At 46.8% G+C, this 56,871-nt stretch carries 47 protein-coding genes, 21 tRNA genes and 1 pseudogene (2 of these 69 cut by a window edge); 20 read left to right on the top strand and 49 right to left on the bottom strand.

Features of this window, described 5'->3' with window-relative positions; genetic code table 11:
- Positions 1–348, bottom strand: partial view of a CPBP family intramembrane glutamic endopeptidase gene (locus tag LEPBO_RS0114970; protein WP_017288393.1) — the start only. It extends 1,161 nt beyond the left edge of the window; 348 of the gene's 1,509 nt are visible here — the first part of the coding sequence; its start codon is at positions 346–348; its stop codon lies off the left edge, out of view.
- 241 nt (positions 349–589) lie between these two features.
- On the opposite strand from LEPBO_RS0114970, the gene LEPBO_RS0114975 reads away from it, so the two are divergent.
- The 3 genes from LEPBO_RS0114975 (at position 590) to LEPBO_RS40085 (ending at position 5,224) form a co-directional block, all read left to right on the top strand.
- Entirely contained in the window at positions 590–1,594 is a 1,005-nt protein-coding gene (locus LEPBO_RS0114975) for a permease (protein WP_017288394.1), read from the top strand.
- Complete coding sequence (locus LEPBO_RS0114980; protein ID WP_017288395.1) at positions 1,594–2,361, top strand: TIGR03943 family putative permease subunit; 768 nt, start codon at positions 1,594–1,596, stop codon at positions 2,359–2,361. The genes LEPBO_RS0114975 and LEPBO_RS0114980 overlap by 1 nt, the downstream gene beginning before the upstream one ends.
- A 478-nt stretch (positions 2,362–2,839) precedes the next feature.
- Positions 2,840–5,224 (top strand): toll/interleukin-1 receptor domain-containing protein, encoded by a 2,385-nt coding sequence (locus LEPBO_RS40085; RefSeq protein ID WP_017288397.1) that lies wholly within the window; start codon positions 2,840–2,842, stop codon positions 5,222–5,224.
- A gap of 160 nt (positions 5,225–5,384) precedes the next feature.
- On the opposite strand, the pseudogene LEPBO_RS45330 reads toward LEPBO_RS40085, so the two are convergent.
- The 4 genes and pseudogenes from LEPBO_RS45330 to folD all read right to left on the bottom strand — a co-directional run.
- Positions 5,385–5,594: pseudogene (locus tag LEPBO_RS45330) on the bottom strand (hypothetical protein); the annotation flags it as partial.
- 128 nt (positions 5,595–5,722) lie between these two features.
- Complete coding sequence (locus LEPBO_RS0115005; RefSeq protein WP_017288399.1) at positions 5,723–6,223, bottom strand: divergent PAP2 family protein; 501 nt, start codon at positions 6,221–6,223, stop codon at positions 5,723–5,725.
- A gap of 29 nt (positions 6,224–6,252) precedes the next feature.
- Positions 6,253–7,176, bottom strand: a complete 924-nt coding sequence (gene crtE / locus LEPBO_RS0115010) for a geranylgeranyl diphosphate synthase CrtE (RefSeq protein WP_017288400.1) — start codon at positions 7,174–7,176, stop codon at positions 6,253–6,255.
- 48 nt (positions 7,177–7,224) lie between these two features.
- A complete protein-coding gene (folD, locus tag LEPBO_RS0115015) occupies positions 7,225–8,103 on the bottom strand; it encodes a bifunctional methylenetetrahydrofolate dehydrogenase/methenyltetrahydrofolate cyclohydrolase FolD (protein WP_017288401.1) in 879 nt (292 codons plus the stop codon).
- 267 nt (positions 8,104–8,370) lie between these two features.
- Here folD and LEPBO_RS40090 point away from each other — a divergent pair, with 267 nt between their 5' ends.
- On the top strand, positions 8,371–8,742 hold the full coding sequence (locus tag LEPBO_RS40090) for a hypothetical protein (RefSeq protein ID WP_051077798.1): 372 nt from the start codon (positions 8,371–8,373) through the stop codon (positions 8,740–8,742).
- Positions 8,743–8,786: 44 nt separating this feature from the next.
- On the opposite strand, the gene LEPBO_RS0115025 is transcribed toward LEPBO_RS40090, so the two are convergent.
- The 4 genes from LEPBO_RS0115025 to LEPBO_RS0115040 form a co-directional block, all read right to left on the bottom strand.
- Positions 8,787–9,386, bottom strand: coding sequence for a sulfite oxidase-like oxidoreductase (locus tag LEPBO_RS0115025; protein WP_017288403.1), 600 nt, complete (start codon positions 9,384–9,386; stop codon positions 8,787–8,789).
- Between the two features lie 87 nt (positions 9,387–9,473).
- Positions 9,474–9,647: a 50S ribosomal protein L32 gene (locus LEPBO_RS0115030; protein WP_017288404.1), complete on the bottom strand. Its 174-nt coding sequence runs from the start codon at positions 9,645–9,647 to the stop codon at positions 9,474–9,476.
- A gap of 87 nt (positions 9,648–9,734) precedes the next feature.
- Positions 9,735–11,342 carry a DUF3352 domain-containing protein gene (locus LEPBO_RS0115035; RefSeq protein ID WP_017288405.1) on the bottom strand — a complete coding sequence of 536 codons (1,608 nt, stop codon included), beginning with the start codon at positions 11,340–11,342 and terminating at the stop codon, positions 9,735–9,737.
- 121 nt (positions 11,343–11,463) lie between these two features.
- A complete protein-coding gene (locus LEPBO_RS0115040; RefSeq protein WP_017288406.1) occupies positions 11,464–13,089 on the bottom strand; it encodes a DUF2079 domain-containing protein in 1,626 nt (541 codons plus the stop codon).
- Positions 13,090–13,190: 101 nt separating this feature from the next.
- Between LEPBO_RS0115040 and LEPBO_RS0115045 the strand changes: the two genes are divergently transcribed.
- Positions 13,191–13,781, top strand: a complete 591-nt coding sequence (locus LEPBO_RS0115045; RefSeq protein WP_017288407.1) for a Uma2 family endonuclease — start codon at positions 13,191–13,193, stop codon at positions 13,779–13,781.
- On the opposite strand, the gene LEPBO_RS0115050 is transcribed toward LEPBO_RS0115045, so the two are convergent.
- From LEPBO_RS0115050 to pyrR, 3 genes are all read right to left on the bottom strand, one after another.
- A complete protein-coding gene (locus LEPBO_RS0115050; RefSeq protein WP_017288408.1) occupies positions 13,768–15,261 on the bottom strand; it encodes a NupC/NupG family nucleoside CNT transporter in 1,494 nt (497 codons plus the stop codon). The genes LEPBO_RS0115045 and LEPBO_RS0115050 overlap by 14 nt on opposite strands.
- A gap of 192 nt (positions 15,262–15,453) precedes the next feature.
- Positions 15,454–16,488, bottom strand: a complete 1,035-nt coding sequence (gene fni / locus LEPBO_RS0115055; RefSeq protein ID WP_017288409.1) for a type 2 isopentenyl-diphosphate Delta-isomerase — start codon at positions 16,486–16,488, stop codon at positions 15,454–15,456.
- 2 nt (positions 16,489–16,490) lie between these two features.
- Positions 16,491–17,027: a bifunctional pyr operon transcriptional regulator/uracil phosphoribosyltransferase PyrR gene (gene pyrR / locus LEPBO_RS0115060; RefSeq protein WP_017288410.1), complete on the bottom strand. Its 537-nt coding sequence runs from the start codon at positions 17,025–17,027 to the stop codon at positions 16,491–16,493.
- A gap of 243 nt (positions 17,028–17,270) precedes the next feature.
- Between pyrR and LEPBO_RS0115065 the strand changes: the two genes are divergently transcribed.
- Positions 17,271–18,701, top strand: a complete 1,431-nt coding sequence (locus LEPBO_RS0115065) for a coiled-coil domain-containing protein (protein WP_017288411.1) — start codon at positions 17,271–17,273, stop codon at positions 18,699–18,701.
- Between the two features lie 157 nt (positions 18,702–18,858).
- Here the strand turns inward: LEPBO_RS0115065 and LEPBO_RS0115070 are convergent, their stop codons facing one another.
- Both LEPBO_RS0115070 and proB read right to left on the bottom strand, forming a co-directional pair.
- Positions 18,859–19,635: a WecB/TagA/CpsF family glycosyltransferase gene (locus LEPBO_RS0115070; RefSeq protein WP_239741175.1), complete on the bottom strand. Its 777-nt coding sequence runs from the start codon at positions 19,633–19,635 to the stop codon at positions 18,859–18,861.
- A 53-nt stretch (positions 19,636–19,688) separates the two neighbouring features.
- The gene (proB, locus tag LEPBO_RS0115075; protein WP_017288413.1) at positions 19,689–20,792 is read right to left on the bottom strand and encodes a glutamate 5-kinase; all 1,104 of its coding nucleotides are present in this window, start codon (positions 20,790–20,792) and stop codon (positions 19,689–19,691) included.
- A gap of 163 nt (positions 20,793–20,955) precedes the next feature.
- On the opposite strand from proB, the gene LEPBO_RS42355 reads away from it, so the two are divergent.
- On the top strand, positions 20,956–22,476 hold the full coding sequence (locus LEPBO_RS42355) for an N-acetylmuramidase domain-containing protein (RefSeq protein ID WP_017288414.1): 1,521 nt from the start codon (positions 20,956–20,958) through the stop codon (positions 22,474–22,476).
- Between the two features lie 87 nt (positions 22,477–22,563).
- Here LEPBO_RS42355 and LEPBO_RS0115085 read toward each other — a convergent pair whose 3' ends face one another.
- Complete coding sequence (locus LEPBO_RS0115085; protein WP_239741177.1) at positions 22,564–23,061, bottom strand: gamma-glutamyltransferase; 498 nt, start codon at positions 23,059–23,061, stop codon at positions 22,564–22,566.
- Positions 23,062–23,086: 25 nt separating this feature from the next.
- Here LEPBO_RS0115085 and LEPBO_RS0115090 point away from each other — a divergent pair, with 25 nt between their 5' ends.
- Complete coding sequence (locus LEPBO_RS0115090; RefSeq protein ID WP_017285525.1) at positions 23,087–24,229, top strand: IS4 family transposase; 1,143 nt, start codon at positions 23,087–23,089, stop codon at positions 24,227–24,229.
- On the opposite strand, the gene LEPBO_RS37165 is transcribed toward LEPBO_RS0115090, so the two are convergent.
- Entirely contained in the window at positions 24,195–25,403 is a 1,209-nt protein-coding gene (locus tag LEPBO_RS37165; RefSeq protein WP_190711098.1) for a gamma-glutamyltransferase family protein, read from the bottom strand. The genes LEPBO_RS0115090 and LEPBO_RS37165 overlap by 35 nt on opposite strands.
- A 232-nt stretch (positions 25,404–25,635) precedes the next feature.
- Between LEPBO_RS37165 and LEPBO_RS0115100 the strand changes: the two genes are divergently transcribed.
- Positions 25,636–26,460 carry an SH3 domain-containing protein gene (locus LEPBO_RS0115100; protein WP_017288415.1) on the top strand — a complete coding sequence of 275 codons (825 nt, stop codon included), beginning with the start codon at positions 25,636–25,638 and terminating at the stop codon, positions 26,458–26,460.
- A 12-nt stretch (positions 26,461–26,472) separates the two neighbouring features.
- Here LEPBO_RS0115100 and LEPBO_RS0115105 read toward each other — a convergent pair whose 3' ends face one another.
- Entirely contained in the window at positions 26,473–27,024 is a 552-nt protein-coding gene (locus tag LEPBO_RS0115105) for a pentapeptide repeat-containing protein (protein ID WP_202806921.1), read from the bottom strand.
- Between the two features lie 221 nt (positions 27,025–27,245).
- Here LEPBO_RS0115105 and LEPBO_RS0115110 point away from each other — a divergent pair, with 221 nt between their 5' ends.
- From LEPBO_RS0115110 to LEPBO_RS0115125, 4 genes are all read left to right on the top strand, one after another.
- Positions 27,246–28,775, top strand: a complete 1,530-nt coding sequence (locus LEPBO_RS0115110) for a SagB/ThcOx family dehydrogenase (RefSeq protein ID WP_017288417.1) — start codon at positions 27,246–27,248, stop codon at positions 28,773–28,775.
- 42 nt (positions 28,776–28,817) lie between these two features.
- Positions 28,818–29,726: a histone deacetylase family protein gene (locus LEPBO_RS0115115; protein ID WP_017288418.1), complete on the top strand. Its 909-nt coding sequence runs from the start codon at positions 28,818–28,820 to the stop codon at positions 29,724–29,726.
- An 870-nt stretch (positions 29,727–30,596) separates the two neighbouring features.
- Complete coding sequence (locus LEPBO_RS0115120) at positions 30,597–33,263, top strand: MHYT domain-containing protein (RefSeq protein ID WP_017288419.1); 2,667 nt, start codon at positions 30,597–30,599, stop codon at positions 33,261–33,263.
- Between the two features lie 221 nt (positions 33,264–33,484).
- On the top strand, positions 33,485–34,333 hold the full coding sequence (locus tag LEPBO_RS0115125; RefSeq protein WP_017288420.1) for an alpha/beta fold hydrolase: 849 nt from the start codon (positions 33,485–33,487) through the stop codon (positions 34,331–34,333).
- A 30-nt stretch (positions 34,334–34,363) separates the two neighbouring features.
- On the opposite strand, the gene LEPBO_RS0115130 is transcribed toward LEPBO_RS0115125, so the two are convergent.
- On the bottom strand, positions 34,364–35,431 hold the full coding sequence (locus LEPBO_RS0115130; protein ID WP_071596163.1) for a hypothetical protein: 1,068 nt from the start codon (positions 35,429–35,431) through the stop codon (positions 34,364–34,366).
- Between the two features lie 583 nt (positions 35,432–36,014).
- On the opposite strand from LEPBO_RS0115130, the gene LEPBO_RS0115135 reads away from it, so the two are divergent.
- Genes LEPBO_RS0115135 through LEPBO_RS0115145 form a run of 3 tightly spaced genes read left to right on the top strand, consistent with a single transcriptional unit; the run spans position 36,015 to position 39,334 of the window.
- The gene (locus LEPBO_RS0115135) at positions 36,015–37,388 is read left to right on the top strand and encodes an efflux RND transporter periplasmic adaptor subunit (RefSeq protein ID WP_017288422.1); all 1,374 of its coding nucleotides are present in this window, start codon (positions 36,015–36,017) and stop codon (positions 37,386–37,388) included.
- 9 nt (positions 37,389–37,397) lie between these two features.
- A complete protein-coding gene (locus tag LEPBO_RS0115140) occupies positions 37,398–38,612 on the top strand; it encodes an ABC transporter permease (protein ID WP_017288423.1) in 1,215 nt (404 codons plus the stop codon).
- 2 nt (positions 38,613–38,614) lie between these two features.
- The gene (locus LEPBO_RS0115145) at positions 38,615–39,334 is read left to right on the top strand and encodes an ABC transporter ATP-binding protein (RefSeq protein ID WP_017288424.1); all 720 of its coding nucleotides are present in this window, start codon (positions 38,615–38,617) and stop codon (positions 39,332–39,334) included.
- 61 nt (positions 39,335–39,395) lie between these two features.
- Here the strand turns inward: LEPBO_RS0115145 and LEPBO_RS0115150 are convergent, their stop codons facing one another.
- Positions 39,396–40,361: a stage II sporulation protein M gene (locus LEPBO_RS0115150; protein ID WP_017288425.1), complete on the bottom strand. Its 966-nt coding sequence runs from the start codon at positions 40,359–40,361 to the stop codon at positions 39,396–39,398.
- Positions 40,362–40,446: 85 nt separating this feature from the next.
- On the opposite strand from LEPBO_RS0115150, the gene LEPBO_RS0115155 reads away from it, so the two are divergent.
- A complete protein-coding gene (locus LEPBO_RS0115155) occupies positions 40,447–41,265 on the top strand; it encodes a hypothetical protein (RefSeq protein WP_017288426.1) in 819 nt (272 codons plus the stop codon).
- 43 nt (positions 41,266–41,308) lie between these two features.
- Positions 41,309–42,076, top strand: a complete 768-nt coding sequence (locus tag LEPBO_RS0115160) for an RDD family protein (RefSeq protein WP_017288427.1) — start codon at positions 41,309–41,311, stop codon at positions 42,074–42,076.
- A gap of 16 nt (positions 42,077–42,092) precedes the next feature.
- Here LEPBO_RS0115160 and LEPBO_RS0115165 read toward each other — a convergent pair.
- From LEPBO_RS0115165 to LEPBO_RS0115190, 6 genes are all read right to left on the bottom strand, one after another.
- A tRNA-Ser gene (locus LEPBO_RS0115165) sits at positions 42,093–42,176 on the bottom strand.
- A gap of 82 nt (positions 42,177–42,258) precedes the next feature.
- Positions 42,259–42,332: transfer RNA gene (locus LEPBO_RS0115170), tRNA-Ala, on the bottom strand.
- A gap of 4 nt (positions 42,333–42,336) precedes the next feature.
- Positions 42,337–42,409 (bottom strand) — tRNA-Arg (locus LEPBO_RS0115175).
- Between the two features lie 6 nt (positions 42,410–42,415).
- Positions 42,416–42,490, bottom strand: a tRNA-Arg gene (locus LEPBO_RS0115180).
- 25 nt (positions 42,491–42,515) lie between these two features.
- Positions 42,516–42,589: transfer RNA gene (locus LEPBO_RS0115185), tRNA-Gly, on the bottom strand.
- A 3-nt stretch (positions 42,590–42,592) separates the two neighbouring features.
- A tRNA-Thr gene (locus LEPBO_RS0115190) sits at positions 42,593–42,669 on the bottom strand.
- A gap of 337 nt (positions 42,670–43,006) precedes the next feature.
- Between LEPBO_RS0115190 and LEPBO_RS43995 the strand changes: the two genes are divergently transcribed.
- On the top strand, positions 43,007–43,414 hold the full coding sequence (locus tag LEPBO_RS43995) for an HNH endonuclease (RefSeq protein ID WP_225885739.1): 408 nt from the start codon (positions 43,007–43,009) through the stop codon (positions 43,412–43,414).
- 33 nt (positions 43,415–43,447) lie between these two features.
- Here LEPBO_RS43995 and LEPBO_RS0115195 read toward each other — a convergent pair.
- The 21 genes from LEPBO_RS0115195 to LEPBO_RS0115305 all read right to left on the bottom strand — a co-directional run bounded on the left by LEPBO_RS0115195 (position 43,448) and on the right by LEPBO_RS0115305 (position 51,073).
- A tRNA-Leu gene (locus LEPBO_RS0115195) sits at positions 43,448–43,522 on the bottom strand.
- Positions 43,523–43,533: 11 nt separating this feature from the next.
- A tRNA-Lys gene (locus tag LEPBO_RS0115200) sits at positions 43,534–43,605 on the bottom strand.
- Positions 43,606–43,683 (bottom strand) — tRNA-Ile (locus tag LEPBO_RS0115205).
- Between the two features lie 3 nt (positions 43,684–43,686).
- Positions 43,687–43,763, bottom strand: a tRNA-Leu gene (locus LEPBO_RS0115210).
- 4 nt (positions 43,764–43,767) lie between these two features.
- Positions 43,768–43,840: transfer RNA gene (locus LEPBO_RS0115215), tRNA-Leu, on the bottom strand.
- A gap of 4 nt (positions 43,841–43,844) precedes the next feature.
- Positions 43,845–43,921: transfer RNA gene (locus tag LEPBO_RS0115220), tRNA-Pro, on the bottom strand.
- An 8-nt stretch (positions 43,922–43,929) separates the two neighbouring features.
- Positions 43,930–44,007 (bottom strand) — tRNA-Leu (locus tag LEPBO_RS0115225).
- Between the two features lie 51 nt (positions 44,008–44,058).
- Positions 44,059–44,133, bottom strand: a tRNA-Gln gene (locus tag LEPBO_RS0115230).
- A 36-nt stretch (positions 44,134–44,169) separates the two neighbouring features.
- A tRNA-Gln gene (locus tag LEPBO_RS0115235) sits at positions 44,170–44,246 on the bottom strand.
- Between the two features lie 5 nt (positions 44,247–44,251).
- Positions 44,252–44,327, bottom strand: a tRNA-Asn gene (locus tag LEPBO_RS0115240).
- Positions 44,328–44,348: 21 nt separating this feature from the next.
- Positions 44,349–44,421: transfer RNA gene (locus tag LEPBO_RS0115245), tRNA-Phe, on the bottom strand.
- Positions 44,422–44,434: 13 nt separating this feature from the next.
- Positions 44,435–44,520, bottom strand: a tRNA-Ser gene (locus LEPBO_RS0115250).
- 3 nt (positions 44,521–44,523) lie between these two features.
- Positions 44,524–44,608, bottom strand: a tRNA-Tyr gene (locus tag LEPBO_RS0115255).
- A 5-nt stretch (positions 44,609–44,613) separates the two neighbouring features.
- Positions 44,614–44,690: transfer RNA gene (locus LEPBO_RS0115260), tRNA-Glu, on the bottom strand.
- 178 nt (positions 44,691–44,868) lie between these two features.
- Positions 44,869–44,943 (bottom strand) — tRNA-Cys (locus LEPBO_RS0115270).
- 406 nt (positions 44,944–45,349) lie between these two features.
- A complete protein-coding gene (locus tag LEPBO_RS0115280) occupies positions 45,350–45,868 on the bottom strand; it encodes an HNH endonuclease (protein WP_017288429.1) in 519 nt (172 codons plus the stop codon).
- A gap of 330 nt (positions 45,869–46,198) precedes the next feature.
- A complete protein-coding gene (locus tag LEPBO_RS40095; RefSeq protein ID WP_017288430.1) occupies positions 46,199–47,521 on the bottom strand; it encodes an FAD-binding protein in 1,323 nt (440 codons plus the stop codon).
- Positions 47,522–47,523: 2 nt separating this feature from the next.
- Entirely contained in the window at positions 47,524–49,038 is a 1,515-nt protein-coding gene (locus LEPBO_RS0115290) for a GMC family oxidoreductase (RefSeq protein ID WP_017288431.1), read from the bottom strand.
- A gap of 21 nt (positions 49,039–49,059) precedes the next feature.
- Positions 49,060–49,842 carry a hypothetical protein gene (locus LEPBO_RS0115295; protein WP_017288432.1) on the bottom strand — a complete coding sequence of 261 codons (783 nt, stop codon included), beginning with the start codon at positions 49,840–49,842 and terminating at the stop codon, positions 49,060–49,062.
- The gene (locus tag LEPBO_RS0115300; protein WP_017288433.1) at positions 49,842–50,048 is read right to left on the bottom strand and encodes a hypothetical protein; all 207 of its coding nucleotides are present in this window, start codon (positions 50,046–50,048) and stop codon (positions 49,842–49,844) included. The genes LEPBO_RS0115295 and LEPBO_RS0115300 overlap by 1 nt, the downstream gene beginning before the upstream one ends.
- 20 nt (positions 50,049–50,068) lie before the next feature.
- Positions 50,069–51,073, bottom strand: coding sequence for a hypothetical protein (locus tag LEPBO_RS0115305; protein ID WP_017288434.1), 1,005 nt, complete (start codon positions 51,071–51,073; stop codon positions 50,069–50,071).
- A gap of 486 nt (positions 51,074–51,559) precedes the next feature.
- Here LEPBO_RS0115305 and LEPBO_RS0115310 point away from each other — a divergent pair, with 486 nt between their 5' ends.
- Complete coding sequence (locus LEPBO_RS0115310; protein WP_017288435.1) at positions 51,560–54,079, top strand: beta strand repeat-containing protein; 2,520 nt, start codon at positions 51,560–51,562, stop codon at positions 54,077–54,079.
- A gap of 148 nt (positions 54,080–54,227) precedes the next feature.
- Here LEPBO_RS0115310 and LEPBO_RS0115315 read toward each other — a convergent pair whose 3' ends face one another.
- The 3 genes in view from LEPBO_RS0115315 to LEPBO_RS0115325 are tightly spaced (at most 19 nt apart) and all read right to left on the bottom strand, a layout consistent with a single transcriptional unit that may run on beyond the window.
- Entirely contained in the window at positions 54,228–55,328 is a 1,101-nt protein-coding gene (locus LEPBO_RS0115315; protein ID WP_017288436.1) for an ABC transporter ATP-binding protein, read from the bottom strand.
- Positions 55,329–55,347: 19 nt separating this feature from the next.
- Positions 55,348–56,232: a carbohydrate ABC transporter permease gene (locus tag LEPBO_RS0115320; protein WP_017288437.1), complete on the bottom strand. Its 885-nt coding sequence runs from the start codon at positions 56,230–56,232 to the stop codon at positions 55,348–55,350.
- Between the two features lies 1 nt (position 56,233).
- Positions 56,234–56,871 carry the 3' portion of a carbohydrate ABC transporter permease gene (locus tag LEPBO_RS0115325; protein WP_017288438.1) on the bottom strand. Its footprint extends 268 nt past the window's final position, so 638 of the gene's 906 nt are visible here — the last part of the coding sequence; its start codon lies off the right edge, out of view; the stop codon is at positions 56,234–56,236.

The following is a 56,871-nucleotide window of genomic DNA, read 5'->3' on the forward strand; positions in this document are numbered from 1 at the left end:
TCTAATATCTAATTCATCTCTAAGGGTTTGCTGTTTTGCAAGCTCTACCTTGATCGGATCGGTTGCAGAATCTTCCTCAATTTGAGACTGAGCAGACACGATGGCTTTCTCAACCGACGATCGTGTGTCTTGATAGGCTTTCAATGCTGTTTTTTGCGGCGTTCGATCCGTTAAAACGGGCGTGGTTTGGTTGCCTCGATATTCCGCTGCCTCTAGAAGTAAATCATTCTGGGCTAGCTCTAAGCGGCTTTGAAACTGAGGCTGACTCCAACTTCCAATCAGATCGAACGTAATTGCTGCGATCGCAACGAACGTTAAACCCCACAATAAAATCCGCTTCGCTGTCATAAAGTTCTCCTAGTGCCCTTAGCTATTTTAGAGAACCGCGACGGAACTGAAGATCATTTCAGGAGGTCATTCATGCAGCAGTCTGGACTGGCATGAACGCTGAAAAAATTAGGATCGCCTGAAATGCTGATTCGATTTGGTGAAAAAGGCATGTAGATTGTTTTTTCTCTATCCGTTTACTTTCATCGCTTTCCGGTTCCCTGCTATGATCCCCTCTAATCTCCTCACAAGTCCTGACTGAATGGCTCAAATCAACAGTGCATTCACGCTCTTTATGAGTTTGATGGTCGAGGCAATGCCCTTTTTGCTACTTGGGGTGCTGTTCTCTGGCTTGCTGCAATTTTTTATCGATGAGCGAAAGCTTGTGGCGATTTTACCCAAAAACGCTTTTCTGGGTGCATTTGTCGGTAGCTGTATTGGATTTCTCTTTCCGGTCTGTGAATGCGGTAATGTGCCTGTGGCTCGACGGCTTTTGTTACAAGGTGCGCCGACTTCGGTCGCGATCGGGTTTCTCTTAGCCGCGCCGACGATTAATCCGATCGTATTTTGGGCAACTTGGACCGCTTTTCGTGATCAGCCCGAAGTCGTTTTCTTTCGTATCCTATTTTCGCTGATTATTGCGACCGTAATCGGCTGGGTTTTTAGTGTGCAAAAAGATGTCCGCCCTTTGCTGCAGTCGGGTGTTGCCGCTTACATGAATCGCAAGTTAGAAGCCTCGTCTTCAGCGTCGCCATTATTACAATCTGGCACTTATTTCCTAGGACAGTCGAATAAACCTCTGATCACTGACCCGCTCGAATATCAAGCGATGCTCAGTAACAAAACCGAGAAACCTGCAAATTATCGGTTTCACCTGTTGCTCGATAACACGATTCAAGAGATGCGCGAGTTGGGTGGAGTCTTGGTTTTAGGTAGTGCGATCGCGGCAATTCTCCAAGTCTTCGTCCCGCGTGACTTTATTCTGGGATTGGGTCAAGATAATGTGACTTCTATTCTCGCAATGTTGCTGCTGGCAGCAGTGGTTTCGATTTGCTCGACTGTGGACTCGTTTTTTGCGTTGTCATTTGCTTCGACTTTTACCACAGGTTCACTGGTCGCTTTTCTGGTATTTGGTCCGATGATCGATCTCAAAGGTGTGGGATTGATGCTATCGGTATTTAAGCCGAGGGCAATTCTGTATATCTTTGGATTGGCGGGTCTGTTGACGTTTCTGTTCTGTTTATTTGTGAATTTGTATATCAGCTAATGATGTCTAGAATTCCTTGGCGAGTGTTGACTCCGTGGTTAAATTTGATGGCGATCGCGGCTTGGGGATTTGCCATTCTCAAGTTTTGGCTGACGGAACAGTTATTTCTGCTCATCCATCCGAATTACAATATTTTGACGATTTCGGCTGGATTTGGACTGCTGTTTGTTGCTGGGATAAAAGGCTTTTACCTTTGGCGAGCACGGCGAGAACCGCAACTTGTGCAACCTGATCTGCCTCATGCGACGTTCTTTCCGCCTGCATTCAGCAGTGCACTGCTGTTAATCGTTGCGATCGCAGGATTGGTGATTACGCCTCGTCCGTTTGCAAGTCAGACGGCAATCGATCGGGGGGTGAATGATTCGATTACGCTGACTCGTGTCAGACCGCAGACGTTTCAAGCTTCGGCGCGAACTGAAGATAAGAGTTTAATTGATTGGATTCGCACGCTTCAGGTGTATCCCGAACCGGATGCTTATACCGGACAAAAAGCGAAATTGCAGGGCTTTGTGGTGACGACTCCAGAACTTTCAGAGCAGTATTTCTTACTGACTCGTTTTGTCATTACTTGCTGTGCAGCAGATGTGTATCCCGTGAGATTGCCTGTGAAATTAACCAGCGGCAAGAATTCAGATTACAAAGTCGATTCTTGGCTCGAAGTCGAAGGGCAAATGATCACAGAAACGATCGCAGATAAGCGCCAATTAGTCGTTCAAGCCAGTTCGATCAAACCGATTCCCGAACCGAAGAATCCCTACGATTATTAGATTATTCGTTTATAACTGCTATGCTCATCTGGACACTTCAGCACTTCCCGATGCTTCACTCACTTAGTCCGAAAATCCTTGGGTCAAATATGCAGGAGCTTTTTGAACAATCTTATCCTGTGAAAGTTATGGAGCAGATGAATGCTGACTGGCAAGGCAAGGATGATCGCGATTTGTTTCAGATCCTAAATCTCTAGATCGAGGATTAGAGTTGATTATAAAGCTTGATATCTATGCAGTTCCACAAATTTAGGGCTTCGTAAGATTGAGTAGTCTCTCTTGAGTGATCGCAACTTCTTCACCCGTGAAGAACTTAAGCTGTTTTGTTCTTGGTTGGCCGATTCATAAATTATAGGAAATTCCTTGAGATCTTGACAGTTAGGCTTATGTGCCTGTGGCTTATTAATTTAGCCGAATCGGTTCTCCCATCTCAGTTTTTTCTTCGTTAAACTGATGTGTGAATTGTCACGCAAGCGCTATGACTGACAAGCCAATTAAAGTTTTCATTTCCTACTCACATCGAGATGAGGAGCTTATACATCAACTACTGAAGCACCTGAGCAATTTACACCGTCAAGGTCTAGTCTCGGAGTGGCACGCTCGTATGATTACGCCAGGAAGTGAGTGGAGTCGAGAGATTGATGCTTCATTGAGTTCAGCCGACATTATTCTGCTAATGGTGAGTTCAGATTTCTTAGCATCTGATTATTGCTGGGGCATTGAGATAGAGAAAGCGTTACAGCGGCATGAATCAGGAGAGGCATGTGTGATCCCTGTGATACTGCGTCATGCGAATTGGCAAGGTGCACCGTTTGCACAGCTTCAGGCATTACCGAAGAATGCAAGACCGATTACGAGTTGGTCAAATCAAGATGATGCATTCTTTGATGTAATACAAGGAATTCGCATAACAATCAAAACGCTTCTACAAGCCAGAAAATCTCAAAGCATGTCTGATTCTCAAAGGATGTTTGCACGAGATTCTGCTGATACGCATCTTTTAATTGACCAAGCAGATGGTACTCCCTTAGCAGAAAACTCTAGAAGACTTTTAGAGACGAGATTGACTAAGTTACATGCAGAGTGGAGTACAGAAATCGAAAAAGTAGGAGCACTACGTCAATCTCGAGCTATTGAGACGAATGTACTTATGAAGTTTCAATTAGAAAAAAGAATTCAAGCGGAACAAAAAAAGTTAGAACGCTTGGAGAGCCAGTTATCTGAAATTGAACAAATTCTCTCTTCGTCAGAAGAGAAGAGTGTTACGACAGAGCAATATCTTGAGATTCCAAGACAAATGGAACAACAATTTCAGCAAGAAACTGAAGAGAAGGGCAAACCTTCGAACTCTGAAATACTACCAACTATTACTCCAAACCCTACCGTGTACCGATTAGGTGAAGTTTTCAAGGCTTCGGGTGTCCCCACGGTTACATTTGTTGAGCCTGAACGATTTTCTGAAATCAAACTTGTTCTAACGCAGTCTAGTGCTGGAATTGTTCTTGAAGGGGCATCAGGTATAGGAAAAACAACGGCGTTACGAAAGGCTCTCGACCAAGTTGATTTCTCATCAGAACCCAAATTTTTAAGCGCCCGAAATCCTGACCATGTTAACCAAATTAAAGGAATAAGAAGATGGCATCAGGGGCTTGTTGTAATTGATGATTTACACCGCCTTGATGCAAATACATGCTTGTTAATTTCAGATTATTTGAAGTATTTAGCTGACAATGAATTTATTGATAGACAACTGGTAGTTATAGGTATTCCTGAAACGGCGAAGCGGCTAATTAACTTTTCATTCGATCTTGCCTTGCGCGTCAAAAGATTTCCATTAGGCAGGGTGGGAGATAAAACAATCGAAAACATGATTAAAAAAGGTGAAGATGCCCTAAATATTGTATTTTCTCAAAAGCTAGAAATCATTGCAAAAGCTAATGGAAGTCTTAATGTAGCCCAACTACTCTGTTATTATATAGCTCTGTTAGCGGGAATTGAAACAACGCAGTCAACCACTCAGATCATCACTTCTGATCTGGATGAATCCCTTTCCCGCGTTATGGAGGACATAGAACCTAAATTTAATGATCCAGTTCGTCAGTTTGTATTGTTGGGAGGACATAATGACTCCACTTCCGTAACAATTCTAGAAGAGTTAGCAGCTAATGATAATGGGGTTCTATCACTGCATCAGTTAAGGGATTCTCGTCTTAGTCTAGAGAAGGCGATTGGCAATTTCTTAGCTTTGAACTATCTACCAAATCTATACAAAAAATCTCCTCATATCAGCAAATTTATATGTTTTAATCAGGACGATATGACTCTTGTAATTGATGATCCTCAGCTAACTTTCTATCTCCGTCAACTTTCTACAGATGGACTAATACAAATGGCTAATAAGATTCGATCTTCAGCTCGTGATAAAGTCTTTGTAAGTTATAGCCATAGTGATGAAGCTAAACTAGACTTTCTTGGTCGTCTTCTCACTCATTTAAAGCCGCTAGAAAGAGAGGGACTTATTGATATATGGAGTGACAGAAAAATCAAGGCTGGCTCATATTGGAAACAGGAGATAGAGCAGGCTTTAGGCTCAGCTAAAATCGCGTTACTTCTTGTTAGTGCGAACTTTCTTGCTTCAGACTTCATTGTAAGTAATGAGTTGCCTCCACTGCTGGCTGCTGCTAGTGATGAAGGCACAGTTATAATTCCTGTTATTCTTAGCCCTTGTAGATTACCAAAAAATATTTCTGAAATTCAATCTGCTAATTCCCCTTCAAAGGCTCTAACATCAATGAATTACAATGAGCAAGAGGAAGTATTTGCAACACTTGTAGAAATCATCGAGGGATACTTGGGACTATAGTGAACTTATCTAGAATTTTTGCTTGCTAGGGAAAGCGACAGGCGATCACTGATTTCTAAAAAGTCACTTGTCTCCATCAGCAATAAGGCAATTCAGAAAACCATCAAAAGGCTTTGGATCGTACTCAAAGAACTTCAATCATAGGGTCTAAGGACTGTCATTAAGTAACCTCAGGAGTTTCTAGATTAATGTCAATGTCGGTGATCGGCAGAATGCAGTGCTGATGATGTAAGCCCAGAACAATCCCATCCTCCAAGGTGTTTTGCAATTCTTCTTGATATTGGCTCAAGATTTCTACATTCGCCCATACGCCTTTGAATTTTGGAATACTGCCGTAAAATGTGCCGTCTTCTAAGATGTTGTATCCGGCTTGTTTAAGCGTCGATCAAATATATTCAGTCAACCTAAGCTGAACACAAATGATAAAACTTGTGTTGTAACTCTCTGGTTTGCCGACCTTAAAACTTTGAGAAATGTGATGAATAGCAGTTATCGACATCAATGCACCCCTGCAATTTGAGCAAACACTGATCGCCAGCTTCCTCCTAACCACCATTCGCCAATCACACACACGACGACTCCGAGCAGTGATCCCGCAATCACTTGCACAGGCGTATGTCCAAGCAATTCTTTCAGGCGGTCTTCATTGAAATGATGGTCGCCTGTAAAAAATTCATCCATGATTTGATTGAGAATTTTCGCCTGTTTTCCAGCCGCCTGTCTTACACCCTGCGAATCGTACATGACCACAAACGCCACGATCGTTGCGATCGCAAATTGCGTACTACTCCAGCCATCGACCATGCCCACACCCGTTGCCAACGCTGTAACTAAAGCCGAATGCGAACTGGGCATTCCACCGGTTTCGACTAACACCCGAAAATTGACTTTGTGATTGACAATCAGTTCGATCACGAGCTTAGTGGCTTGAGCAATCAAACAGGCAACGAGCGCTAAGAGCAGCACTTCGTTATCCAAAATTCCAGCAAAGTCCTGCATACGGTGGGGGGATAGAGGGATAGGTAGAGTTAGTTTTTGCGGGCAGTGATGTAATCAGCGATCGCCATAAGTGGCAGCGCTTGTTCACCAAATCCAGCGACCTCAGCTTTCGCCTGCTCAATGAGTTGTTGAGCCTGACGTTTCGATTCTTCCATGCCTAAGAGGCGGGGGTAAGTCGCTTTCTCAACATTCGCATCTTTGCCGATGCTCTTACCCAATTCTTCTTGAGTCGAAGTGATATCGAGTAAGTCATCAACAATCTGGAACGCTAATCCGATCGCTTGAGAGTAACGGCTGAGACGTTGCAGATCAGACTCCGACCCGCCTGCCAAAATACCGCCACTGACGACGGAGGCTTCAAGCAATGCCGCCGTCTTGTGCGTGTGAATAAAGTTCAGTGTATCAAGGGTAATGTCTTTTACGCCTTCGCATTCGAGATCGACCACTTGACCGCCAACGAGTCCAGCCGCACCCGCCGCACGACCCAGGCGAGAAATCACTTTTAATAAGCGATCGGCGCTGACATTGCGAGTTTCTTCCACAATGTGCTCAAAGGCATAGGCAAGTAATCCGTCACCCGCTAGAATCGCAACCGCTTCTCCATAAAATTTGTGATTGGTGAGTTTGCCGCGACGGTAATCGTCGTTGTCCATCGCAGGCAAATCGTCGTGAATCAGCGACATCGTGTGGATCATCTCCAGCGCGCAGGCAGTCGGAATAGACATCTCTGGTGTGCCATTAAACAGATCACAGGCAGCGAGACAGAGGACAGGACGCAGCCGTTTTCCCCCTGCGAAGAGGGAATAGCGCATCGCTTCATAAATCTTATCGGGATAGACGACGGGAAAGGCTCGATCGAGAGCAGCTTCAACTTGTTGCTGTTTTACTGATAAATAGCCCTTTAAATCGAATTGCGCTGCTTGATTCGATTGAGTTGTCCCGGTCGCGACCATTCCCGTATCCTCCTAAGCCTAAATTCGTGATGTCAATTTGAAGTTGCTTTATTTTTGGAAGCGCTGTTGATAGCTCCATACTGTATTGTGCAACAACATGGTGACAGTCATCGCACCTACTCCACCTGGAACAGGAGTAAGATATTCCGCCACGGATTGTACCGCATTAAAGTCTACATCTCCGACAAGTCGGCTTTTTCCTGTGGTTTCATCAGTGATGCGGTTGATCCCGACATCCACGACGATCGCGCCCGGTTTGACCATGTCTGCCGTGATTAAGTTGGGACGACCGACTGCGGCAACGAGAATGTCAGCGCTGCGAGTGACTTCTGCGAGATTCGGAGTGCGAGAATGCGCGATCGTGACAGTGGCATTGGCATCGAGCAGCATCAATGCGATCGGTTTACCTACGAGAATGCTGCGCCCGACGACAACTGCTGTTTTGCCTGCGGGATCAAGGTTATAGGCTTCTAAAAGCCGCATCACTCCGTAAGGGGTGCAACTTCTCAATCCTGGCTCTGTTCTCACCAACCGCCCTAAATTCATCGGATGCAAGCCATCAGCATCTTTGTCTGGATGAATCTGATTGAGCAGGGCGACGCTATCGAGATGATCGGGGAGTGGGAGTTGAACGAGAATGCCGTCTACTCGATCGTCTGCGTTGAGTTGTGCAATCATGTCCGCAACTTCGGCTTGGGTGGCTTCGTTAGGAAAATGTTTTCCAAATGAAGCGATCCCTACTGCAGCACAGGCTTTTTCTTTGTTACGCACGTAAGCGGCACTGGCGGGATTATCTCCGACCATCAGCACAGCTAAACCGGGAGGACGACCATATTGGGGAGTCAAAGACTGAACTTGTGTAGCGAGTTCAGTCTGCATTTTTTGAGCAAGGGCTTTTCCGTCGAGGAGTTGCGCGATCGAAGACATACGTGAAGACGTGAAAAAAGTTGACTAAAAACTAAAAAGATCGGACAAAATGTGAGACGTAACATCTCAGGTTGATAAAGGTTTGATTTGAACTTCCCGATGATGAGGAAGCTTTTTGCATTGGATAGATAGTGACTTTACATTAGTTTCGCAGATTCACGCATTCTTGGGTGAATTGAGTTTTTGCGGGGAAGGTTGCTCTCGAAGTGAAATGACGAGTCGGTAGGGTGCTATCGCGTAGTTTTCTCAGGAAAGGGCGGGTGACTTATGGGTTTCTCACGGATTGGAGTTGTGCTGTTGTGTGTGAGTGCAATCGGGTGTACGACTTCGCCAGATTTGCCGTCTACGTCAAATAACGTGTTATCGGTGCTTGAGCCTGGAGAGCAGGTAAAAGCGAATCAGGTGAGTCAGAAACGCGATCGCGTGGTGCAAGTACAGGGTCAAATTAAGGCGCAGGCTCCGCTCATGGGCGGACAGCGAGCGTATGAGGTGCAGGATGAGACGGGCAGTGTTTGGGTGGTGAGCGATCGAACTGTGCCTGCAACCGGAAGCCGGGTGAGTGTGCAAGGTAGGGTGAAGTTTCAGAAGATCGAGATTGGGGGGAAGGATCAGAGTTCGGTTTATATTGAGCAGCAGTAGAGAGGGTGGGGAGTCTATTCCCTACTCCCCACTCCTCACGTTCATCAAAACCTGCCACTATACCGTTCCTCTTTCCAGGGATCGCCCCGATGGTGATACCCATTGCGTTCCCAGAATCCGAGATCTTCTTTCGGAAGAAACTCTAGACCATTAATCCATTTAGCGCTTTTCCAGGCATATAAATGGGGAACAACGGTACGCATCGGGCCGCCATGATCTGCGGGTAAGGGTTCGCCAAATAAGGTGTGAGCGAAGAAATTTTCTTCGCGGACGAAATCATCGATCGAAATATTTGTGGTGTAGCCTCCGTAGCAGTGTTCCATGATATGCACTGCTTTGGGATCAACCTCGATCGCATTCATAAAATCTGTGACTTTTACGCCAACCCACTTCACATCGAGTTTTGACCAAGTGGTGACACAGTGAAAATCTGCCGTAAATTCACTTTGCGGCAGTGCCATAAAATCATCCCAAGAAAAAGTCTTTTCTTTTGCCAATCCCCAGACTCGAAACTGCCAGTCTGCACGATCGACAATTGGGGTCTCTCCATAAGTCAAGACGGGAAATCCTGAAGCGAGTCTTTGACCTGGAGGAACGCGATCGCCATGTTCGCTGCCTGGTTTTTTGAAATACTTACCTATCATGATTCTGACTCCTAATCATTACCCTAAATCATAGGATCAGAATCAGAAATGCGTGACTCTTCATTGCGTCGGAATCACGCATTCTCGTTATTCTTCGTCAGTTTCTTCGTCAGTTGGATAGACGAAGCCTTTCGCACGTCCGGTCAAAATTGACTTGCCGAGGGACAAAGCGCGTTGTGCTTGCAGGTTTGCTTTACGTTTCCAGGTTGCTTTGCGCTGGTCACGCTTTGCACTTGAGGTTTTCTTCTTAGGTTGTGCCATGATCGGCTCGGAGTTTAAACAGCCTTCCTATTCTACGGCAGGATCGCAATTTCCGGAGTCGATCGACTCCAGAAATTTGCATCCACTCTATTTCGCTGGTTTCAATGCCAGGACGGCTTCAACTTGGCTGGTGGTTCGGTCAATTTGGCTAGTCGTACTGCCGATGCTGCGCACGGACTCCAAGAAGGCGCGGGCTTCCGGGTCGAGTTGGGCGGCTTGGGTTCCCTGAGTGAACTTAGTCATCAAGGCGGTCATTTTCTCGACATCCATGTAGAAATAACCCGTATTCTGCTTTGGCAAAGCCGCCATCACGCTTTTGAAGCCATCGCTGCTTTCGAGTGCCGGATTCGCTTGGCTTGAGAAAGAAGAAACGAGCGGTTCACCCGTGGCAATAAATAGCGTATCGTCGTTGATCCAGCCATGTCCTAACAGCGCACCTTGAGGAGTTTGCCACTCGGTGACTTTTTTGCCATTTACATCGCGTTGCGCGATCGACAAAGATTGGTTTTTCGCCAAAGTATCCAACTTGCCTAAAGTCGATTCGGCAGTTTTGCGATCGCTGGTTTGAAATACAAGGGCTTGACCAAATCCCAAATCCGCCATCATGCCTTGGTTCATCGGCATCAGTCCGATCGCGAAGTCGCCGGTCATCCAACCAAAAATGTCTTTGTCGAGGTCAAGCCCGATCATCTGACTGCTGCCTCGCATCAAATCGACGATTCTTTTAGCCTCCTCATTGTTTTGTGACTGCTCGGTCACTTGATTCCAGTAAGAATTGAGATTCGAGCCAGAGATTAAAGCAAACGTGTCAGCGGGGAAAAGAGCCGCGGCTTTTCCTGCCGAAGGTTTGAAGTCGATCGCGATTTTGGGATCAACTTTGACTTCTCCTTTGAAGCGCAATCCGACATCGGCGATGCTGAGTGTGCCTGTTACCGATTGCAGACTTTTTAGAGATTCGATCGCTGTCGCATCCATTTTGGGATCAGCGCTCATTGCTTTCGCGATCGCAGGAATAGGCATATAAACACGGGCAATCACTGCTTCTCCAGCGTCTGGTTGAGCGAGTTGCGTTGCCGTTTCGGGATTGGTTGCGAAAGAGGGGTTGCCTTTGGTTGCCTCGATTGATTGCTCAATGCCAGCGCGATTGCTTGCGATGACAAGGTAAGCGTCGTTGAGAACAGCGGTGTAGTAAGGTGTTTTACTCTTCTCCGGCAAGGTTTCAAAGATTTTGACTCCTTGGTATTCGGTTTCGGTGGTTTTGGCTTTGGAGTCGCTCTTCACTTTGTTGGCGAAACTCAAGGCACTCATTTTGTCTTTGATGCCGATCACGGCAACGACTTCGGCGTCTTCTCGCTTGCTGCTGGGCATGACGGCAATCATCATGTTGCCCATCCAAGGTTTGATATCCTTGTCGAAATCAAGCTTGGCATCGCTCATCATGTCTTGCTGCATTTTTTGCAGGTTTTGTTCGATCGCTTTTTGAGCGGCGGGCGTACCGAACTTTTTCAGCTTTTCCCAAGTCTTCTCATCGGTTGAAACGAAGGTCGCCATGTACGCTTCATCGGGAAGCACTTTGGCGATCGCTAAAGGTGTGGTTTTATCAGAAGATGTGCGATTGAGAAAAAAGAAGCCTGCAGCACCCCCCACGAGAGCGACTACAGCCAGACCAGGTAGAATGAGCTTTTTTAAAGCCATGAGCGTTCCTCAAAATTGTTATCGCTACGGTGAACTTCACCTCAGTTTGGGATGAATCCGGGCGGGCAAAATGATGTCGAGGTGAATCCTTTTAGAATTCCCGCTCACCGAAGCAATCAACTTATTTCAGGCTGGCGGCAAGTTTCTGCCACTCTGCGAGCATGGCTGGATTAGAAGGTTGACCCTTTGCAATCATCACAACGCCGTCTTCGACTTGCAATACGCCATATTGTTTTTCATTCACGAGTTTTTCAAGCAGCGGCAGCGTTTTCGTGAGGTAGAACTGGCTGTCTTTGAAGGCTTTGCTGTATTCTTTGAGCTGCCACAAATCCGCGATCGCGTATTCGAGTTGTACTTTCTGATTGCGATCGTCATAAATTTCGATCAGGGGTAATCGCACGATCGCGCGTCGAGTCGAAAGCTGTGGAATTAAGTGCGTTGTCGTCGTCACGCTGGCATCTTTTGGAACATTGCGAATCACGTTGTAAATATGACCTGCATGTTCCCATTGGCGGGTTAGGGGAACAAACACCCAAGGACGAAACGAATCGGGAATCATGAACGAAAAAGTTCGATGGGGATTGCCGCTCAGCATGAACAGTACAGACAGAATCATGGCAACTTTCCACCAGCGGCGAAACTTGGGTGTGAATTTCTGAGGATTGCGTGACCACCAGAGAATTGCACCGTAAAACACACCTGGAACGACTGCAACTGCGTAGCGAATGTTGACTGCTAAAGCAGTCACCCCAGATTGTGCAAACAGTGAGATCAAAGGAAAGCCTGAGACTGTCCAAGCGGCTCCTGAGACAGCAGGAACAAATGCTAATGAGAGCCATTGACTTGCCAGATAGTTAATTCGGCGATCGACCGGGGTGAATAAACTTTCTGCAAGTTCAGCGGGATGGGTGATCATTCCCCATAAAACTTGTAATGTCGTTGGATTGTCGCTATTTACAAACTGCCTGAAGCGAGCCGCTAAATAGAGTCGAGAGACATCAGTTGAAAATCTCGGCTGTACAAAGTTAGTGACAAAAGCAACATAGCTAAAACTGAGAATGCAGAGTGCTAAACCAATCCAGGGATGCCGACGGCTCAGTAAGAGATACACTCCAATCCCGAAGAGAATAATGCCTGCTTCTTCGCGAACGCCTAAGACTAGAACAACACAGATCCAGAACCAGACCCATTGCTTTTTTTCTAATGCGAGTAATGTCCCAAAAGCAAACAGTGGAATTTGACAGTGTTCGTAGAAGTTTGCGATCGTAGAACCTGCAACTGCGATCGCGCTGTAGTAACTTGCAGTAATCCAAACAGATAGCTGCGGTGCAAGGTAATGTCGTGCCAACGCATAAAGCATTAAGCCACCCACAGTCATTAAAGCAACTTGCAAAAAGCTCAAGGTCAGAGGGTGAGGAAAGAGCGCATATAAGGGCAACCAGAGTAGAAAATCTAAAACAAGATGCTGTCCTAAATGGACAAAAGATACGGTTGGAGTAACGCCATCTTGAATCGTAGCAACGGAATTTCCAGAGGTGAGTGAACTCTCAAACCAACGCCCGTGCAGGTTATTCCAGAAGACTTGGTTGAAAAGTCCTTGGTCGTAAGAGGTATAGAACGTGAAATAGCGATTGATTGAGATGATCAATGTGATGGTAAAAAAGACGATCGCGCAATACCAGGCGCGACGCAAGCCAACTTGATCTTGACTGGGCACGATCGCTTTTAATGCTGTAGAGAAGTTCATCACGTTCAAACACACTTGAGATCAGGAAAAACTATAGCATTCCGAAGTCTCAAACACCTTTTGATATAATCAACGCACGGTCTGATAAGAGGCAGCAGAACATGACTCAGGCGAAACTGCGATTCTCTAGCTTTGAGGAATATTTTGCAGCGGGCGATGATCTCGAACTCGAAGGACGCTACGAATTGATCGATGGAGAACTCGTCCAAGTGCCACCCGAATCAGAAGAGAATAACTTCTTCGCTTTGAATTTGCGAGATTTATTCGCTGCGCTCCTCCCTCGTCGATGGGTTCGCATTCATCAGTGTGAGATTCAAGTCCCTGTTTTAGAAAAAAAGGATGCTGCAAATCGGTATCCGGATGTTGTCATTTTGCGCCCAGAACATATCGCGCTTACGAAAACTCGGTTAACGATAAAAGCAGATATGCCACCTCCACAGTTAGTCGCAGAAGTGATCAGTCCGGGAAGTCAAAACCGCGATCGAGATTTCAACAGAAAACGCGCCCAGTATGCTGAGCGCGGAATTCCTGAATATTGGATTCTTGATCCTCAAACTCGTTCGATTACGGTTCTAGAATTGCGCGATCGCGACTACGTTACGTTCGGCATTTTTGCAAATCATGAACTCATTTTCTCTCCCACTTTTCCCAATCTCGACTTTACTGCTGCTCAAGTTTTTAGCGAGGAGTAGAACTCGGTTGTGGCGATTTTGTAGGTTTCGGAGAAACTTTCACCGACTGTGGAGTTGCCGGAACTGGCAAAACGCTTGGCTGTGGACTAGGGGCGACAATCGGAGCCTTCTCGCCTAGAATGCCCGCGCCTCCCGTATCAAATACACCTGCGACACAGGCAATCATCATTGTGGCTAATGTGCCGACAAATAGTGCTTTCCAGCCCAATTCAGAAATGTCTTTGCGGCGAGAAGGAATGAGAGCGATTGTTCCACCCACAAAAATTCCCACGGATGCTAAGTGAGCAAATCCTGAGAGCGCATAGCTGACAATTAGAACGGCTCGATCGCTGATCGGATTTTCGGGTCTTGCTGCTGCTGCTGCTAATGCTTGATAAGGCGGAATTGCGGTTTCGAGCAAACGCCGACCAATGATGACCGAAGATTCCCAAAGCTCATTCCACTCTAATGAAACCCCAGTCAGGAGCGTAAATGGCAAGAAGATCACCCCTGCAATATTTGCCAGTGTCACGACTTGGAAAGTACTGCCAATTGGACCCGGTATCGTGGCTAATCCAGCAAAGATTTGATTGATCAATGAGACTAAACCCAGAATCAAGATCAACACCGCCGCGATCGACACCGCCATTTTTACCCCATCCAATGAGCCGATGATCGCTGCATCTAAAGGGCTAGCTTTCTCGATCGGTTCAGCTAGAGCGACCTCTTCGAGCATTTCTCCGTCTTCTGCCAACCATTTCTTCTCTTCTTTGGGAATTCCACCCATCGTCAAAGGCTTTTCAGTTTCTGGCACCAGAATCTTTGACAGTACAAAGCAAGCTGGAATCGCAATAATCGAGGCAGAAACCAAGTGCCCCAAAATATTGGGAAACACAGGACGTAAGAAACTGACATAGATGGCTAAGGTCGAGGAAGCAGCCGTCCCAAAACAGCACGCCAAAATGGCACAGAGTTCACTGCGGGTCATTTTGGGTAAGTAAGGCTTAACGACGATCGCGGCTTCAATTCCAACAAAAATGTTGGCTGCTCCACTGAGTGATTCTGCTCCACTCAACCGCATGGTGAGATAGAACACTTTCGCGAATGCGTTGGTGACGATTTGAATGACACCTAGATTTTGCAGGAGTGCCATCAAGCCTGAGAAAAAGATCACAGTTGGCAAAGCCCGAAAGGCAAAAATATATCCCAAATTTACGTCGGGTGGAGATCCAGGAGCAGGAACGATGTTGCGCCCAAAGACAAAACGCGCCCCCGTGTCTGCCGCAGTAAAGACGCTATCGAGCAAATTGCTGAAAATCTGAAGCGCATCACGGGTTCCTGGCACGATGAAGACGAATGCACCCAAAACCAATTGCAGTAAGATTCCAGTCGCAACGACTCTCCAGGGAAACACTTTAAGACTGCGATTTTCCGAGAAGAGCCATGCGATGATGCATAAGCCGAAAATACCAAGAAAAGAGACGAGGTTGAGTAAGCTCATGGGTAGAGGCTGGGTAATAAATCGCACATTACAAGTGCCCCTAGAAAGATAGCTAAGATTTCTCAGTTCGGCGCAATTTTTTCCTTGGTTAGTAGGCAACTGAATAAGAAGTGGGGAGTGGGGGAGCAGTCTGGGTGTGGGTTCTCCATATTCTCCCGTTTTGCAAAATAAATGCAGTAACGACTCAGTTTCTCAGCGCTTCTCCAATACGCCCGATCGCTTTAATTCGTTCAAATCGCGCGTTCCGGTACAAAAGAGTACCGTTGTAATTTCTGCTTCAAGGATTTCGACGAGCAGATGCAGCGCTGCTTCTGAGTCATTCGCTGCTTGTAAAAATGGTAGGGCTAAGCCGCCGAGATCTGCGCCGAGTGCGATCGCTTTTGCGACATCTAACCCATTTCGCAATCCCCCAGAGGCAATTAAGGGAATCGTTGGCGCGACTTGCCGAATTTGTGTAATGCAGTCGGCTGTCGGAATGCCCCAATCGGCAAAGGTTAAGCCTAATCGTCGTTGGATTGGATCTTGAGCGCGACCGCTTTCGACTTTTGCCCAAGAGGTTCCTCCGGCTCCAGCGACATCGATTGCACTGACACCGATTTGAATCAGTTTTTCTGCCATTTTCTGGGAAATCCCATTGCCAACTTCTTTGGCAATGACAGGCACAGGCAGCGTTTCACAAAGCTGAGCAATTTTGTCGAATAAGCCTCGAAAATTTTGATCCCCACGGGTTTGCACCGCTTCTTGCAAAGGATTTAAATGCAAAATCAATGCATCGGCTTCTAGAAGATCGATCGCGCGTAAACACTGCTCAACTCCATAGGTATAGTTCAACTGCACTGCACCAAGATTCGCAAACAGCAAGGCATCTGGAGCGATCGAGCGAATTTTAAACGAATCTGCAACGGCTGGATTTTCGATCGCGACTCGCTGCGAACCGACTCCCATTGCCAGCCGATATTCTTGTGCGATCGCAGCAAGTCGGTAATTAATAGTCTTCGCTAAATCTGTGCCCCCGGTCATTGAGGAAATCAGAATCGGCGCACTCAGGCATTTATTGAAGAACCGAGTGCTGATATCAATTTCAGCGCGATCGAGTTCGGGCAAACAGCAGTGTGTAAAGTGATAATTTTCCAATCCCGTGGTTGCTTCACGACATTGCACATCATCTTCTAAGCAAACTTTGAGATGGTCTGCTTTGCGGTTTTGAGTTTCGATCGCTCCGTCCATTTTTATCCTTTGATAAGTTCAACACCGTCTCGTCCATCGATTTCTTGCAGATAGACTTTGACTTTTTCTTCTTTCGCCGTGGGTAGCTGTTTTCCAATGTAATCTGGGTGAATGGGGACTTCTCGATGTCCGCGATCGATTAATACGGCTAATCGAATCACTTCGGGTCGTCCGTAGTCATTGACTGCATCTAATGCCGCGCGGATTGTGCGTCCTTTGTAAATCACATCGTCGATTAAAACAACCGTTTTACCCGTGAGATCGAAGGGAATGTCCGTTTTTGCAGGGGTGCGAACACCGATTGTGTCGAGGTCATCTCGGTAAAAGGTAATGTCGATCGCGCCTAGGGGAACCTCAATTTTCTCTAAGATTTGAATTTGTTCGCACAGCGTTTTTGCCAAGGGAACACCGCGCGTATAGATTCCCAGTAAGACTAACTTGGACAAATCACCCGATCGCTCTACAATCTCTGAAGCAAGGCGATTCACGGTTCGGCGCACTTCTTCAGTCGATAAAATTTCAATCTGTTCTAGAGGCATGAGCGATCGTCAAAAGGGATAGCCATAGTTTACATGACGAAAAATCAGCAATTACAATGCCTCAAGACATTGATTCTTTTCTCTAAAGGTTGATAAATTAAGCTGTGATGTGAGGGTGTGACAGAAATTTAGAAGAAAACGTTCAATTCTGATGAACTGTCGCTATAACTAAGTATCATTAAACGTCCTTGAACGTTAAACTCCTCTGCTGAGCTGAGCTGATTACGTCCTGCAGGTTATCCCATGAGTGAATCTGAAATTCCCAATTCTTCCGCTGATTCGATCGAAGCTCCTTCAACTCAGGAGTCGGGTTGGACAACTGTTAACTTTCCGAATGCGATCGACCTCGATAGCATTCCAGAAGCTGCGCCTGAACCAACGCCTGAACCGACTCAAATTGGCATTCGGGTCAAGGATTTAGAGCAGCAAAATCAACGTCTGCGATCGCGGGCTGCGGAGTTGGAGTTTGCGTTGGGTGAAGCTCATGCCACCTTGCGCTCTGAGACGAAGCGCTTAGAAACTCAGTTGAGTACCCAGCAAGCAGAGGCAGAACAGCGAGCGCTCAAAGAAGCTCAGCTTTCTCAGCAGCAAACGGTGATGATTGCCAAACAGCGTCAAGCCCTAGATGCGTCGCGCCAAAGATTGCAAGATCAAGAAGCACAGCTTTCGGAACAAGTTGAGGCGATCAATGCAGTTCAACTGGAAGTGAAGCAGCTGGCTCAGAATTTGGATCAAGCGCATCAAGTGCATCAAAAACAGCAGATTTTAATCGAGACTTTGACCGCTCAGCTTGAAGCGAGTCAGGCTCAAGTTGCCCAGTTAGAGCGAGATTGTGCGTTAACCAAGCAGCAATATGACGAGCAAATCCAGCAATTGCGCCAATCTGAGGCAGCGTGTCGGGATTTGCGATCGCGCTTGCATCGCCAGCAGCAATACACGCTGCAATTCAAGGCTGCTTTAGAAAAATGCTTGGACGTGTCCGCAACTCAGAAGATTGAAGAGTCTGTGGATCAAGCGATTTCACAGAGTGAATGTCATACTGAGCCAGTTGGTTTTGTCAAAGCGCAGCCAGTTCAACCTTGGTCTACGACGCTCGATAGTACGACAAGCTGGAACGAACCTGAACTGACTCCAGCCGCTTGGGCGACTGCACCAGATGATGACATTTTGTTTGAGCCAGAAATTTCAGATGAGATTGCACCAGAAGTTGAGCCAGTGTCTCTAGATGTAGATGTAGATGACACTCAGGTTGAGCTTCCTGAACCGATCGTGATTAGCCCACCATTGAGCTATACGATCAAACGATCAACGGAAGAATCCCCGTCAGTCCATCACGATATTCATCTGTTTGAGCCGACTGCGGTGCAAACAGAACCTGAGAATTTTGTAGTCAGTGAACCTGCGATCGACATTGATTCGATGCCTGCCATTGAACCAGTCGAGGAAGTAGCAGCAAGTCCGACTCTCGCTTTGCCACCTACAATTGAGCCAACTGTTCCGGCTGCTTCTCCGTTTATTACATTGGGTGTGAATGATCGAATTCGACGGGATGAACCGGATGAGGATCTCCCACCTGTGGGAGAAAGCCCTTCGCCTGTCGTGTATCCTCAGCGATCGCAAAAGAAACTCGACTCTTTAGCAGCAGTTGAACTGCCAACTTTCCCGAAAAAATAGGATTTAGATCTCAACAATTATGCCTTGCAGTAGCTCTCCAACTTGGAAAAGCGCTGCGAGGTTTTGTTATGAGTAGTTCAGCGCCAGCAATCGGATAGGGAGATAGAGAGCAATCTGAGTTTGGGTTCTCCTCATTTCCCCATCTCCTTACTCCGGCTTAAAGCTCACTCACCGGATTTCGCTTTGTCAAGCGATAAACGATCGCTCTCGCTGCAAACTTTGGTAAAGCCATCATCCGCTTCCATCGCCAAGGTTCTTGATACAGCCGATACAGCCATTCCAAATGGTTATCGCAGAACCACTGAGGCGCGCGCTCTTTCGTTCCTGCCCACACGTCAAAACTCCCTCCTACCCCAATCCAGACCGAATTTGGGCAAATGTGGCGATGTTGGGAAATCCATAGCTCCTGACGGGGCACACCTAACCCGACATAAATTAAGCGCGGTTGTAGCATTTTCAAGCGATCGAGAAATTCCCGCTCATTTTCTGGCTGTAAATAGCCATTTTGCGTTCCCACGATCGAGATTTCGGGTACTTTTTTTTGCCAATGTTCTGCTGCGGTATCGGCTACTCCTGGTGCACCCCCGAAAAAGAAAATTGACCAGGGTTCGCCAAATTGCGTCGATCTCTCTAGCAACGTCTGCGCAAGTTCAATCCCTGGCATTCGCTGCACCCGCTTGCCATGAATTCGCATGTAGAAGACAATCCCCGAACCATCTGGAATGACTAATTCTGCTTGATGAATAATATGTGCAAGTACTGGAGTCTCCTCTGCTTGCATTGTCATTTCTGCATTCAGTGTAATGACATGACATCCCAAACCCTGTTCTAAACGATGCATAATCCAGTGCGGATAATCCTGAGCAAGGTGCATCGGCAAGCCCAAAACCGAGACAGGCTGCAAGATATCCGATGAATAGGGAATGTTCGACACGCGATCCTCACACATTAGGTGTTCAGGGACAGAATTGTACCAGGAATTGTGCCTTACGACAGGACTAAATTATCGCGATGTACAACGGTTTCTTCCCCGGCATAGCCTAGAATTTCAGGAATTTCATCGGATTGACGTCCGCGAATTTTTTCGAGTTCGTCATGACTGTAATTGACAATCCCTCTCGCAATTTCTTGCCCAGTCCGATCGCACAATTTCACTGCCTCCTGACTTTCAAATGCTCCTTCAATCTGCACAATTCCGGCAGCTAATAGCGATCGACCACTGCTACGAATCGCTCTAACAGCACCCTCATCTAAGTAAATTTGCCCCGTCGGCACCAATCCATGAGCAATCCAACGCTGACGCGCATTAAATGGGCGGGGCTGCGGTTCAAACTGCGTCCCAATTAACTCACCTGATAGTATCTTGCTCAAATTCTGCGGCGTGCGACCTTGAGTAATCACCGTTCTCACTCCTGCTCCGGTTGCAATGCGAGCCGCTTGGATCTTCGTCACCATGCCCCCTGTGCCCCATTGCGTTCCAGAGCTTCCAGTTTGGACTTCTGCGAGTTCATCGAGATTTTTGACGATCGTAATCGGTTGAGCATTGGGGTTACTACGCGGATCAGCAGAATACAAGCGATCGACATCGGTTAACAAAAACAACCAATCCGCATCGACCACACTGGCAACGAGAGCCGACAACGTATCGTTATCCCCAAACTTCAACTCATCGACGGACACAGTATCATTTTCATTGACGATCGGAATGACATCAAGCTTTAGCAGTTCTTGGAAGGTATGCAACACATTGATATAGCGATTGCGTTGAATCAAATCGCCGCGAGTCAGCAACACTTGAGCGATCGGTTGCTGTAATGCAGTGAAAAAATCATCATAAATTCGCATCAATCGCCCTTGCCCAACTGCTGCAACGGCTTGCTTTTTTGCCATCGATTTCGGACGTTCGACCAAACCCAGCCGCGCACAGCCTACTCCTACTGCACCAGACGAGACTAAAACCACTTGATTTCCTTGAGCGCGGAGTTGGCTGAGCACTTCGACCAAAGACGCGATCGTAGATAGTGCTAACATCCCCGAATCCGGAGTGGTTAGACTCGACGTTCCAATTTTCACCACGATCGTTTGAGACATGAGCGCGAAAGACCTAAAACCGCTCAAATATCCTATCAAACGGTTTCACCGATTAAGATGTGACAAAATATTTCACAATTCTGGAAAATACGTAGGATCTTCTAAAGAATAAAGGGCAAACATGCCTACAATTTAGACTGCCAAACGTGCGTGGGTGAGAGATATGAACCTTAACAGCATTGCATCAGGAACCGCAACTATTAATTTGACGACTGTTCAGACCAATCAGACTTTGACACGAGAACTTCAGCAACGCCTGATTGCATTAGGTTTTCAACCGGGTCCTGTCGATGGAATTTGGGGCAGTCGTACGCAGGCGGCTTATGCTGCTTTCGCGACTCGCAACCAGTTCCCAACCACTGCAATCAGCCCGCGTGCGGCTCAAGTCTTACTCGGCATCAATACCCTAAATAACATTGCATCAGGGACAGTGACGATCGCACTATCGACGATTCAAAATGTACAAACAATCGTCAGAGAGCTTCAACAGCGCTTGACAAATTTAGGCTTTCAACCTGGACCCATTGATGGAATCTGGGGCAGTCGTACTCAAGCAGCTTATGCTGCTTTTGCAACCCGTGCTCAGCTTAGAGCGACCGAAGTGACTCCTCGTGCTGCCCAGTTGCTACTAGGACGTCAATCTCTTCCAACTCCGACCCCCACGCCTGCTCCGACCCCCACGCCTGCTCCGACCCCCACGCCTGCTCCGACCCCAACTCCGACTCCGACCTCAGTTCAACAACCGACCCCAACCCCGACTCCGACCCCAACCCCTGCTCCGACCCCGACTCCAACTCCAACTCCTAGTTCGTCTCCTCGCTTTGCTCCAGCAACTCAAGCTTTACCGACTGGACTACGTCCCATTGCTAATGATGTTTGGATTTGGCAATTGAATCGAATCAGCACAGATGCTCGCTTGGTTCGTCAGATGCAACAAGGATTAGATGCAATGGGGCACCAGCCTGGATCGATCGATGGACTCTGGGGAGGCAGAACGCAAACGGCTTATGCCGGGTTTACTAGAGTTTATGGCTTTCAAGCCGATGAGCTTTCACCGCAAGCAGCTTTGATGTTGTTGGAGCCTGCGATTCCTCAGATTGGGGTTGTCCGTCCAGTGCGATCGCTACAATCGAAAGATTTTCAAGATGTTGCCAGATCGATTGGCTGTGAGGTTGCAGCCGTGAGAGCGGTTGTCGAAGTTGAAGCCGCAGGGTCTGGATTCTTGCGGGATGGTAGACCGAAGATTCTATTTGAGGCGCATTGGTTCTCAGAATTTACCAATGGGCGCTTTGATAATAGCAATGGTGATATTTCTAGCCCAGTTTGGAACCGTAGTCTCTATATTGGGGGTGCAGGTGAATGGGATCGATTGTATAAAGCAGTGAATTTGAATCGGAATGCGGCTTTGATGTCTGCTTCTTGGGGACTGGGGCAAATCATGGGATTCAATCATAGTGCAGCGGGCTATCGGGATGCTGAATCGTTTGTGCGAGATATGCATGAGAGTGAAGGAAAGCAGCTTGCGGCAATGTTCAATTTCATCAAGAGCAATCGTCTCGATCGCTTTTTGATTAACCGCGATTGGGCAGGATTTGCGCTTCGCTACAATGGCGAGAGCTATCGTGTGAATCGCTACGATGAAAAGCTTGCCGATGCGTACAGTCGTTGGTCAAATGTTGCTTAGGTGTGCAGATTCAAACCATATCGAGCCTGGTGTATGGAATTCACTGGGCTGATGTGGTTTCAAAATTGGGTTTCGCAATGCTGAGGTTTAGAATGCGATCGCACATCCGTCTGCTCTCGGTTCTGAACCTGCAATCAAAACCTTGCCAGACTTGAGAATCATCTGTCCGCGTCCGAATGCACTCGGTTCGGCGGTGAGTTGAATTTGGTGATTTCTGTCGGTCAGTGCGATCGCAATATCAGATCGCACAGTCTGTTCTAGTAAAACTTGGTTTTTTGCGAACCATCGCCAGCGTGGAGCATTCAAAGCCGTTTGCGGATTCATGCCATAGTCGATGAGGTTGACAACCATCTGTAAGTGACCTTGAGGTTGCATGAAGCCACCCATCACACCCAAAGCTCCAATCGGTTGATCATTGACACTCAAAAAGCCAGGAATGATCGTGTGATAGGAACGTTTACTAGGTGCAACTTGATTGGGGTGTCCAGCTTGAGTTGAGAAACTTAAGGGGTGACGACACGACTGAACGGTAGAAAGGATGCCGGATAGCAGCATTGAGAGACAGAAAAAATGAGGTGATTCCACTTGTTTCACCCCATCAATCTAAAAGATGTTGCCCTCATTCTATCAAACCTGTTTACAATCGCAATTAACGGAAGCGCAATTTGTGACGCTAGAAATCTTGGTCGAACTGTTGCAAAAAGAGCGAAGAATTACGATTGAACGGATAGCGACCCTGTTTCCGCAACCGATTCTATTTGAGAGCAGACGGCGGAATATTCAGCGATTCTTGAGTCTGCCGCAACTGACTCCACAAGCGATCTGGTTTCCGATTGTCAAGCAGTGGATCAAACGACATTACTCAGGTAGAACTCCGCTTCACCTGGTGGTTGACCGGACGCAATGGCAAAACCATAACTTGATCATGGTGAGTCTTGTATACCAGAAGCGGGCAATCCCATTGCACTGGATGTGGCTGAACAAGCAAGGACAGAGTTCGCTGGCTGAACAACGAAAAGTGTTATGTCCGGTATTTCATCTGTTGAAAAAGTATCGCTTCATTTTGCTCGGAGACCGTGAGTTTCACAGTATCGAGCTTGCTGCTTGGTGTGTGGAAAAACAAGTCAAATTCGTGTTCCGTTTACCGAAAAGTACGACCATCAAACCGAATGACAGCGATGCGTTTACTCGCCTCGACGATTTGCCACAAACGCCCGGAATCACTGAGCAATATCTGCACATTCAAGTCACGCAAAATCGCGGGTTCGGCAAGCATAATTTAGTCTTGCGCCAAAAACGCGCCTACCGTCAATCGAATTCTGATGCTTGGTATCTGCTGACCAATCTCGTCGGTGCCGAACAAACTCTGAAAGCTTACTCTAATCGCTTCTCCATTGAGCCGCTGTTCAAAGACTACAAATCCGGTGGCTATCATCTCGAAGATTGCCATGCCGATTCACGCCGATTCAATGCACTACTGGTTCTGATTGCCATTGCTTATTCGCTCTCAACGCTTCAGGGACGACGCATTCGCCAAAAGCAAGTGCAATGCTACGTCGGTCGAGTCAAGGAGCCGAAGCGAACCCGAAACCGACATAGCAATTTCTGGATTGGCTTGTATGGCAGGTTGTGGATTGAACCCTTGCAATTGTGGTCAACTCTGGCGACCAAGTTGATGGCACTCAAGCCGCAAAAACGTCCCTTTTTTCAGCGAGGTCTCAATGCCATTTCCTTGATCCAGTCTGCTCTCTAGCTTCGTTGTCACCCCTTGAGGTTGAGAAACCTGAAGCTCGGTTCTGAAGCGCAATTCCAGTACCAGGAATTAAAATGCCGCTGCCAAATCCTGCATAGTTCGATTGAATAAAAGACACCATAAAGTCCTGATCTGCGGCTGCTAGATAGACGGTTCCACCTTTGGGTAGTCCCGAACTCGTTTCAGGCAAAGCGTTGTCACAGATGAGTTGTCGCCTTTGAGCGGCATAGGTTTTATCTAAGAGATCCGCAGCGGAGACGATCATTGACGCAGGATCGCTCACATGACGATCGACATCTGCAAATGCAAGTTTCATGGCTTCAATCTGCAAATGGAAGCTCTCGACCGAATCGCGTGGAAATTGAGTCAAGTCGAATCCCTCTAAAATGTTCAGAGCCATTAATGTTGCGATTCCGTGCGTATTCGGTGGAATTTCCCAAACATCCACGCCTCGATAATTCGTTGAAATCGGAGTTACCCAATCTGCTTGATGAGTTGCTAAATCTGTGCGATCGATCCATCCTCCCGTCTGTTCTGCAAATTGGGCGATCGCGTCTGCGAGTTCACCTCGATAAAAAGACTCTCCTTGGCTTTGAGCGATCGATCTGAGCGTTTTTGCATGATTCGGGCTGCTCCAAATTTCGCCTGCACGGGGAGCACGTCCATTCGGAAAAAAGACCGCTTGAAAGGGCTGATATTCCGCGCCTGAAAGTGGAGTAAAAATTTGCTCGGCTCGTTGCCAAGCCCGAGCCGTTTCAGGAGAAACCGGAAAGCCTGCTTCCGCATATTCAATGGCAGGTTCAAACAGCTTTTCAAACGGTAGCTTTCCCCAACGCTCTGAGAGCGATCGCCAAGCAGAAACCGCACCCGGAACCGTCACCGTTTTCCAGCCTAAATCAGGCATTCTCGGAGCATTGAGCAGCGTTTCGACTGGAATATGACGCGGGCTTCTGCCGGAAGCATTGAGTCCATGCAGTTTGCCATCCCAGACCAGTGCGAAAGCGTCAGAGCCAATGCCGTTTGAGGTCGGCTCGACAACCGTGAGCGCGATCGCGGTTGCAATGGCAGCATCGATCGCGTTTCCACCTGCAAGTAGCATTTGGATGCCTGCGAACGTTGCTAAAGGCTGGCTAGTTGCAACGGCTCCTCGCGTTCCCATCACAACCTGTCTCATCGTCGGGTAAGGATAATGAAGAATCTGCCTTTCAGCAGAGAATCGCTCCCACGCATTCGTCTCCAAGATGGACTCCCTTTGGCTAATTTTGGTGCTGTGCTGATCTGAGCTAGATGATAACTTTATCTCTAGTGGGACAGACCATCTCCTGATCCGGAACCTGTTTCCTCGCTCGTGAATCTATAGACAAGAGGACAGTGCCTAAATCGTCTCAGTTCAGGTACTGACGCATATGAACAAAACTGCACTTTTGACTGGAGCCGTGGTGCTAACTGCCGCCGTCGCATCAACGATCGCGACCGTCACCTATCAACGTCCGACAGCAGAAAAAGTTGAGCAACCGCCAGTTGAACAACCTCAACCTGCTCCCACATCTACCCCCCCAACAGAGAAATTCAATCCCCCAGTTGCAACTTCTCCCACGCCTGCATCTTCTCGTCAGCCGATTACTCTAGTCGATGAGTCTGTGCAATCGCCAGAATTTGCGAAATTTCTCGATCGTACAAAACAAGCGGTTCGCGATCGCGATGCAAAATATATTCGCAGTATTGTCACCCCAGCAACTCGCTTCAGTTTTGGCGAACATCGATCGATTAACTATCTCAATCCCGACAATCCCAAATCTCCTTTCTGGACATCCCTGGAAAAAGCCTTATCGCTTGGTTGTTCGCAGGAGGCTCAAGCCTATTCTTGCCCAACTGTATTTCATCAATTCGACGAAGCTATCAAGAAGAGTAATGCGGACATTGATGCTTTTTCTGCCATTGTCGTAGTCGGACAAAATGTGAATGTGCGATCGCAACCTCAGGAAAATGCTGCTGTCATCGCTACTCTGACCAACGAAATTGTCAAGTATGACATGGAAACCTTTCAGAATTCCGCTGCAAAAGAGGCGCTAAGACTGGATGATCCAAACGGTTGGACTCCGATCGTACTGCCCAATGATAAACGCGGATATGTTTCGAGTCGATATGCTTACAGTCCAGTCGGTTATCGAGTTTTCTTTGGCAAAGAACAAGGGGAATGGAAAATGCAAGCCTTTGTGAGCGGAGATTAGTGTGAGCGGAGATTAGTCCGCATGGCGATGTCCGTCCGGGTAAATCGTAAAGGCATCAACGATCGCACCTGTTAAGTCGAGATCAATTGCTCGATCCAAATTGGCTCGGCTCAAATTCGCGCCGCTCAAATTTGCATCGCGGAAATTCACGCGACGCAGATCCGTATTGCTTAAATCTGCATCGCTGAGATCGGCGTTTCTCAAATCCGCTCCCGCTAAATCGGCTCCCGTCAAATTTGCTCCGCTTAGATTTGCAAAACTCAAATCCGATCGCGAAATTTTCGCCTGCTGTAAATCTGAATTTGATAAATTCGCCTGATGCAGTTGGGTATCACTCAACTCTGCGAACTGTAACTGAGTCGATGTCAAATTCGCCTGTCGCAAATTCGCATACGGTAAATAGGCTCGATTCAAGCGACATTCAGCCAAATTGATATCGACTAACATCGCCTCAAAAAAGTTTGCTTGTTCTAAGTTACACCGTTCAAAATTCCGTTCTCCCTGGTTGTACCTTGAAATTAGCTCTTCTGCTGCGATCGTATCCATTACCGTTCTAAAGTCCACCAATCAACGCTCATTACAAAAATGTAAAAAAGAATTGTAATAGGTTAAGGATACTTAACATTTTCTTTAGGGATCATCCAAAAAAGATCTTGAAAATATGGGGAACGGCAATCCAAGAAATTGAAAAGTCTCTATCTTGGAATCAAGTTGTTCTGCGAACGACTAGCTCTCAACCCCATCTCGTGTCAATATCAGAAACAGTACGCTGCCGAACCAGGACTATGCCGGACTTGCAAGTGTCGATCGCTCAACACTATCACGAACGTACCAAATACGACCCCCAAACGATTCATGCCAAAAGCCAAGCCCTAAATTGGGAAGAACAACCCATTCCGTTCAAAGCATACCGATTTGGCACATCGTTCGATTTGAAGCCCTATCTGAGCGAAGAGACCAACCAAGGCGATGAGACGATTTGGTGGCAAAGGCTCTCTAAGCTTTTAGTTTGTAGTTACGGTTTGACCGGAGCAATCCCCACCAATGGCGAACCGCATTATCTGCGATCGTCCCCATCGGCAGGCGGTCTTTATCCGGCGGAGATATATTTGATCTCACGCGGCACTCCCTATCTTCCTGCCGGACTCTACAACTATCAATCGAAAACGCATACGCTGATTCATTTTTGGCAGAGTGATGTCTGGACAGCTTTACAATCGGCGTGTTTTTGGAATCCAGTGCTCGAAGATACACAGCTTGCGATCGTGGTTTCTGCTGTGTTTTTCCGCTCGGTATGGCGGTATCAAGATCGAGCGTATCGACGGATTTTTCTCGACAGTGGGCACTTACTAGGCAACATTGAACTTGCCTGTGCGATGACTGATTTTCGTCCCCATTTGATTGGGGGATTTGCCGACGAAGCGATCAATCAATTGCTGTATTTTGACGTGAATCAAGAAGGTGCGATCGCAGTGTTACCGATCGCAGATTTACGAGAACTGCGCGAAAATTTGCCCCTAGCTCGCACTGCGCTACCCACGACTCCTCAGCTAGAGTATCCTCGTATTCCAGACGGCAGTTTATTGAGCTATTTTCATCAAGCCACCCAAATTCCCGACAATCCGAATGCAAAAGTAAATTGGCAAGTTCCTGAACCGAAAGCGCAGCAGGATAAGTACAATTTTCCGTTCTGCTTAAAGGTTTCCATGACTTGTCCACCGATCGATTGGAGTCCGAATTTATCTGGACTTGAACAAACGATCATTCACCGTCGCTCCACTCGTGCGTTTAGTGGAGAGAAGCTATCGCTGGATGAACTTCGCGCTGTCCTCGATTTTACTTATCAACCTCAGCATTACATTGAGCAAAACTTCGATCGATCTCCCGATTATTTTGATTTAAGCTTGGTGGAGACATTCATTGCGGTATCTGGGATTCAAGACCTGGAGGATGGATGTTATTACTATGCGCCTGCGACTCAAGAACTTCGGCAGATTCGGTTTAAAAACTTTCGCCGAGAACTACATTTTCTTTGCTTAGGACAAGATTTAGGGCGAGATGCGAGTGCGATTGTGTTTCACACGGCTGATTTACGCACGGCGATCGAGCAATATGGCGATCGAGTGTATCGCTATCTGCATATGGATGCCGGACATCTTGGACAACGAATAAATCTGGCTGCCATTCACCTCGGTCTAGGCGCAAGTGGCATTGGTGGATTCTTTGATGATCAAGTCAATGAAGTCTTAGGGATTCCCGAAGATGAAGCGGTCTTGTACATCACAGCCTTGGGACGACCGAGAAAGCGAGAATAAGTTGCTATAGTGAAAAACTGAATCTATTGCAGATATCCGCTTATGTTTCCGGTGATCTATTCCGATGAGTTTCTGCTGCACGATACGGGGCATTTTCACCCCGAAAACTCTGGGCGACTGACTGCAATTCAAGCTGCATTAAAAGCAACATTCCCCAGTCAGATTCACTGGCAACTTCCGACTCCGGTCGAAACTCGATCTCCCCTTTTATCGGTTCAAGCGGTTCACACTCAGCATTATCTAGATCAAGTTCGGTTGACTGCAAATCGCGGGGGCGGGTTTGTCGATGGTGAAACTGTGATTTCTCCACGCAGCTATGAAGTTGCACTGCTTGCGGTCAATGCTTGGATTGATGGGGTTGAGATGGCGCTTTCGGGTCAGCCTTGTTTTGTGATGGCACGCCCGCCTGGACATCATGCGATCGCAGATTTGGGTATGGGATTTTGCTTACTGAGTAATGCTGCGATCGCGGCTCATTACGCGCTGCAAAAGTGCGATCGCGTTGCGATTCTGGATTGGGATGTACATCACGGGAATGGCACACAAGCGATCGTCGAAAAGAATCCGAACATTCGCTTCTGTTCGCTGCACGAATCGCCTCAATATCCGAGAACAGGAGATGCTTCTGAAAAAGGGTTTTATCAGAATGTTTTGAATTTGCCTGTGTCGGCGGGAAGTACGATCGCAGACTATGAACCGCTCTTTCAGCAGAAAGTGATTCCATTTCTAAGTGAATTTGAGCCGGATCTGCTGATCGTTAGTGCTGGATATGATGCGAATGCTGCCGATCCTTTAGCAGGCGTTTCACTCCAGCCCGATGATTATCGTGTGTTTACAGAATACTGTTTGGGGCTGACTCGCAAGATTGTGTTTGGGTTAGAAGGCGGATATGACTATGATGCGTTAGCGCGATCGGTGGTGGCAACGATCTCACCCTGTCTGAAGGATTGAGAGTGCTTTTTCAAGATTAGAGCCACAAGGTTTAGAGACTGATTAACCCTCAGTTCGCAATGCTTCTCGAACAGTCTCAAACTTGTCTAATCGCTCACGTCCTCATCCTGCTGTAGCGTCGCTCGATAGCTTTGCGGAACTTCTTGAGGTAGGGTCAGCGATGAATCATCGTGGTTAAAAAAGTTCGATCGCGTGCGCTTCAATCCCCCTACTGTATCCCTCCGAGATTAATACGCGAATCTACTGTTCTGTGAACTGCCGCTGTGTCATGATCTTTATAGCTCTCCTCATCCCTTATAACTTCCTAGCCGATCTTATTGGTTCATTTTTTCTTAACTTTCTGAGCAATTTTTAGCTAATTCTTCTTGTGTTTTTTTACCGTTATCTGGTTGTCTAAATCTCTTAAGTTTATTTCCCATTCTATAAATATCTGAAACTCGCAATTCTAAAAGAAAACTTAAATCTATCCAACTCCTTGGATCTCAGATTGATTTAGTCTTTTTTCCATCCATTCATTCACTTTAGTCTCTAGGAAAGCCCTGAATAACTGGCTTTCCGGCACTCGATTGTTGCCTTATGGATGATTTGATTTGATTGAGATTAGCGATCACACTTTTCTTAAATGTGAGACAGAATGATCGATTTCTATCTTCAGGCATAGACCATGATTTGCATTAATTGGGAATTACTAGACATATAGTCTCTAGAAAATGCTTTTCTCAGACAAAATTTAGAATTCTGCTCCAATTGATCGTCACAAAACGAATTGACAAAGTTGTTCTTTTTTAGCTTAGAGAGATGACTTAGGAAGCAGTGCGATCGAAGCATCTCTATTATTCATTTCCCTGCCTTCTCACATTCCTTAGGTCTATGGCTTCTTTAACCACTGGTTATAATCTTCAACTTGTTCTTGTTTCAGTGCTCATCGCTGTTTTAGCCTCCTACTCTGCTATAGATCTGGCTGGAAGAGTGACTGCAACCCAAAGCCGAGTTCAAAAGATTTGGTTGTTCAGTGGTGCTGCTTCGATGGGCATCGGCATCTGGTCAATGCACTTTATTGGTATGTTGGCATTCCGATTGCCTGTTCTGGTAAATTACGACTTTCTCACCGTTCTTGTTTCGATTGTGCCAGCCATGATTGCTTCAGGATTGGCGCTATTTCTGGTTAGTCGTCCAACATTGGGCTGGTCTCAACTTCTAGGTGGCAGTATCTGCATGGGCTTGGGGATTGCCTCTATGCACTATATCGGTATGCTTGCAATGCATGCCTCGGCAGTCATCCACTATGACGTTCGCGTGGTTGCGCTCTCGGTTCTGATTGCGATCGCCGTCTCGTTTGCAGGACTGTTTTTGGTCTTCCAGTTGCGAGAAGAAACCACATCGCGCCAACTCTGGAAAAAACTCCTAGCTTCCTTAATTATGGGGATAGCAATTCCGACGATGCACTACACTGGCATGGCTGCCGCCTGTTTCATGCCGATGTCTAATATGCTCGCGGAGTCAAGCTTACAACCCCCCAAAAACGTAGTCCCTTTAGCTGCTGCTGTGATTGTTGGCACGCTGATTATTTTAGGACTCGCATTACTAGCCGCGTTTTTCGATCGGCGGTTATCTGCTCAAATCATCTATGCCCAGGCGATTCAGGAGAGCCAACAATATCTCAAAACAATTCTTCAAGGCATTCAAGTTGGTGTATTGGTGGTTGAAGAAGATGCTCAAATTCAGTTATCCAATCGCGCAGTGCTCGATCTATTACATTTCTCCAGTGAAGCAGACCTACAAAAGCTGTGGAATCAAGGTATTACAAGCTGTCTGGATTCAACTTTGCTTGAGGATTCAGAGAATCCGCTGCTTCATTCAATGCAACCTGTATTGCAAAACATCCTTGCCAAACAGCCAGTACAGAATGCTGTGATTTATGTTGAAGCTGAGGAGCAAGAACCAACGGCGCTTCTAGTTAATGCTGTTCCTTTGAAATTATCGAATGCTGCGGTCACTCAGATGGTTTGTACGTTTAATGAGATCACTGAGTTAAAGCGTACTGAAAATCGTCTCAAGGAATCCGAAGCAAAATTCAGAGACTTAGCAACTCAGGAAGAACTGCTCAACCAGCTTTCATCTCAGATTCGAGAATCTCTGGATCTTCCGACGATTTTGCAAACGGCAGTCTCCGAAGTGCGGAAACTATTTGCTGTCGATCGCGCTTTGATTTACCAATTTAATGCGGATTGGCGGGGACAGGTTTCACTTGAAGATGTGGCAGAACCTTGGTCTCCTACCCTAGGCGAGGCAGCAGATAATTGTGCGCCCGGTGAATGTTTTGAAAAATACCGCCAGGGTCAAATTCGAGCCATTAACAATGTGCTTGAAGCGGGGTTAGATCCAACGCATCTTCAGTTCTTGCAACGCTTGCAGGTGCAAGCTAATCTGATTGTGCCGATCATGGTGGGCGATCAACTCTGGGGCTTGCTGATTGTGCATCAATGTAGTCACCCTAGGGTTTGGAAGGAGGAAGAAGGCAATCTACTGTATCGCCTGGCGGGTCAGCTAGGGATTGCGATTCAACAAGGAGATCTCTATGCCCGGATGGAGAATACTGCACTGCAAGCTCAAGCTCAAGCTGAACAATTGCTCGAATCTGAAGTCCGACTGACGCAGCAAACTCGAACTCTCCAAAAAACCCTGGAAGAGCTACAAAGCGTTCAACTCCAACTCGTTCAGAGCGAAAAGATGTCTGGTTTAGGTCAACTGGTCGCGGGCGTCGCTCATGAAATCAACAATCCAGTCAACTTTATCCACGCTAATCTGAATCATTTACAAACCTATGCGTGGGATTTATTAGATTTTGTACAGCTTTACCGCAAGTATTACCCCGATGCGATGCCAGAGATTGAGGCGAAGGCTGAAGAAATCGACCTCGAATTCTTGCAGGAAGATTTGATGAAACTGCTGACTTCAATGAAGACTGGCACTGATCGTATTCGTCAGATTGTGCTGTCGTTGCGTAACTTCTCGCGCATGGATGAATCAGAATTTAAAGCCGTCGATATTCACGAGGGAATTGAAAGCACCTTGATGATCTTGCAACATCGGTTAAAGGGAAGTAAAAACCGTCCAGCGATCGGGGTCATTCGGGAATATGACAATTTGCCGATCGTGGAATGTTATCCTGGACAACTCAACCAGGTATTGATGAATCTGCTCAGTAATGCGATCGATTCTTTGGAAGACCAGAACGAAAAACGAACCCTGCAAGACATCAAAGATCATCCCAGTCAGATCACACTTCGCACATCCTCGATCAACGCTCAATGGATCGAAATAGAAGTGGTCGATAATGGTGCGGGAATTCCTGAAGAAGTTAAAGAACGGATTTTTGATCCATTCTTCACCACAAAACCAGTTGGGAAAGGAACTGGTATGGGATTATCCCTGAGCTATAAAATCATCGTTGAACAACATGGTGGCAAACTAGAGTGCTATTCACAGCCTAATCAGGGCGCACAGTTTGTGATCCGGATTCCTATCAAACAGTAAACCTAGAAGAGTGGTTTAATCTCAAATTCCGACAAGCTCAAATCGTTTGGACTGTCATGCTATCGCTGCACATCTCACCAGCCAATTTCTAAAAACCTTACTAGCCGATGTAGAGTTCATAACAGTCTTAAATCGGTGTGAAATAGGGGAATAGGGAAATCGCTTCTCGTTCCCCTGTTCCCCCAACTTGCAAGACCTTATGAATCAACCAGGAGTGCTCTATGTTTGCGAAGATTCGGGATACACAGATTTACTTTGATATTGAAGGCGCAGGACTCGTTCCCGATGGCGATCGTATGCGAGAAAAGCCGATCGCCTTCCTGATTCATGGTGGTCCTGGTGCGGATCATAGTTCTTACAAGCCGACGTTCTCTGCCCTGAGTGATCAATTGCAGCTCGTCTACTTTGATCATCGCGGACAAGGACGATCGGCAAGAGGCGACAAATCAACTTACACGCTCGATCAAAATGTCGAAGATATGGAAGCACTTCGACAATATTTGGGACTCGAGAAAATTGCTGCGATCGGCGGTTCGTACGGGGGCATGGTTGCTCTAACCTATGCCACTCGCTATCCCCAAAATCTCTCTCATCTGATCGCGATCGCCACTGTTCCCGATTTCCGCTTTCTCAAACGTGCTCAAGCAATTCTCAACGAACGAGGCACCCCCGAACAAATCGAGATCGCTCAATATCTCTGGAATGGCAACTTTGAAACCGAAGAGCAACTTGCCGACTACTTCCGAATCATGCAGCCGATGTACTCTGTGAATTGTCCCGTTGCAGAAAGTCGATCGCGTACCATTCTCTCGATCGATGCAATTAACATGGCGTTTGGAGGATTTTTGCGATCGTATAACGTTCTCGATCAGCTTCACAAAATCACTGTTCCTACGCTCGTCATTGGCGGACGGCACGATTGGATCTGCCAACCCGAATTCTCAGAAGAAATTGCCAACGCGATTCCCAACGCGGAGCTGAAAATTTTTGAGAACAGTGGACATCTCATCCGTTTAGATGAACCACAAGCCCTACTGAGTGCAGTTTCAGAATTCATTGCTAAAAAATAGGGGCGATCCCTCAGAATCGCCCCGTTTTGCCTATGCTTCGCTTGTTACGTTGTCCGTGCCTTCGTCGGTTCGACGTTTCACGGGTTTGGGAAGAGGTTCCGTCCGACGCGGAGCCGCCTGTGGTTGAGGCGCAGCTCCTGACGGTCTACGATCGCCGCCACTCGGTCTACGATCGCCGAACGGTCTTCTGCCGCCACCACCGCCGCCGCCAAAACGCCCGCCTGGGCGAGAGAAGCGACCGCGTTCGATCTCCTCTTTCGACTTCTTCCGAGGCGGAATCATGCCGATCGACTTAGCAGTCATGACGACCAGATCTGCACCTTCGCGCTTCGCGTTAATTTCCCAGAAATATCCAACCGATTTTCCGGTCAACTCACCGCGCAATTTCAGCTTGAAGGCTTTTGCACGATCGTCTTTCTTGCGTGGAGCTTGCTGAATCTTAATCACCATCGACTTCTCTTCAGGCGTGTGAAAAATCACTTCGCCTCGAATCGAAAAGTAATTATCTTCTACCTCAGAAGAAGGCAGATAATTCGGGGTTTCCTCGGCTTCTGACTCTTCTTCAGACTTACTGAGATTTTCAGGCTCCCAAACTCCGACGATCTGAACATGCAGATCTTCGTGCTTCTCACGAGTGCGCGGATACACGACCCAGAGATGCTCTTGTTCGAGGTCTAAATGGTTTTTCACTAAACTCATCACCCGACCGAGCAGCACGGCTTCGATCGTGGTTCCATCTGCGGTCTTCATCTCGCCCCGCGTGAACTGTTCTTCAGACGGAGTATAGCGACCTCTCAAAAGCCCGATCGCACGATACTGCATCGGTTCGCTCGGAGCCGGAATCGGCTGCTGGCGCAAACTTGCAGGATCAAACAATTCGATCTCTGGCTCAGGAGGCTTCTCCACAGCAGGCGGAGGTGAGGTCGGAGCCGCAGGAGCAGGTTGAGGGCGCGCGACAGGTCGCACCAGCGGGCGCTGGGCGGTCGGCGGCTTTGGATCAGATGCATCTGGGGATTGTGGCATGTCAGAGCCTTCAGCCGCAGTCTCGGCGGCATAGGATTTAGGAGGCTGGAGTGGTCGGTTGGGCAAGGGACTCATAGGCTGTCATCGTCACAGGCTGAGGGCAAAAAGCAATCAGTCGCTTATTGTACTGAATGCAGGCTGGCTTTCAAGAATCCGAACGCTTTTAGACCGATTTACAAAAAAAATATTTCTCATCGGCTAAACTTGCGGTTGTTTCGGATTCTCCAGAGTGACTACGAGAATGCCATACTGGAAAATACGGCACTTCATAGACCTCTTTCTTAGCATCTTCGGCATCGTGTCAGCAAGAATACTATGCCTATGATACTGATTTCTAATGCCGTCCAAATCGCTTTGGACGGCAACAATCTTAAGATTTCCCGTGATTTGATTGAGATCAACAGAGATTTCTGCCTGTGTGTCTCTGTTCGGAAATTTCGATATAGAAATCTACCCAGCAGTAGAGAGCCTAGAATCAATACTTATGGCGCTACACGAAACCTTGACAATTACGTTAAAATTTGTAAACGAGTAATACATATCGCTTCACATCCGTCGCCTCAGGAATCTTTCGGATGCGAAATGAAGTCATTGTGAAGCAGATGTGGATTAGCGCTCCTTTGTATTTAGTGTTTCACCGAGTTTGGTGAGTTTGAACATGCAAGTTCCGTTTTTTGGCAAGGTTGGCAAAAGTCAGCCATCTCGTTGGGTATTGGCATTGCTTGCAGCAGGCGCGATCGCGATTCCAAGTGGTGTATTTCTGGCTTCACGGCAGTCTAGCCCTCGTCAGGAAACCGCTACAATTTCTGTCGAATCGAAGACCGTGACTGCGAGAATTTCAGCGAGTGGCGAGATTATCCCAGTTCGCACGGTTAATTTAAGTCCGAAAACTGCCGGGAAGATCGTTCAGTTGCTAGTCGATCAAGGCGATCAGGTGACGCAAGGACAGGTTGTGGCGCGAATGGAAAGCCAAGATATTGAAGCAGAACGCAATCAGGCTCAAGCGCGAGTTGCGGAAGCTCAGGCGAAGTTAGATCAATTGAGAGCGGGAACGCGGGTTGAAGAACTGCGCCAAGGAGAATCAGAAGTTGCGAGAGCAGAAGGCGAAGTGCAGCGAGTGCGAGGATTAGTTGCGGATGCGAACTCTGCGCTAGATTTTGCTCGAACTCAAACGCGCCGACAGCGAGATCTGGCAAGCCAGGGGGCAATTTCGGCGAATTCACTGGATGAATTTGTGCGACGGGAACAGAATGCGAGTCAAACGCTGAGTCAAGCTCGTGCGCAGTTGAGCCAAGCGGAAGCTCAATTGAGTCAAGCAAATCAACAATTAGAACAGCGCCAGAATGGGGCGCGACCGGAGGAGATTCGGCAGTCTGAGGCACAGTTAGCATCCGCGATCGCTCAGCTTCAGCAAGTCCAAAACCGTCTTGAAGATACTTTTATTCGTGCTCCTTTTTCAGGAGTCATTACTCAGCGATATGCCACCGTTGGAGCGTTTGTCACGCCGACGACTCAGGCAAGTGCGGGAGCAGATGGTTCGGCATCGACTTCGATATTCGCCTTAGCCAGTGGATTAGAAGTGCGGGCGAAAGTGCCAGAAGTGGATATTGCTCAGATCAAAAGCGGTCAAGAAGTCGATATTCGAGTCGATGCTTATCCGCAAGAAACCTTTAAAGGTCGAGTTCGTTTAATTGCTCCTGAAGCTGTGACAGAGCGGGATGTGACATCTTTCTCAGTGCGGATTGATATTCTCACAGGACGCGACAAACTGCGATCGAAGATGAATACCGATGTCAGTTTCTTAGGCGATTCGATTCCTGAAACGCTGGTTGTTCCGACAGCTGCGCTTTCAACTCAGAAAGGTAAAACAGGCGTTTGGGTTCCAGGTGAGAACAATAAACCGCGTTTCCAAACCGTGACGACTGGACTGAGTTTTGATAACGAGACTCAAATTTTAGAGGGAATTAAGGCAGGCGATCGCATTTACGTACAGCCACCTGCAGGACAGAAAATCGAGAATTCCAATCAGTAGGGTAGAGCAATGGATTTTGGTGAGAGCTTAAAAATGGCAGCGAAGACGCTGACTGCCAACAAGCTTCGCAGTAGTTTGACAATGTTGGGAATGATCATTGGCAATGCGTCGGTTATTGCCATGATTGGCATTGGACAAGGCGCGCAAAGGCTTGCTTCTGAGCAATTTGAATCGTTGGGACCGAATGTATTGTTTGTGTCACCGGGCGGAAATCAGGCACGGCAACGGACGAATAATATCCCGAGAACCTTAGTCTGGGACGATGCAAAAGCGATCTCCGAACAAGTTCCGAGCGCAGCAGGCGTTTCTGCCCAGAAAAATGCTTCGTTTCCAGTGGTGTATGGCAGTCGAAATTCTACGTCGCTGATTGTGGGTGCGACCCCCGAATTCTTGACGGTGCGGAGCTTTGATGTTGAAAAAGGGCGATTTATTTCCGAGATTGACTTGAAGCGAAATCAGCGAGTCGTCACGTTGGGCGCAGATTTGGCAAATCGGTTTTTCGGAGATAAAAATCCGATCGGAGAAGAGATCCGAATTCGCAACGTCAGTTTCAAGATTGTCGGTGTTCTGCAAGCGAAAGGCTCTTTTCTTGGCAGTAACCAAGACGACGCGGCTTATATTCCTTTAACGACCATGTCGAGTACTTTGACGGGTCGATCGCCCTACGGATTAGATCTGTCGTTTATTTCGATTTCAGCGAAAGATGAAGCGAGTATTCCGGCGGCTGAGTTTCAGATTACAAATTTACTCCGACGACGACACAAAATTGTCACAGATGATGATTTCACAGTGCAAACTCAGAAAGATATTTTGCAAATCGTTGGTACGATTACGAGCGGATTGACGGCAATGCTAGCGGCGATCGCGGCTGTTTCTCTGCTGGTTGGCGGTATCGGCATTATGAACATCATGCTGGTTTCTGTGACGGAGAGAACTTCAGAGATTGGTTTACGCAAAGCGATCGGAGCATCAGGGAATGACATTCTGATGCAATTTATGATCGAAGCTGTCATTCTTTCAGCAGCAGGTGGATTAATTGGAACGATCGTTGGTGTGGGCGGTGTGGTGCTGGTAGCTGCCTTTACGCCGCTTGAAGCGATCGTTGCTCCTGCCGCCATTATTCTTGCCGTTGGAGTCTCAGGCTCGATCGGCTTAGGATTTGGTGTAATTCCTGCGCGCCAAGCTGCCAAACTCGACCCCATCGTTGCGCTCCGGAGTGCTTAATCATGCCAAATTCAGTCATTATTCGCTTAGAAGAAGTTACGAAGGTCTACGGAATCGGAGATACAACTGTTCATGCTTTAGCAGGAGTCGATCTGATCGTCGAACAGGGTGAGTACTGCGCGATTATGGGGGCTTCTGGGTCGGGTAAATCGACGATGATGAACATTATCGGCTGTCTTGATCGACCCACTGCCGGACGGTACTATCTCGACGGAGAAGATGTTGCTCAGTTAGACGATAGGGCTTTAGCTCATATTCGTAATCAGAAGTTGGGCTTTGTGTTTCAGCAGTTTCATTTACTTCCGCAACTGACTGCATTAGAGAATGTGATGTTGCCGATGGTTTATGGGAATGTACCTGCTCAAGAGAGGCGCGATCGCGCAACAGAAGCTTTGATCAAAGTCGGCTTAGAGCAGCGAATGCAAAATAAGCCGACTCAGCTTTCGGGGGGACAGCAGCAACGGGTTGCCATTGCTAGAGCGATCGTCAATCGTCCGGTGCTATTGCTAGCAGATGAACCGACAGGTGCATTAGACTCGACCACGACTCAGGAAATTCTGAATATTTTTACCGAGTTGAATGCGAGTGGAATGACAGTTGTGATGGTAACGCACGAACCAGAAGTTGCTCGGTGTACTCGGCGAGTGATTTGGTTCAAAGATGGACAGGTGCTAACGCCTTACTTAGCTCCAGAAGAAGTAGGCGTTGCAACCGTGAGCTAGGAAATTCAGGAATGAATTGATATCTCCTGCGAGAGAAGATCTAGCAAGTTTCTCGCGATCGCTAAACATGCTCTCGCTGGCGACTGCAATAGCGAATCAATGCAATGAATAAGCCAATGCCTGCAAAATATTTCAGGGGATCAGGCACGATTGGACTCGGTGAGAAAAAGCCTTCAATCACGCCTGCAACAATCAACATGGGAATAACTCCAAACATGAGTTGTGCTGCCTTCAAACTGTAGACTTTAATCGCATCAATCCGTCGATACTGTCCTGGAAACAGAATGCCTCTTGCAATTAACAATCCTGCTCCGCCAGAAAAGAAGATGGCAGGAAGTTCCAACGAACCATGTGGAAACACAAACGCCCAAAATGGAAAAGCGAGATTGTTCTGTCCCACTAAAGTGCCTACCCCCCCAATCAGCAAGCCATTCATAAATAGCAAGAAGATCGTAAATAGTCCGAGTGTCATACCCCCTGCAACGGCTCGAAAAGTCACCCCTAGATTGTTCGTCATAATCTGGCTTGCTGCTTCTGGTTCAATTCCTAGAATCGAACCCATCCAAAGTCTCCCATCATCCCGTACAGTGCGAATCAGATGGTCTGGAACAATCATTTCGAGAAACTGCGGATCGCGCCAGGAAAACCACCAAGCGATTAATCCACCTAAGCAAAATATTCCGGTTGCGATCGCAGTATAGCCGAACGTCTCCTGCACCACCGCAGGCAAGCCCCATTTGTAAAAGTCGATCGCAGTTTTCCAATCTTGCTTGCGCGATCCCTGATAAATCTGACTATATCCACGAGAGGTGAGCCGTTGTAAATCCTGGACGAGCGTATTGCCAACCTGGGCTTGATTGGTGCGTGCTCTGGCTAGATCGGCAGATACCGAGCGATATAAACTGGCAAGACTTTTAATTTCTTGTGTCGAGAGCGATCGCAGTCCTCGCTTTTCTATCCGGGTGAGAAGTTCGTCTAATTGTTTCCAATTCGGCTCACGTCGAGCAATCCAGCGCTTAACATTCATAGTTTGTAAAATTTTCGGGTGTTTCGGACAACCTCGCCTAAGATAGCCTCAGACCGTACGGTTTGATTCATTCACGTCGAAATTTATGTCTAATCTTAGCCCTAGTAATCCCATTCAGCCCCTCAGTGTTGGAGATGTGATCAGTGCAGGTGTGCGTCTGTACCGCTCCAATCTCAAACGATACTTGATTTTAGTGTTGCGGACTTATCTTTGGATTTTTGTTCCCGTGTACGGATGGGCAAAAAGTGCAGAAATCACGGGTCGCATCTCTCGCCTTGCTTATCAAGAATTAATTAATCAACCAGAGACTCTCACTGAAGCTCAGCAAAACACTGAACCAAAAGTCTGGAATTTTCTAGGCGCGGGATTACTGATGGGGTTAATTGTGATTGGGATATACATGGCTTTTTTAATTGCCTTTTTCATCCTGATTGTGATTACAGCAGCATTAACAGCGGTGAATCCGCCGTTAGGAATCGTTGGTGGCTTGTTAATGGTTGTTGCATTCATATTTGGATTGTTTACTTTTATCCGGATTATGTCTCGGGTCTTTATTTATGATGCGGCGTTAGCAATCGAGGATAATCTGGATGCTTCGAGTTGTATTGGTCGCAGTTGGAATCTGACGAAAGGATCGGTCGGTCGGATTCAGTGGATTTTCTTTGTCACATTCATCCTGACGCTGATCGTCAACGTTCCTTCTCAATTTGTGGGTGCAGCGTTTCCTGTAGGGGAAGATACTGATCCTGCCATTGCTGTGACTGCCACACTCTTGTTTTTTGCGATTAGCCTAATTGGCAGTGCGTTCATTACTCCGCTGTGGCAAACCATTAAAGCGGTGGTGTACTACGATTTGAGAGCGCGACGAGAAGGTTTTGGCTTGGAATTGCGCGATCGCGGTTAAAGTGGGAATGACTTGAGATAGTCCTCCTTATCGAATCACGGTCATGAGTCTGTTTAACCACATCAAAGTCCGCACTCCAGAGAGCGTCGAATTAGAGTTTACGCTCGCAGGAATTGGCAATCGTACGATCGCGCTGATTGTGGATTACCTCATCTGGGGTGCGTTGCTGATCGGTGTATTAATGGTTTGGTTAATTCTGTCTGTCCAAATTCAGCAGTATTTTCCAAATACCAGAAACATTGAGATGTGGTTGACTGCCATTTCGATCCTGCTTTCGTTTGCCATCTACACGGGCTATTTTGTTCTGTTTGAAACCCTATGGCAGGGACAAACGCCAGGAAAACGCTATACCAAAATCCGAGTCATTCGAGATGATGGGCAGCCAGTGGGGGCGACTCAGGCAATTTTACGAGCATTGGTTCGCCCGATCGATGATATTGCTTTTATCGGGATGTTGTTAATTATTCTGACGAAACGTGAAAAACGTTTGGGAGATTGGATTGCGGGAACTTTGGTTGTTCAAGAACAACGTCCGATCTCGTCTGCGAATTTTAAGCTGTCTCCAGAAGCAGACTCGCTGGCAAATCAACTGGTCGCAACTCAAAATGTTGCCGTGTTGTTACCTGATGATTTTGCGGTTATTCGGGAGTATTTGCAACGTCGATCGATGTTAGACAATCGAGCTAAAAATGATCTCAGCCTGAAGTTAGCAAGACAGGTCAGAGATTTACTAGAGATGAAAGAGCTTCCATTTGAAATGACAGCAGATTTGTTTTTGGAAGCAGTCTACTTGGCATATCAGAGACAATAGACTCAGAAACAATAGACGGAGAGTAGAGGAATCGAACCCCCAGGTATTACCCAGTCCTCGTTTTCAAGACGAGTTGCTTGACCATTTAGCGATACTCTCCATTTGGGGTGACTGACGAGACTCAAACTCGCTAACACTAGTTTCACAGACTAGCTCCTCGATCACTTCGGATTCAGTCACAGTGGATTCGGCGGGATTTGAACCCGCAACCTATCGTGTGCAAGACGATCGCTTTCCCAGTTAGAGCTACGAACCCAAGGCAGGAGTGATAGGACTCGAACCTACAACATCCAGGGTCGAAACCTGGTACTCTTCCAATTGAGCTACACTCCTATGTTTTGGCGAGAGTGGTAGGACTTGAACCTACACAGATCGGTTTAGAAGACCGATGCCCTTCCATTAGACGACACTCTCAGATAGTTCTTAGATAGTAAAAAATTGGTATGGACAGCGAGACTCGAACTCGCACCCAGAGTTTGGAAGACTCTCATGCTACCGTTACACCATATCCACAAATGGGGCTGATGACAGGAATCGAACCTGCAACTAGCTACTTACAAGGTAGCTGCTCTGCCAAATTGAGCTACATCAGCAAGAACTTGAAATACTGTGTAAAACTTTCTAGACAGTTTTTCTAACGCATTTAAGAACGCTTATAGTATTTTCATGGCTATTAATCCTCCTCCAAAAACATGCCTACACTGCGGGCAACTCTTTCATAGGCGCGAAAATGAGCGTCTTTCTGACTTCAAAAAGAAGAAGTTTTGCGATCGCTCTTGCTCTGCGTCGTACAACGGTAGGATGTTTCCCAGAAAAATTACAATTTCACCAACAGGGGGTATTCTTCCCTGTCAACGATGTTCTGCACCTATTCAGCTTAAGCGAGCAGCAAGAGGTGGGTACTACAAGAGAAAGTACTGCGATTCATGTTTGAAACGTTCTCTATCCGAACATGGCACAACAGTTATTGCCAAGAATACTAAAGAGTACCAGGCTAAGAGAATCAATGTTCTATCTTTAACAAAAGCAGAATTGTTTAGTAGAAGAAAGAACTGGCAATCAGCTAGAACTAGCATTAGAAATCATGCCTCAAGAATCTATCTTGCTAGTGGTGGTCGAAAACAATGTGCTATTTGCGGGTATAGCTTGCATATAGAAATCTGCCATAGAAAGCCTGTTAGTCAATTTTCAGATCATGCTCTTATCTCCGAAATTAATGCTTTTTCAAATTTGATTGCTCTTTGTCCAAATCATCATTGGGAGCTAGATAATGGATTACTCTTGTTGAAAGAGTTGGACGCGGGGCTGGGAGTTGCACCCAGTGATCGCAGCGTATGAGACTGCCGAGCCACTCCTGCTCTACCCCCGCTATACCCCCGACTGGACTCGAACCAGCAAGACGCTTATTTTAAGTAAGCGATGTCTTCCCAATTGCATCACAGGGGCAGATGGTCTAGTGGGCGCTACAGGAATCGAACCTGTCTGAGTCTGATTAAAAGCCAGATGCATCACCGCTCTGCCAAACGCCCTGGTACACCGAGCAGGACTCGAACCTGCTAGTAACACGCTCATCAGGCGTGCGCGTAGACCACTTCCGCCTTCGGTGCATTTGGTACTCTCGACAGGATTTGAACCTGCATCAACTCCGTCCCTCAAACGGAGGCGTTTACCGTTTCGCCACGAGAGCACAGTACCCCTGGTGGGAGTCGAACCCACAAAACCTGGTTTCTAAGACCAGTGCATATTCCGTTCTGCTACAAGGGTGAATTGGTCGGGATAGTAAGATTTGAACTTACAACCTTCGACTCCCAAAGTCGCTGCGCTACCAAATTGCGCCATACCCCGATCGTGTTTGGTACTCCTGATGAGATTTGAACTCATACATGAACTATTTTTGAGATAGTTGCCTCTACCAGTTGGGCTACAGGAGCAAAAGACAGGAGGATAGAAGTGCTGACCCAAAAGCATTTCATGCCCCCCGACTGGGAAGGAAGGAATCGAACCTTCAACCATCTGTTTCAAAGACAGATCGCTTTACCTAATTTGCGTACTTCCCACTATCGATTTGGATGATCTGAATGATTTGAATAGTGTGGATGCCGAGGTTGGATTTGAACCAACATCTCCATGATTCAGAGTCATAGCAACTTTCCAAGTCGTCCACTCGGCATTGATTGGCTGCCCTAGTAGGATTTGAACCTACAACCCTCCGATTAACAATCGAATGCTCTGCCAGTTGAGCTATAGGGCAATGTTCCTGAAGATTTCAGGATGGGAATGGCAGGGATCGAACCCGCGTCCTCAGAGCTTCAACCTGATGCTAAAACCAACTCAGCTACATTCCCTTAAAAGTTTGTTTGGCGGAGAGAGTGGGAGTCGAACCCACAGAGGGAATTTCCTCGATCGTTTAGCAAACGACTTGCCTTGCCAATGGCGACCTCTCCATTTGGTGGGTCGAGTTGGATTTGAACCAACGATGCTTGCGCAACCGTTTTACAGACGGCTTCCTTGATCAGACTTGGATATCGACCCAGATTTGGCAGTGCTGACGGGAGTTGAACCCGCAAACGCAACTTTGAAAGAGTTGTGGCTTTACCAATTTGCCTACAGCACCATGAAATTCGATTTGGCGAAGGGACTGAGACTCGAACTCAGATCGTCGGTTTTGGAGACCGAAATGTTACCGTTACACCATCCCAACGTGTTTGGTCGCAGTGCGGGGAGTTGAACCCCGAATGTCTTGGATATGAATCAAGATCCTGACCGTCAGGACACTGCAAAACTTTAGAATTTGGAGTCCGGGAGGGGAATCGAACCCCTGTTGAGCAGATTTGCAGTTTGCCGCCTTCCCACTTGGCTACCCGGACAGGCGAGGATAACGAGATTTGGCACAAGATTTGAACCTTGCGATTTCTGGCTTGATAGTTCAGTGCTTGACTCGGCTGAACTACATCCTCTGAAGAAGCAGGTAAGATTGCTAGGCTTACCTGCTCTGGATCATATGGGTGAACTATTCAGTTTTCATGGTTCAGAAGTTAGTGCAGTCTAAAGTAGTGTTCGCCGTTGCAAAAAGCCTTCACTTTGCACTTTTGAAACGGCTTCGGCTTGTTTTCGCCGATCCGATGCTGATTGATCTCTGCGTCGATCCCAGCTAAAGTTCCAGGAGTCCGATCGCGGATGTCTTAGAAACAGAATCATTTCGTCGCCTCCGGTTTGTCTTCTCTTGTGCTACATTAATACTACATTCTGTATTACAGAGTTGTCAAGAGCGTACTACAACTTTTTTTCAGATGCCTTCCAGAACTGTTCAGCAAAGGCAATTGCGGGATGAATCGGGGCTTTCGGCTTGGTTTTAAGCTTCATTCCGAGTTCAGATAAAAAGCGATCGCCTTTTTTAGAATTACAGCCTGCACAAGCCGTCACAACGTTATCCCAGGTATGAGTTCCACCTCTGGAACGGGGAATCACGTGGTCGATCGTCAACTGCTTCTGAGTTCCGCAATACTGGCAGGTGTGGCAGTCTCGGCGGAGAACTTCTCGGCGACTGACTGCTGGCACTTTCCAATGCCGTTCTGGATTCGATCCCGTTAAACGGATGTGCTCAGAAACATGTAGTACAACATTGGGAGAACGAACTTCCCATTGCCGAGCATCTTCAAAATCGAGGGCTTCGGCCTGTCCAGAAATAATCAGAACAATTGCACGTTTGATGTTGATGCGCGCGATCGGTAAATAGTTTTTAGAAAAAACCACGATCGACGCTTGTAATATATGTGGTTCAGTTGCCTGCATGACGGTTTCACTCCTAAAAAAGAACCCCGCTCCTGATGTGCCAGAAGCGGGGAAAGGGTGGTGAGTAAATGCCCTTACGCTGGAGATAGAATCTCCCGATTTCGCCCGCTTTTTGCACCATGATTTTTCAGCCAGTTTTCCGACATGCACGCACTTTCTACACCCGGAACTGGGGCAGATGTGCAGTCACATAAATGGGAAAAGCCGTAAATCATTGCGATGTAGTATCTGTAGTATGATTTATTTACATACTACAGATATATTACAAATTTGTCCAGGCGATTTCGGGAATTTTTTCGTCAATTCAGCTTTGAACGATCGTCAATCTCGTCAGAAACTCTCTCGATTCAAATTCGACAACCCATGTTGACGACGTAACTCATGCAAGGTGAGATAGTCTGCACCATAAAACGCTTGCTTTTGCCGTTCGTCCATCTCATTGCAGCCATAAAGATAAGGACGACCTCCTAGAGCACAACATTGTTGTAGTGCCATTTGTAAAACTGGAAGCGTCTTGGTCAGCAGCATCGGGTTCCAGCGGCTCACCATTGTGTAAAGCCCCACGCTAAAGAGTAATGTTCCTTTCGGTGCTGGAAGAAAAGCAAAATTCGTATGGTCTGCTGGGCGACGAATCATGAGAATGTAAATTGCTTTGAGTGCTTCAGATAGAGGCTGTTCTCTCATCAAAGGTTCCAGAAATTCCATGAAGCGAACTACGTTAGCATAGTCAAAGATATAATCTGTCCAAATCTGAAAATGATCTGGGAATGCGGAAAGCCAGACATCTCTGCGCGCTTGTAGCTGAAAGGGAAAATCTTGCTCACTCTTGACTTGATCTGAATCTTGATACAAAGCAGGGGCAATACAAGAGTCACTAAATTGCTCTTGCTGGCTCATATAACCATACTCAGAAGCAATCTCATTCAAAGAGATATAGCCATTGAAATGCTGAATTCCACTGTTCGGGGCAGCTAGCTCTGGTAAAAACTCCAGCATTTCAGAAACGTTATCATGCTGTCGCTTAACAGTATGTGTAAATTTTGAGAAGGGCTGAGTCTGCATTACGACTTTGTCAATAATGCCAACTTGTCCTAATCCTGCCAAAGCAAAGCGGAACAGCGTTTCATTCTCGTGCGGAGAACACCAAAGAACCTGTCCATTCGGCTGAATCAAACGCAGGCGACGAACTTGATCGACTTGGAAACCATGCGCGATCGAATTCAGCCCCATTCCACCTACTGAAAGCGTTCCACCCACTGACAAATCCAGATAATCAGTCAGAACGGCTGATTGTCTGCCTGCCTGGTTCAAACATTCCTCAACCGCACGCCAACAGCTTCGCCCCGAAACTTCAACCAAGCCATCTTCTAAGAACTCAACTTCAGCCGATCGACTAAAGTTTTCAAGAAGAATGCCTCCAGAATTGAGACTCTGCCCATTACATGAATGACCAGCCCCTCGAACTGTTAGCGAAGTTCCAGTCGTCTGAGCCACTTCTAACGCATGAAGAATATCTTTCTCCTGATGCGCTGTTACTAAAATGCCAGGTTGCTTGCGTCGCAACCCTCCGAAATCAGTTTGATACTGTGCAGGCACAATATCTGTAACTTCGCCCTGTATGCCTTGCCGAAGTGAATCTAGAATGTCAGACATAATTACTTATCCAGAATCATTTGAGCTGCTTTCTCACCAATCATGATGCAGCTTGCGTTAGTATTCCCACTCACAATCACAGGCATAATCGAGGCATCGGCAACTCTCAGTCCTTCAACCCCATGGACTCGGAGCTTTGAGTCCACTACTGCCATTTCATCTTGTCCCATTTTGCAGGTTCCAACAGGATGCCAAATCGTCGTTGCCTGAGTGCGAATGAGACTGTTCAAGTCATCGACATCTGCTGTAAATTCGCCGCCATTGAACTCCATTAAGCTTGAAGTATGAGTCAGTTCACGAGCGAGCTGAATCCCTTGTCGTAAGACTTTCAAATCACGATCGCAACTCAAATAATTTGGATCAATCCTTGCTGAATCCAACGGATTGGCAGAGCGCAAATTGATCTGACCTCGACTTTCAGGTTTGACTAACGTTGGCGCACAAAAAAACACAGAATCTTCGATCGATAATTCTTGAGGAATCAATCCACGCATATTTCCTGTGAAGTGAAATTGTAAATCTGGTGCTTCATGCTGATCATCTGTATTGACAAATAATCCAGCTTCTCCTAGAAAAGTAGGAATCTCAAGATTTTGTTTAGCTCGATACATCAAAACCATCATCAGATGATCGTGTAAGTTCTGTCCGACTCCTGGCAAATTGACTTGAACTGAAACGTCGTGCGCTTTAAGCTGAGCGGTAGAACCAATTCCAGAAAGCATTAAAAGTTTGGGTGAGTCGATCGCTCCTGCACAAAGGATGACTTCTTGATTGCAGTAAACTCGCTGAATTTCACCTGCTTGAATATATTCCACACCAATGGCACGATTGCCTTTTAGCAAAATACGAGTGACTTGGACTTGTGTCTGAATCGTTAGATTCGAGCGGTGGAGAACCGGATTGAGAAATGCGATCGCGGCGTTACATCTTCGCCCATCTGGAGTTACATTCACTTGATAAATGCCCGCTCCATTTTCTTGCTGCTCCCCATTAAAATCCCAATCTACGCCATAGCCAAGTTCTCTGCCTGCTTGCACAAAAGCTCTTGAAACGGCAGTAGGTTCAGGACAATGCCGAACACTCAGCTCGCTTCCCATCCCATGAAAATTAGAGACATCTCCAGCATAATTCTCTGACTTCTTGAAGATGGGAAGTACTTCATCGTAGCTCCATCCCTCATTCCCTAAGTTCTTCCAGCCATCAAAATCATGACGGCTGCCTCGAACGTAGATCATCGCGTTAATACTACTGCATCCCCCTAAAACTTTGCCTCGTGACATGAAGATGCGGCGGTTACAGAGTCCAGGCTGTTCCTCAGTGAAGTAAGACCAATCGTGTTGAGATCCCCAAAGACTAAATAATTCCGACGGTTGATCAATATTAGAATGCTTTGCTGAACCTCCTGCTTCTAAGACTAAAACAGTAGTGTCAGAATCAGCACTGAGACGATTCGCAATTACACATCCAGCGGAACCCGCACCGATCACGACATAGTCAAACGACTGCTGCTGTAGCATCCCGCCTACTCCAAGGTTCTTTTAGATTCCAGCGAAGTTCCCAACTGGAGGCGATGAAAAGTCAGTGCCATCATTGATGATTTTGATTGCAGATGCCATGCGCTCCATCTGCGATCGCAACTCTGGATAGTCTTGCATTGTATTCACGAATCGCCCTGCCTTGTCTTGAAACTCAATGCCATTAAAGAAATTCATGACAAGATAGTTGCCTTCATACCAAATAAAACCATAAGACGTGAGATGAAGTTCTTGATAACTATCGAGATGCGAATCCCAAGCATCGCTCGGAGCAATGAATAACTCTGGAATACCCGACTGAGGCATGTTATCCCCCAAACCACTATGCATTTTGTAAGTGACTTGAAATGACCATCTATCTGTTTCAATCTGTTCTAGTTCTTCAATTTGGGTCGGAATTGAAACAGGAGATGGATCTCCCATGCGGCGAAGCCAACCTAAGTTATCTCGATTGCCGAGTTCAGCAAAAATCTCTGGCGGTAATCTCTGTCCATCAACAGATGGAATCACATAGACCCCAAAAAAGGCATGAAAATAAGGACTCGTTGCATCAAAATGAGCAGAGTAAGAACAACCAGGGGTAGGTGCAGGAAACAGCAAATAGCTTGTCCCCTTGAGATCTTGAATGGCATCCCCACATTGAATGTGTTGCCAGTGAGGTTGCATGGCAAGGCAGAAAATCTTAGGCAACCAACCTGCTTCAACGCGAAAGACAGGGCGCGGATTCCATCCTCTCAAGTTAAAAATTGTTTGGACGGTAGGAGCGGATTGTAGTTGTTTCAGCATTAATAGTTGACCTGTTCGTTTGCCTCTAATAATGCATTCTGGTTTTGATAAAGCATCTCAATATCAAAGGATTCCAGATGGTAACCTTTGCTGACAAACCACGATTGCATCTGCTCAGCTTCGGGAAAAGGCAGAACAAGATTGAGTTCTTGAAGCAAATCGGTTTGAGTCGTGATATCTAGAATAAAATCGGTGTACGTTTTCATGAGAGTACTTCCTATTGAAGTCAAATTGTAGATAATTCTTCCAAGGGGCAAGCGAGTTGCCGCAACTCAGAAGCATAGGTTTTGAGGGAAATTGATTCTGCTGCCTGTTGGGCTTCCCTTAACCAGAGAAGAATGTAAGAAACGAGAGTAGAAAGCAATTTCGTTTCTTCGAGATGCTGTTGCAGAATTCTCCATTCAGGAGACTGATGATTTTTCCCTCCGCACCCCAACCAGACGAGTTGGTATTCTGGAGACAGTAGGTGATACACAGCTGAGAGTTCCCCTGCAAAGGCATCGCTGCTACAGTCGCGCAAATCATCTAACAGTCGCCATGCAATACAAAATGCCTCGTAAGCAGTTTGAACCGCGATCGCATCACTTCCTGTACGATGTGCAGTCAACATCGGTGAAATTAAGGTCGTACTCAACTGCTTACGGAACAATTCGCAGTAAGCATCCAACCCAACTACTGGAGTCGGGCAATGCACCCCACTAAAGTATCGAGCTAACAGAGAGTTAACAATCGTTTCGCCTTCAGGTAAACATTGAGCAAGAGATAAGGTCTCTTGATTAAACTTCATCCATGCCTGTGTTCTCAGTTGCAGGAGGAGATGACTTGGTGCAAGCTGCCCATCTGAAATGTGATCGTCCAGCATATGTAGGAAATATGCCATTGCCTGTGCGCTCAAGGCAGCTTTTAGCTCATCTTGTTGCAGAGTAGGCTGATTTTGCTGCATCCAATAGATGATCGACCAACTTGGAGTATAGAATTTCGTAAAGAAGTTCACCAAGTTTGAGAGTTGAAACCCTGTGTAGTGTCTTTGAATTGTGAGAAGAGCAGATCCGCGCAATGGCTCTGGTAGGGCGCGACATAGCTCAATCATTTGGCGATTCATGAAGGAGAGCATTGAAGTTTGCTCTGGATTGAGTGACACCTGACCAAAATTGACGGATTCAAATTCTGGGACAGTTAAGAGCTTTGCTGAATGATCGGATGAGATTCGAGAGAGCGCTAGAGCATGCATGATTTAACTGAAAATCGAGTAGGTCATGGTTTCTGCACCTTGATGAAATTGGGTTGAGTAATAGCGAGAAGGTAGTACTCAAGTCAATTGTGATTTCATCTTGAGCTTTTAGCCTATCAATTTATTTCTTCTATTTAATTCAGTATTAACACTAAATTTTCAGCCTGGAAAAATTGGAATTTAGGCTTTTTATAAATGTGAAGCTCTTATACATCAAGATTCAATGAAGATTTTATATATTAATTGATTTGCTTAGAATTGAGCTTTAACTCAATACGAATCCGCTATTTTAAACAGAGCAAAATCTTTAGAATTCGTGAAATATGTTGCTTTGTCTAAGTTAATTTTTAATAAAATAGAGTGAAAAAATGGTGAATCCTGCTATCAATTTTCTGAAGATTGGATTAATTATATCTTTACGAAAAAAGTTGACTCAAACTATTATCTTTTGGGCACATTAAAGTTGAATTATGCTCTGTTCTCCTTATGCGCCCTTTACTTTGTTCCCTTGGTTTAACTAGTATTGCGCTGCTTGGATTAAGCTTTGCACGTCCAGCATCTGCTCAGCTTCGAGTGGTTGAAGATGGTACGTTATCGACAAAAGTCACCTCTCCAGATGGATTAAACTTCACGATCGATTTTGGCGATCGTATGGGTAATAATCTATTCCATAGCTTCCGAGAGTTCTCGATTCCAGCATTCGGGTCGGCAAGATTCAATCATGCCTCAGAGATTCAGAACATCTTCAGTCGGGTTACAGGTGGCACTGCATCTAGTATTAATGGCGTGATTGAAGCTCAAGGCACTGCTAATTTGTTTCTGCTCAATCCAGCGGGGATTCTCTTTGGTGCGAATGCACAGTTGAATATTGGCGGCTCTTTTGTTGGGACAACAGCTTCTAGTATTCGGTTCGCAGATGGTGCAGAATTTAGAGCAACAGATCTTAATGCGCGTCCTTTACTAACCGTCAGTGCCCCGATTGGCGTGCAGTTTGGGCAGCCTGCTGGAGCAATCCAAGTTCAAGGTATTGGACATCCATTAACGGGTAGAACACGTCCAGATGTGAGAAATCCTCTTGTAGGTGCAGGAACGAGCACAACAGGATTGAGCGTAAAGTCTGGAAAGACGTTGGCTCTGATTGGCTCTGGCGTAACACTTGATGGCGGAATTCTCAGTGCACCTGAGGGGCATTTGGCGTTGGGCAGTGTAAGTTCAGGCTATGTGAGTCTTCTGCCCAATGCACAGGGCTGGCAGCTAGGCTATGAACAAGTCCAGGGTAAGCAAAACATTCAACTGTCTCAGAAGGCTCTACTCGATGCGAGTGGTTTAGGAAATGGATCTATCCAGCTTGATGGTGCTCAGATCTCGCTAAGTGGAGGGTCTGTTGCGCTGATTCAGAATCAAGGAACGGTATCTTCTGGTCAAATTCAAATTCGCGCTTCTGAAAAGCTTTATCTGAGCGGCACGACACCAGATGGCACGATTCAGACTGGGCTGCACATGCAACAAGTCAATACGGGAAATGGAAATGAGATTAATATTGTTGCGCCACAGGTTGAAGTACTAGCGGGGGCAGGAATTAGCAGCAAAACCTTTGGCAGTGCTCATACAGGAAATATCAGAATTGATGCTGATCAAGCCGTCCGAGTACAGGATTTTTCAGCGATCGATTCTTCTAATTTCTCTTCGATTACTAACTACACTTATAGTCGAAGCAGCAGTGCAGGAAATACAGGCAATATCAGTATTTCAACTCGCGAGTTGAGCAGTGTAAATGGAGGATCAATTGGGCTTGGGACTTTGGGCGCTGGCTCAACCGGAAACCTAGATATTAAAGCAACTGAGTCTGTAGAATTGGGAGGAGAAGAGCCAAGATTCCGGCAGTTTAGCACTCTGTTTGATGTCTCTTTTGGAACAGGAAATGCAGGCAACCTCACGCTTGATACAAAGCGATTGTTGATTCGGGACGGGGGACGGCTTGGTGCTTCGACGGTTGCTTTTGGTAATGCTGGAAATATTACTGTCAATGCAAGTGAGTCTGTAACTGTGAAAGGAATTGCGCCTGTTGCCAGAATTCCTAGCCAAATTAGTTCTGCTGGCAATATTCTGCCAGAGAGCGTACGTCTACTCTACAATACTCCACGTCTGCCAAGTGGGAATGCAGGCAGCGTCACGATCAATACGAATCGCTTGCAGGTAGCCAATGGCGCACTGGTCACAGTGAGAAATCTTGGCTCTGGAAATGCTGGAAGCTTGAATGTCAATGCAAATTCAATTTATCTAGATCAAAGAGGAAGTCTTGCTGCTTCGACGACGGTTAGCAATGGTGGAAATATGAGTCTTCAAGTTCAGGAGTCGATCATCATGCGTCGTGGAAGTGGAATTACGGCTGAGGCGAGGGGAGGAGGCAATGGAGGCAATCTTACTGTCAATGCGCCGATTTTACTAGGGTTAGAAAACAGTGATATTGTTGCTAGGGCTGAGCGAGGCAATGGCGGTAATATTCAAATCACGACTCAAGGCATTTTTGGCTTAAAGTTTCGATCGCAGCAGACCCCTGAAAATGACATTACTGCGAGTTCGGATTTTGGTGTGAATGGCAGTGTCGCCATTAAGAGTCCTGATGTAGATATCAATGCAGGATTGTTGCAATTACCTGTTGAGTTCCTCGACGCAGGACAGCAAGTTGCAAAAGGATGTTCAGCGCTCGAAGGCAGCCGTTTTGTCGTCACAGGGCGAGGTGGAATTCCAGAAGATCCGACTCATGCTGTGGCTCACAATTTGGTCTGGTCTGATTTGCGAGATCTTGCTGATTTAAAATTGTCAAACGGTCGTGCATCTCGCTCAACAGTGTCTTCGGGCAGTGAAATGCATGAAATGATGGTAGAGGCAACCGAATGGCGACGCAATGCGGCGGGTCAGGTTGAATTAATTGCGAAACACGCCCCTGTATCATCAATTTCCGCACTGAATTGCGCTGGAGAAAACATTAATTCAGCACCTTAGTTAAAAGATTGAGTATTCTGAGATTTCCAAATAAGGTTAGCACTGAGAGCTATACAGGCATTGCTGTAATCTATTATCAAATAAACCTATACCCCTCAAGTCTTCAGGCAGTGAAGATTTGAGGGGTAAATTGCAGATTGCAACAGCGCTATGCCATCACATGCGATCGCGCATCTGTTATGCGATCGCCCGTTGCCACATCAAACCAATGAATGGTTTCATCTGAAAAGGCTAACTGCACGGCACTTCCTGCTTTTAAGCCCGAATGGACTGGGAGGATCGCGCGCAGGTTGATCGGTTCACTTGTTCCATGTCCGATCCGTACACTGACCAAATCGTGCATGCCTAAATTCTCGGTTAGGAACACTTCACCCTCTAGCGTCGGTTCATTGCGGTTTTGCGCAAGATGCACATGCTCAGGACGAATTCCTAAGATAATCTCTTGAGCGCTAACGCTTCGGGGTAGAGGAATTTTAGTATTGCCCACGATCGCATTGCCATTCTGACAAGGAACCCGTAAAAAGTTCATCTGTGGGCTACCAATAAAGCCTGCAACAAATTGATTGGCAGGTTGGCTGTAGATCACATCAGGTCGATCGAACTGTTGCAGGTAACCATTATTCAGCACAGCTACTTTGGTTGAAAGGGTCATTGCTTCAGTCTGGTCGTGCGTCACGTAAACAACAGGCGCATTTTGTGAACCAAACAATTGCTTCAATTCAGCCCGGACGTGTTCCCGGAGTAACGCATCCAAGTTACTCAGAGGTTCGTCTAGTAGGAATAAATCAGGACGACGAACCAAGGTTCTTGCGACTGCAACTCGCTGTCGCTGTCCGCCAGACAGTTGACCCGGCTTACGATTCATCAGATCATGCAATCCTAGGAAATCTGCGACCTCACGAATTCTTTCTTTGATCTCTGCATGGGGCGTTTTCCGCAGTTTTAGCCCGGATGCGATGTTGTCATACACGGTCATGTGCGGATAGAGTGCATAGCTTTGGAAGACCATTGCAATATTGCGATCGCCCGGATTCAAGCGGCTCACATCCCGACCATTGATCAGGATTTGTCCACTAGTCGGCTGTTCTAATCCCGCAATCAAGCGCAAGATCGTCGATTTACCGCATCCTGAAGGTCCTAACAAAGTGAGAAATTCGCCTTGTTCGACACTCAAGTTAATGTCTTTTACAGGAACAATTTGCTGAGTGTAAGCTTTTCTCAAGTTAATGAGTTCTAGTTTCTTATCCATGATGTTTGAGAAGAGTGAATTAACCTTTGACTGCGCCAGACGTTAGCCCTTGAACAATGCGGCGTTGGAAGAAGAGAACTAACAACACCAGTGGAATTGTTCCGAGAACCGTTGCTGCTGCGATCGGTCCAAATGGAATTTCAAAGGGCGAAGCTCCGCCGAGCTGTGCGCCTGCAACTGGAACTGTTTTCATGTCTTCGCGAGTGATGAAAGTCAGGGCAAAGATGAATTCATTCCAGGCAGAAATGAAAGTCAAAATTCCAGTCGTCACGAGTGCTGGAATCGTCATCGGTAGAACGACTTCGAGCAGCATTCGAGGGGTGCTATAGCCATCGACTCTTGCCGCATCTTCGAGATCTTTGGGAAGTTGCTGAAAGAAGCTTCGCATCACCAGAATCGTGAGCGGCAAGTTAATCGCGGTGTAAGGAATGATCAATGAAAGATAGTTGTTTCCAAGATGAAGCGCCCGAACGATTTCGAGGAGTCCCAGGAAGAGCAGAATCGGTGGGAATAGCGTCACGATCAGAACACCTGCTAAAATCCAGCGTTCTCCTTGAAGTTTCAGTCTGGCGAGCGCATAAGCTGCGGGAGAGCCGACTCCTAAAGCGAGGATAGTTGAAGCAAAAGAGACGATCGCACTATTGAAGATATAGTTCAAAAATGGGCGACGCTCAAACAAAGAACGGTAATGATCTAATGTAAATCGAGTTGGGAAATAAACATTGGGAATTGCCGCAATGTCAGCATTCACTTTGAATGAGGTCAAGAGCTGCCAAAGGATTGGAGCCAGGCAAAAGATGACAGTAAAGGCAACTGCAATCGGCAAGACGACTTTTCGCCCAATTCGAGTTGATTTGCCTCCTGGCATTCGTCGATCTACGGATTCTGGAAATACAGTTGTCATATTAAATTGCTCCCGATGCTTTAGCTCTGGATCGAGTTAGGAAGTAACTTGCGATCGCAACGGCTAACACTAACAGTAAGAACGTCACCACAACTAATGCTGCTCCATAACCGAAGTCTAGATAGCGCATTACCGTAGCGTAGATGTAGAGCGAAACCGTTTCAGTTGCACCGCCAGGGCCACCTCCGGTCATGACACTGATTAAGTCAAAGATTCCGAATGCCTGAGCGAGCCGGAATAACAGTGAAATGACCACTTGCGGCATCAGCAAGGGCAAGGTAATCTGTCGAAAACTTTGCCAAGGAGAAGCTCCATCGATCGCTTGTGCCTCGTACAGATCATTTGGAATGGATTGCAGTCCAGCGAGCAATAGAATGCTGATGAAGGGTGTTGTTTTCCAAACATCTGCAAAGATGACTGCTAGCATGGCTAAAGTCGGATTGCCGAGCCAGTTGATACCAGTATCGATGAATCCCAACCGCAGCAAAATGTCATTGACAATCCCGTATTGATCATTGAAAATCCATGTCCAACCGAGTGCAATCAGTGCGGTCGGCAAAGCCCACGGCAGAATTGCGATCGTTCTTACTGCTCCTCGACCTCGGAAAGATTGGTTGAGTACGAGCGCAATTCCCATCC

The sequence above is a fragment of the Leptolyngbya boryana PCC 6306 genome (assembly GCF_000353285.1).
GTDB classification, from domain to species: domain Bacteria; phylum Cyanobacteriota; class Cyanobacteriia; order Leptolyngbyales; family Leptolyngbyaceae; genus Leptolyngbya; species Leptolyngbya boryana.

What these genes read in the sequence shown, in the direction of transcription:
- LEPBO_RS0115050 (WP_017288408.1), bottom strand. Translation starts at nt 15,261, where the DNA reads ATGAGCTTACTCAACCTCGTCTCTTTTCTTGGTATTTTCGGCTTATGC.
- LEPBO_RS0115140 (WP_017288423.1), top strand. Translation starts at nt 37,398, where the DNA reads ATGGATTTTGGTGAGAGCTTAAAAATGGCAGCGAAGACGCTGACTGCC.
- LEPBO_RS0115300 (WP_017288433.1), bottom strand. Translation starts at nt 50,048, where the DNA reads ATGAAAACGTACACCGATTTTATTCTAGATATCACGACTCAAACCGAT.
- LEPBO_RS0115115 (WP_017288418.1), top strand. Translation starts at nt 28,818, where the DNA reads ATGTTTCCGGTGATCTATTCCGATGAGTTTCTGCTGCACGATACGGGG.
- LEPBO_RS0115305 (WP_017288434.1), bottom strand. Translation starts at nt 51,073, where the DNA reads ATGCATGCTCTAGCGCTCTCTCGAATCTCATCCGATCATTCAGCAAAG.
- LEPBO_RS0114975 (WP_017288394.1), top strand. Translation starts at nt 590, where the DNA reads ATGGCTCAAATCAACAGTGCATTCACGCTCTTTATGAGTTTGATGGTC.
- LEPBO_RS0115160 (WP_017288427.1), top strand. Translation starts at nt 41,309, where the DNA reads ATGAGTCTGTTTAACCACATCAAAGTCCGCACTCCAGAGAGCGTCGAA.
- LEPBO_RS0115065 (WP_017288411.1), top strand. Translation starts at nt 17,271, where the DNA reads ATGAGTGAATCTGAAATTCCCAATTCTTCCGCTGATTCGATCGAAGCT.
- LEPBO_RS0115030 (WP_017288404.1), bottom strand. Translation starts at nt 9,647, where the DNA reads ATGGCACAACCTAAGAAGAAAACCTCAAGTGCAAAGCGTGACCAGCGC.
- pyrR (WP_017288410.1), bottom strand. Translation starts at nt 17,027, where the DNA reads ATGCCTCTAGAACAGATTGAAATTTTATCGACTGAAGAAGTGCGCCGA.
- LEPBO_RS0115290 (WP_017288431.1), bottom strand. Translation starts at nt 49,038, where the DNA reads ATGCTACAGCAGCAGTCGTTTGACTATGTCGTGATCGGTGCGGGTTCC.
- LEPBO_RS0115295 (WP_017288432.1), bottom strand. Translation starts at nt 49,842, where the DNA reads ATGCTGAAACAACTACAATCCGCTCCTACCGTCCAAACAATTTTTAAC.
- LEPBO_RS0115320 (WP_017288437.1), bottom strand. Translation starts at nt 56,232, where the DNA reads ATGACAACTGTATTTCCAGAATCCGTAGATCGACGAATGCCAGGAGGC.
- LEPBO_RS0114980 (WP_017288395.1), top strand. Translation starts at nt 1,594, where the DNA reads ATGATGTCTAGAATTCCTTGGCGAGTGTTGACTCCGTGGTTAAATTTG.
- LEPBO_RS40090 (WP_051077798.1), top strand. Translation starts at nt 8,371, where the DNA reads ATGGGTTTCTCACGGATTGGAGTTGTGCTGTTGTGTGTGAGTGCAATC.
- LEPBO_RS0115150 (WP_017288425.1), bottom strand. Translation starts at nt 40,361, where the DNA reads ATGAATGTTAAGCGCTGGATTGCTCGACGTGAGCCGAATTGGAAACAA.
- LEPBO_RS0115155 (WP_017288426.1), top strand. Translation starts at nt 40,447, where the DNA reads ATGTCTAATCTTAGCCCTAGTAATCCCATTCAGCCCCTCAGTGTTGGA.
- folD (WP_017288401.1), bottom strand. Translation starts at nt 8,103, where the DNA reads ATGTCTTCGATCGCGCAACTCCTCGACGGAAAAGCCCTTGCTCAAAAA.
- fni (WP_017288409.1), bottom strand. Translation starts at nt 16,488, where the DNA reads ATGGACGGAGCGATCGAAACTCAAAACCGCAAAGCAGACCATCTCAAA.
- LEPBO_RS37165 (WP_190711098.1), bottom strand. Translation starts at nt 25,403, where the DNA reads ATGAGACAGGTTGTGATGGGAACGCGAGGAGCCGTTGCAACTAGCCAG.
- LEPBO_RS0115035 (WP_017288405.1), bottom strand. Translation starts at nt 11,342, where the DNA reads ATGGCTTTAAAAAAGCTCATTCTACCTGGTCTGGCTGTAGTCGCTCTC.
- LEPBO_RS0115135 (WP_017288422.1), top strand. Translation starts at nt 36,015, where the DNA reads ATGCAAGTTCCGTTTTTTGGCAAGGTTGGCAAAAGTCAGCCATCTCGT.
- LEPBO_RS40095 (WP_017288430.1), bottom strand. Translation starts at nt 47,521, where the DNA reads ATGTCTGACATTCTAGATTCACTTCGGCAAGGCATACAGGGCGAAGTT.
- LEPBO_RS0115005 (WP_017288399.1), bottom strand. Translation starts at nt 6,223, where the DNA reads ATGCAGGACTTTGCTGGAATTTTGGATAACGAAGTGCTGCTCTTAGCG.
- LEPBO_RS0115310 (WP_017288435.1), top strand. Translation starts at nt 51,560, where the DNA reads ATGCGCCCTTTACTTTGTTCCCTTGGTTTAACTAGTATTGCGCTGCTT.
- LEPBO_RS42355 (WP_017288414.1), top strand. Translation starts at nt 20,956, where the DNA reads ATGAACCTTAACAGCATTGCATCAGGAACCGCAACTATTAATTTGACG.
- LEPBO_RS0115090 (WP_017285525.1), top strand. Translation starts at nt 23,087, where the DNA reads ATGTTGCCCTCATTCTATCAAACCTGTTTACAATCGCAATTAACGGAA.
- proB (WP_017288413.1), bottom strand. Translation starts at nt 20,792, where the DNA reads ATGTCTCAAACGATCGTGGTGAAAATTGGAACGTCGAGTCTAACCACT.
- LEPBO_RS0115315 (WP_017288436.1), bottom strand. Translation starts at nt 55,328, where the DNA reads ATGGATAAGAAACTAGAACTCATTAACTTGAGAAAAGCTTACACTCAG.
- LEPBO_RS0115280 (WP_017288429.1), bottom strand. Translation starts at nt 45,868, where the DNA reads ATGCAGGCAACTGAACCACATATATTACAAGCGTCGATCGTGGTTTTT.
- LEPBO_RS0115125 (WP_017288420.1), top strand. Translation starts at nt 33,485, where the DNA reads ATGTTTGCGAAGATTCGGGATACACAGATTTACTTTGATATTGAAGGC.
- LEPBO_RS0115110 (WP_017288417.1), top strand. Translation starts at nt 27,246, where the DNA reads ATGCCGGACTTGCAAGTGTCGATCGCTCAACACTATCACGAACGTACC.
- LEPBO_RS0115040 (WP_017288406.1), bottom strand. Translation starts at nt 13,089, where the DNA reads ATGAACTTCTCTACAGCATTAAAAGCGATCGTGCCCAGTCAAGATCAA.
- LEPBO_RS0115100 (WP_017288415.1), top strand. Translation starts at nt 25,636, where the DNA reads ATGAACAAAACTGCACTTTTGACTGGAGCCGTGGTGCTAACTGCCGCC.
- crtE (WP_017288400.1), bottom strand. Translation starts at nt 7,176, where the DNA reads ATGGTCGCGACCGGGACAACTCAATCGAATCAAGCAGCGCAATTCGAT.
- LEPBO_RS0115145 (WP_017288424.1), top strand. Translation starts at nt 38,615, where the DNA reads ATGCCAAATTCAGTCATTATTCGCTTAGAAGAAGTTACGAAGGTCTAC.
- LEPBO_RS0115130 (WP_071596163.1), bottom strand. Translation starts at nt 35,431, where the DNA reads ATGAGTCCCTTGCCCAACCGACCACTCCAGCCTCCTAAATCCTATGCC.
- LEPBO_RS0115120 (WP_017288419.1), top strand. Translation starts at nt 30,597, where the DNA reads ATGGCTTCTTTAACCACTGGTTATAATCTTCAACTTGTTCTTGTTTCA.
- LEPBO_RS40085 (WP_017288397.1), top strand. Translation starts at nt 2,840, where the DNA reads ATGACTGACAAGCCAATTAAAGTTTTCATTTCCTACTCACATCGAGAT.
- LEPBO_RS0115025 (WP_017288403.1), bottom strand. Translation starts at nt 9,386, where the DNA reads ATGATAGGTAAGTATTTCAAAAAACCAGGCAGCGAACATGGCGATCGC.
- LEPBO_RS0115045 (WP_017288407.1), top strand. Translation starts at nt 13,191, where the DNA reads ATGACTCAGGCGAAACTGCGATTCTCTAGCTTTGAGGAATATTTTGCA.